Origin of the sequence: Phycobacter azelaicus, assembly GCF_014884385.1 — a bacterium.
GTDB lineage: Bacteria > Pseudomonadota > Alphaproteobacteria > Rhodobacterales > Rhodobacteraceae > Phycobacter > Phycobacter azelaicus.
The window spans coordinates 1327620-1383980 of record NZ_WKFH01000003.1 but is presented as its reverse complement, the minus strand read 5'-3'; the positions used below and the strand labels follow the sequence as shown (position 1 = coordinate 1383980).

Here is a 56361-nt window from a genome sequence, read left to right as displayed (position 1 = left end):
GCCCCAAAACATCATGCGTACTGCCATATCCCTTGCCATGTGCAGATCAGTGACGGAAGTGCCGCATACCGGTAAAGACCATGGCGAGACCAGCCTCATTGGCCGCCTTGATCACCTCTTCATCGCGCATGGAACCGCCCGGCTGGATGACGCAGGTCGCGCCGGCAGCCGCGGCTTCCAAGAGACCGTCGGGGAAGGGGAAAAAGGCATCCGAGGCCACGGCCGACCCTTTGGCCAGGCTTTCGTCCAGACCCAACTCATCGGCCATGCGCTGCGCCTTGGCGGCAGCGACATTGGCGCTGTCGAGACGGCTCATCTGACCGGCACCCACGCCCACGGTGGCATCGCCTTTGACATAAACGATTGCATTTGATTTGACGTGCTTGGCCACTTTCCAGGCAAACAGAAGGTCCTGCATCTGCTCTTCTGTCGGGGCCTTTTCGGTGACGACCTTCAGATCGTCCATGCCGACGTAACCCACGTCCTTATCCTGTACCAGCACGCCGCCCGCGACCTGCTTGTACGCGGTGATTGCCTTGCGCGGATCAGGCAGCGCGTCGGTCAAGAGCAGGCGCAGGTTCTTCTTGGCGGCGAAGATTTCCTTGGCCTCGTCCGAGGCACCGGGAGCGATCACCACCTCGGTGAAGATTTCAGTGATCTTTGCGGCGGTTTCGCCGTCCAGCGGCTGGTTCAGCGCCACAATCCCACCAAAGGCAGAGGTGCGGTCGCAGTCGAACGCCTTCTGATAGGCCTCGACCAAGGTCGCGCCGCGTGCAACGCCGCAGGGGTTGGCGTGCTTGATGATGGCGACGGCAGCGGTTTCCGCCGGGTCGAACTCGGCGACCAGCTCATAGGCCGCATCGGTATCGTTGATGTTGTTGTAGGACAGCTCCTTGCCCTGCAGCTGCACGGCGGTGGCAACGCCCGGACGGTTGGAACCATCGGTATAGAAGGCCGCTTTCTGGTGGCTGTTCTCGCCATAGCGCAGGGTCTGTTTCAGCTCACCGGCAAAGGCACGGCGACGGGGGGCTTCCAGCTCCAGCGCGCCTGCCATCCAGTTGGACACGGCGGCGTCATAAGCGGCGGTGCGGGCATAGGCGGTCTGGGCCAGACGCTGGCGGAACCCATAAGAGGTCTGACCGTCGTTCGCATCCAGCTCGGCCAGCAGGGCGTCGTAATCCTCGACGTCGGTTACCACGTTCACGAACAGGTGGTTTTTGGAGGCCGCGCGGATCATCGCGGGGCCTCCAATATCGATATTCTCGATCATCTCGTCATAATCTGCGCCGCGCGCCAGCGCTGCCTCGAACGGGTAGAGGTTCACCACCAGAAGATCGATGGCGCCAATGCCGTGTTCGTTCATCGCCGCCACATGAGCATCGTTGTCGCGCAGTGCCAGCAAGCCACCGTGTACCATCGGGTGCAGGGTCTTCACGCGGCCATCCATCATTTCGGGAAAGCCGGTGACGTCCGAGACGTCCTTAACCTGAAGCCCTGCATCGCGCAGCGCCTTGGCAGTGCCACCAGTCGAAAGCAGCTCAACCCCGCGTTCGGCGAGGGACTTGCCCAGCTCAATCAGGCCGGTCTTGTCGGATACGGAAAGCAGCGCACGGCGTACGGGGTGAAGGTCGGTCATGGCAGGGCGGTCCTTTGCAGGCTCAGTCAATACTCTCGGGGTCGTCCCGGTTCAGGTCGCGCACGGCATCGGCAGTTTCCTGCGCCTTGCTCAACGTCCACCGGACGCGGGTGGCATAGTCGATCACCCGGCCAGATAAAACGATCTGCTTTGACGCACGCGGCTTCAAGCGGGTCTTTTCCAGGTAGACGCCCGGCTCCAGCTTCAGATCACAAGTGCCGTCATGGCGGAAAACCCAGATTTCCCCGCTCTTGAGCGCCATGGATACTGCTGCGCCGCCCAAGTCAAGGGTTGCATCCACTTCCGGGTGCAGATGGAGGCGAATATCAAAGCCAATCCCGTCAGGTCCATGCGACGCTAACGCAGCAGCGCACCGCTTTTCCGCCGCCTCATCCAGAGCGACCAGCATGTCCTCTCCCACCAGCCCGCGCCCGTCAAAGGACAGATCCAGCGTGCGGGCGTGGGTCAGGCCAAACTCGCGCATGTAACCATCATGGCCACCCTGGAACCGGCTGCCGTCGCTCAGATCTTCAAGCTGCACCTGCACCTCGCTCGGTCCGTCGATCAGCTCTTCCTGCCCCGTGCCACGATCTGGAGAGGCAAGCCGCGCGCTGGAATGGCCCTCGAGGCAAAGTGTGGAATGCGAGGGCGTGGCCCGACCTGCACGGCGCCACTCAAGGCCGAAAGTCTCGCCCGAGCCACAGTTGACGATCAGCGGACGCCGCCCGGAGGTCAGTTCAAATGCCAGCGTTGAGGCATGCCCGTTCCCCGAAGCGCGCCCCTGAGGCGGGACGGCAGCGTCGACCACAACCGAGGTGCGGCGCGCCGACAAACGCGCATAGCCCATGGCAAGCCCTTCGACGGGCCGAGGCGCGACATGACTTGCGGCCAGCGCGTGATCCAACCACCCTTCAAGCCCGCGCCCTCCACCATGAAACCGCGCAAGGCCGCCATCGCTATGGCGCAACGCACGCAAGGTAGGTGCAATACGCTCTATCGCGGCCACCTGAGGTGCCGGGACAGTCCGGCCAGCCTCATGCAGGGCGGCAGCCGTCCAGGTCAGCAGGGTAAAGACTTCCAGAAGCTCTTCGGGATTGCGCGTCGGAAGGCCGCCCTGCTCATCGATCTGACGCTCACATTCGTCACTGAGGGCGCGAATCGCGGGATCTGCCAGCTCCTCTTTGCCCTGCAGGGCAAGGCCCGCGTAAATTAGTCCCGCCAGCGCCTCGAACCGGGGAAGCCCTGGTGTGGCACCCTGCCAGCGATGCGCAAGGAACCAGGTCTGCTGCGACAGAGAGCGATAAAAGGCTTCGGTGTCATCCCGCCCCTTGCCGCTGAGCAGGAACAGCGCATGGTTGATCCAGCGGATGACCCTGCGTCCGGTCAGATCTGGCGACCAGCCGGGACCGGTGCCGCGCCCGTGCATCAGGATCCAGCCCCAAACCCAATTCTGCGCCTTCATGCGGGCCTTGATATCCCCCACGGCCGCCAGATCGTCGAGCCAGGCAAATCCGTGCCGTTCGGCATCAAAGGCGGCGTCGGGGGCTGCGACCTCCCAGAGGCCGGTGGTGGTCGACTCAACGAGGTATCCTGCCAGTAGAAGATTGCCTGCAACAAGCTGCCGTCCGCGGGCAAAGCTGCCGATGGTGCGTGGCTCGGGCTGAGATACGAATCCGGTTGCCGCCGGCTGCTTGCGCGCCCGCCAGGCATATATCCGGTTCATAAGGCGGGTTCCGCGCCCCGCCAGTCTATCGTATCTGGACATGCTCTTTCCGCCTCACGCCGCTGGCGTTTTGGTCGAAGCATAGCCCGGTCAAACATCCGAGTCACCGAAGAATAACCGCCGCGCACCCCATGGGCGAGAAATGATCATCCCGCTTTGAGCAAAAGCGCCATATAGAAGCCATCCATGCCGCCGCGCTCTGCCCAATAGTCGGGGCGCAGGCGAAGGCCTCCCTCTTCGGTGATCCAGGCAAGATCAATGCCAAGGCCGTCAAAACAGCTACGATCCGTCGACATATCCGGAAACATATCGAGCGCCTCTTCGATCTGGCATTCGCCCTCGTCCGGCAGCAAGGAGCAGGTGCAAAAGACCATGCGCCCGCCGGGTTTAACCAGGGTCCAGGCATGAGCCAGCATCTGCGCCTGCAATTCGATCAGAGCGCCGAATTCGCTACCGTCCTTGGCGTGGGGCAGATCGGGATGGCGACGGATGGTGCCGGTGGCCGAGCAAGGCGCGTCCAGCAACACCGCATCAAACTGGCCGGCCTGCTCCAACGCATCGCCTACGATCAGATCGGCGCTGAGACCTGTGCGGGAGAGGTTCTCCTGTAGCCGCTCCATCCGCCCGGCCGAGGCATCCACCGCCGTTACCTGCGCGCCAGCGGCCGCCATCTGCATGGTCTTGCCGCCCGGAGCTGCGCAAAGATCCAGCACCCGCTCGCCCTTTTGTGCGTTGATCATCTTTGCAGGCAGGGCCGCGGCCACATCCTGCACCCACCAGTCCCCGGTGGCATAGCCCGGCAAGGTAGACACCTGCCCCGCATCCGTTAGCCGCACCGAACCGGTCGGCAATAGCTCTCCGCCCAGCGCCGACAGATCCGCGCCGGGATTGCCCGTGATATCCAGCGGGGCACCCGCGAAATGGGCGGCCTCAATGCCCAGCATCGCCTCGGCGCCCCAGGCCTGTACCAGCGGTTTGCGCAGCCAGTTCGGCAAGCGCGGCGTGCGCAACTTCGCCCATTCCGCCGGTCCCTTTTCGGCCACCTTGCGCAGCACCGCGTTGACCATGCCCTTCAATTGCCCGTGGCGGCGGTGTTTCGAGACAATCGTCACCATAGCGTTCACCACCCCATGCGCCGCCCCGCCCGAGCACAGCTCCACCGTGCCCAGCCGCAGCGCATTCATCACCGTCAGCGGCGGGGTTTTCTTGAGATGCTTCTGCAACACCCGATCAGCCCGCTCCAAGCTGCGCAGCGTCTCGACCGCCAATCGCTGCGCCCGTGCGCGCTCTTCCGGCGCCAGCCGCTCCAATGCTCCGGCGGCATAGCACTCCGCCAACAAACGTCCCTCGCCCAGCACCTGATCCAGAAGGTAGATCGCGGATTTGCGGGCCTGGAGCGGATCGGGGGTTTTGTCGGACATCGGAGTTCTAGCTTTCTCTGGCGACTTGGGGACCACCGGCGCTGACTTGTTCCCGCCGGACAGGGGCGTATATCATGGTCAAAGCATAAAGGAACCCGCGATGAGCGACGAGACCACACCGAAGACCCCGACCCAGAAAGACCTCCCCCCCGCCGCCCAGCGCGCCCTCGCCGAGGCCGAGGTACGCCGCAAAGCCGCCGCCGAAAAGGCCCCGCTGCCCAAGGAGCTGGGCGGACGCGACGGCCCGGATCCTGCCCGTTATGGCGACTGGGAGAAAAAGGGCATCGCTATCGATTTCTGAGCCTTGCGCCAGCGCCTATCCGAATTGGAAACCACCCCTTGATCTTTGAAATCCGCCGCTATCACCTGAAACCCGGCAAGCGCGATGCGTTCATCCACTTTTTCGAGACCGTGAACCGCCCGGCCCTGCGCGCGGCTGGCATGCTGGTCTTTGGCCCCATGCGCGATCTTGAGGATCCCGATGTGGTGCATTGGCTGCGCGCATTTCCATCAATGGAGGAGCGCGAGCGGATCAAGGCCGCCTTTTACGACGGCCCCGTCTGGGAAAAGGAAGTCGAGCCGATCGTCATGCCGATGATCGAACACTTCGAAGCCTCAGTCGCAGAGGCCACAGAAGGGCTTGAAGGGTTCTCGGAAACAGCCGCCCGTTGATGGGGGGACTCAAAGCCCCAGCACGTCGATCATGTCGTATTCACCGGGGGATTTGTCCTGCCCCCACAGCGCCGCCTTCAGGGCGCCACGGGCAAAGATCGCGCGGTCTGTGGCCATGTGGCGCAGAACGATCCGTTCCCCTGCAGCGGCGAACAGCACGTCATGTTCGCCCACGATGTCGCCGCCGCGAATGGCGGTGAAGCCAATGTCGCCGCGTTTGCGTGCGCCGGTGATGCCGTCACGCCCCCGGTCCGAGACATCGGCGAGCTTGACCCCGCGCCCCTCGGCGGCGGCTTCGCCCAGCATCAGCGCGGTGCCGGATGGGGCGTCGACCTTGTGGTGGTGGTGCGCCTCGATCACCTCGATATCAAAATCCTCGTCCAGCGCGGCGGCGACCTGTTTGGTCAACTGCACCAGAAGGTTCACGCCAAGGGACATGTTGCCAGCCCGCACGATCACCGCGTGGCGCGATGCAGGTTCCAGCCGGGCGATCTGTTCATCGGTCATGCCGGTGGTGCCGATCACATGCACGGCGCGGGCCTGCGCTGCGAGGGCCGCGAATTCCAGCGTCGCCTCAGGGGCGGTGAAATCAATGACCGCCTGCGCCTTGGAGAACGCCTCAAGCGCGTCATCGGTGACGGTGACGCCAAGCGGCGTGCCGCCCATCGCCTCACCCACGTCACGACCAACCCAATCGTGGCCGCTGCGTTCGACAGCGCCGACCAGCGTGGCCTTGTCGCTCTCCAGCACGGTCTTGATCAGCATCTGCCCCATCCGGCCAGAGGCTCCGGTAATCACGATACCCGGTTTATGAGTCATTGGCCTGATCCTTTATCCCAAGCTGGCGCTTCGTTTCTTGCGGCTTTTGTCCTACCCTTTTGGACGTGTCTTGGCAAAGGGCTGCTTTCGGCATAGATCGAACCCATGGCAAAGAACAAATTCCACGATGGCCCCGGCCCCTCTCAACGTCAGCTGCGCGTCGGCGAGCTGATCCGCCGCTCTCTGTCCGAAGTGCTGGCGCGGGGCGATGTGCATGATCCCGAGCTGAACCGCATGTCGATCACGGTCGGCGAGGTGCGTGCCTCCCCGGATCTGAAGATCGCCACCGCCTATGTGCTGCCGCTTGGTGGCAAGGGGCAGGAGGAGGTGTTGAAACTGCTCGCCCGCAACAAGGGCGAGCTGCGCCGGGCAGTGGGCAAGAAGCTGGGCCTGAAGTTCACCCCCGATCTGCGCTTCCAACTGGATCAGACATTCGACCAGATGGACGACACCCGCCGGATGCTGAGTCAGGACGCGGTGCGCCGCGACATCGAAGAGTGACCTTTCGGGCGGCGTCCATCTGCGCTGCCCTGATTGCGGGGCTATGGGCCAGCAGCGCCGCCGCTGTCGAGTGCCGCAACGACAGCTATGACGGCAACCGCTACACGATCTGTGAGGTGGATGCGGGCCGCGAAGAGCTGCGCCTGTTCCTGCGCGCCGAGAACGGCAAACCCTATGGCCACTTTGCCCCGATCGAGGCGGAACTGGCCAAGGCGGGCAAGAGCCTCAGCTTTGCCACCAATGCCGGGATGTATCACGCGGATCGCTCTCCGGTGGGGCTGTATGTCGAGGATGGTCAGCAGGAGATGCGGCTGATCCCCAACGCAGGCCCCGGCAATTTCGGCCTGCTGCCAAACGGAGTCTTCTGCATCAACAACGGCCGCGCCGATGTGATCGAGACGATGACCTTCCGGGATCAGGGGAAGACCTGCCGCGATGCCACCCAATCGGGGCCGATGCTGGTGATCGACGGAAAACTGCATCCGCGCTTTCTACCCGACTCCACGTCGTATTACGTGCGCAACGGGGTTGGCACCTCGGCGGACGGGCAGCGCGCGGTCTTTGTCATCTCGCGCAATGCGGTGACTTTCCACCAGTTTGGCAGCCTGTTCCGCAACCACCTGAAACTGCCCAATGCGCTGTATTTCGATGGCAATATCTCCCGCCTGCACGCGCCCCAACTGGGCCGCTCGGATGCGGGGTTTGCCATGGGGCCTGTGGTGGGCGTGGTGGAATAGCTCCCCCCTACCGTGACGGGTAATTGACAGCTTCTGCCCGATCCGCTACGCCGCGCGCCTCAGCAAGACATCACGGGGAACAGGCATGGCACGCAAACGCAAGGGGCGCGATATTTCCGGCTGGCTGGTGGTGGACAAGCCTGCGGGGCTGACCTCGACCGCTGTCGTGAACAAGGTGCGCTGGGCGCTGGAGGCCAAGAAAGCCGGCCATGCGGGCACGCTCGACCCCGAGGCGACCGGCGTTCTGGCCGTGGCCCTGGGCGAGGCGACCAAGACGGTTCCCTATATCACCGATGCGCTGAAGGCCTATACTTTCACCGTTCGGCTGGGTCAGGCCACCAACACTGACGATGCCGAGGGCGAAGTGATCGCCCAGAGCGATGCGCGCCCCTCGGATGAAGACATCAAGGCTGCGCTCGGCCCGTTCATTGGCGAGATCATGCAGGTGCCGCCCAAATTCTCGGCCGTGAAAATCGACGGGCAGCGTGCCTACAAGCTCGCCCGCGACGGGGATGAGGATTTCGAGATCGCCGCCCGCCCGCTTTGGGTGGAGGAACTGGTTCTGGTGGATCGCCCCGACGCCGATCACGTGGTGCTGGAGATGACCTGCGGCAAGGGGGGCTATGTGCGCTCCATCGCGCGCGATCTGGGCGCGGCACTTGGCTGTCATGGCCATGTGAAGGAGTTGCGCCGGATCTGGTCAGGGCCGTTTGATGCCGCCGACGGGCTGTCGCTGGAAGAGATCGAACGAATGCAGCGCACGCCCGAACTCGACACCCACCTGCGCCCGCTTGAGGAAGGTCTCGCCGACCTGCCCGAGCTGAAATGCACCCCCGAAGGCGCCACCCGCCTGCGCAACGGCAACCCCGGCATGGTGCTGGCCTCCGAAGTGGAATACGGGGATGAGGCCTGGGCCTCGTTCGATGGCAAGGCGGTCGCCGTGGGCATCCACAAATCCGGAGAGCTGCACCCCAGCCGCGTCTTCAACCAGTAACGCCTATGCTTGCCCCTCTGGGGGCGCCATGGCATCTCTGCCCCATGATCACCCGCAGCCATACCAAGGGCGATGCGCCCTCCACCGCCGTCTATTCCGACTGCGAGACCTATCGCTACAGCCTGACGCGGGTCTGGGATCCCCACGGGAAAAAGGTGATGTTCGTGATGCTGAACCCTTCGACAGCGACCGAAGTACAGAACGATCCCACCATCGAGCGTTGCGAGCGGCGGGCGCGGGCCTTGGGCTTTGGAGGCTTCCGCGCCACCAATATCTTTGCCATTCGCGCCACCGACCCGCGCGTGATGCGCGCGGCCAAGGATCCCGAGGGGCCAGAGAATCAGGCGGCGATCCTGTCGGGCGCGGAGTGGGCGGATCAGATCATTTGCGCCTGGGGCACTCATGGTACCCACCGGGAGCAGGGTCCGCGGATTGAGGCCGCCTTAAGGGCAACCGGCCGCCCGCTGTTTCATCTCGGCCTCAGCAAGCACGGGCACCCAAAGCACCCTCTCTATATCTCTTACACGCAACAACCGCTGACTTGGACTTAGCCAAACGACCCCGGCTGTTTGCGGATCGTTAACCGATGTTCTCCATTTGTTTTGCATTGCACTGTGGACCGTGTAATACTTAGCCCTGACATAAATGTATCTTCCGTGGCGTGGAGAGTGGGGCAGTGTTCTGGTTGGCTGGGTTGTTGGGCCTTGTTGCCGTTGGCAGCGCAATATTCGTTGACTTTGGCAGCGACGAGTCAGAGGCCGATGGCGATGTAGACCAGGTCGGCGGAGAACAAGAATCCGAAGTTGTCCCTGTTTCGGACATCATCGACACGCACAAATCGGACCCGGATGACGCTCCTCAAGATGGGCTGAACCTGACGGGGGACGACGATGTGGAACTTCTGTCTGGCAGCGACTTTGGTGACCTCTTGTCGGGCGGGGGAAATGACGATCAGCTGAACGGCTATGGGGGTGATGATGTGCTGTCAGGGGATGACGGCCATGACACCCTTTATGGTGATGTCGGGGAAGACACCTTGTATGGCGGGCAAGGGCGCGACCTTTTGCATGGAGAAGACGGAAATGACTTCCTGTCCGGCGATGCGGGCGATGACAGCCTCTACGGTCATTTCGGAAACGACACGCTCGATGGCGGCGGGGCAGACGACACCGCCCACGGCGGGCAGGGTGATGACCAGCTGAGCGGTGGCTGGGGCAATGATGCGCTGCATGGGAACGATGGCAATGACACGCTCGCCGGAGGCGCGGATACGGACACACTCTTTGGTGGTGTCGGTAATGACCTTGTTTGGGGTGCAGACGATGGCGCAACCAGTGACTTTCTGAATGGCGGGGACGGTGACGACACATTGGTTGCCGGTTCTGGCGATATCGTGACGGTTGGCGAGGGCGCGGATCACATCATCCTAGACCAGACAGCAGGTGGTCTGGCGGGCGATTCAGCCGCCGTGGACCTGATCGACTATGATCCGGATGAAGATCAACTGATGGTTCTCTGGGAGCCGGACGGCAACGCAGAACCAGAAATCTCGGTCGAACAGAACCCCGACAATCCGGACCAGCATATCATTCGCCTCGACGGGGAGGAGGCCGTTCGAGTCAACGGCTCTGCGCCACTGAGTGACGCCGACATCCAGCTGATCCGCACCGATGATCCCGCCTACCTGAGTCTGCCACAGATCTAGGATTGCACTGAACGCGCCCAGCATTGCAGGGCATCCAAAGGGTGGCCTTGCCATTCCCATCAGATTGTGAATGTTATGTCATAACATAACATATCTTGGAGATCTTCATGGCCGACCCACGCCTCCCTGTCACCGTTCTGTCTGGCTTCCTGGGCGCAGGCAAGACCACTTTGCTGAACCGTATACTGAACAACCGCGAGGGCCGCCGCGTTGCGGTCATCGTCAACGATATGTCCGAGGTGAACATTGATGCCGACTTGGTGCGCGCAGGTTCCGCCGAGATGAGCCAGACAGACGAGACACTGGTGGAGCTCTCCAACGGTTGCATCTGCTGCACCCTGCGAGACGATCTGTTGAAAGAGGTGCGCCGCCTCGCTGAGGCCGGGCGCTACGATTACCTCCTTATTGAATCCACGGGCATTTCTGAGCCGCTTCCCGTCGCGACCACCTTTGAATTTCGCGATGAGGCGGGCGTCAGCCTGTCTGATGTGGCCCGCCTTGACACCATGGTGACCGTGGTCGATGCGGTGAACCTGCCACGTGATTTTTCAAGCCATGACCAGCTAGCCGATCGCGGGGAGAGCATGGGTGAGGAAGACACCAGAAGCCTGGTGCACCTTTTGACCGACCAGATGGAATTTGCAGATGTAGTGGTGCTGAACAAGATTTCGGACGCAGGCCCTGCCAAGGTCGACGCAGCGCGAAAGATCATTCGCAGTCTGAACGCCGATGCCCGCATCATCGAGGTAGATCACAGCCAGGTGGAGGCTGGAGACATCCTTGACACAGGCCTGTTCAGTTTCGAAACCGCACATGAACACCCCATGTGGGCAAAAGAACTGTATGGATTTGCCGATCACACCCCCGAAAGCGACGAATATGGCATCCGGTCCTTTGTCTTTCGCGCCAGACAGCCTTTTGATCCCGCCGCCATCCACCGGGTTCTGAATGCGGACCTTCCCGGTGTGATCCGGGCCAAAGGGCATTTCTGGATCGCAACCCGCCCCGATTGGGTGGCAGAATTCTCCCTGGCCGGGGCCCTGTCCAGCGTAGCCCCACTCGGGACCTGGTGGGCGACCGTCCCCGAAGATCGCAGGCCGACCCATGCGCAGGCGCAGGCGTACCTAAAGGAACACTGGCAAGAGCCCTTTGGCGATCGCAGGCAGGAGCTGGTCTTTATCGGCAGCGGCATCGACTGGCCGCGCCTGAAGGCCCGGCTGGAGGCCTGCCTGATGGATGTTCCAGATGCCGACGCGTTATCCGGATTGAAAGACATGCCAGATCCCTTTCCGGGCTGGCGCAGAGCATGAAACGATCACACGGGCGAAAAGGCAATTCGATGAACATCGCCTTTGCTTTTTTCCGCGAAACCGCCTATACGCCCGCATCTGTCGTGGAATCGCGGCGGATTTCTCCATGGGCCTGTGCTGGACGACATCCCGGCCTGCGCCATCCACTTTAACCTTATGAAGGAGACCCCGATGTCGATTACTGCTGAAGAAAAAGCACGCCTGATGAAAGAATTCGCAACCAAGGAAGGCGACACCGGTTCGCCCGAAGTTCAGGTTGCCATTCTGACGTCGCGTATCAACACCCTGACCGAGCACTTCAAGACCCACAAGAAAGACAACCACGGTCGTCGTGGTCTGCTGAAGATGGTTGCTCAGCGTCGTAAGCTGCTGGACTACACCAAAGGCAAGGATGAGGCCCGTTACCAGGACCTGATCAAGCGTCTGGGCATCCGCCGCTAAGCGCGACATTGCATCCAGTTGCAAACGCCCGTTCCCAAAGGAGCGGGCGTTTTTTGTTGGAGCTGCGTGATGCTCCAAAAGGTCGCGCCAGACTGAGGTGATAAATTAGTTCCAGGATATTTTCGCCTTTCCCCTTACAATCTCGGATGGAATGCCCCATGTGTATTGGGCAAAGCTTCTTCCTACGACCTTCTGTTTCCTAACGGCCCCAGTTGTTCTTATGTCGACACTGGGCCGGGTCATCGCGTGTTGCGGATGACATTTATTATGGAGACGACACGATGGCCAATGGCACCGTGAAATGGTTCAACACTCAAAAAGGTTTTGGTTTCATTGCTCCCGAGCATGGATCGCGGGACGTTTTTGTTCATATTTCCGCTCTTGAACGCGCAGGCATCCAGCAGCTTGACGATGGTCAGGCCGTGACCTTTGATCTCGAGAGCGGTCGCGACGGTCGCGAATCTGCAAGCAACCTTGCATTGGCATAAGCCCCTGCGGCCCTGAACAAGGGCCGACAAAAATACGGCGAGAGCGTCCTTTGCCATGCTCTCGCCCCTTGCGGCACCCAGTATCTACCACGCGCCGCCCGTATCCAAGAAACGACAGAAAGACGAGATTTGATAGAAATTACCTGGGGTTCTCCCATGACGATTTTCCTGCCCTCAGAGGGCCGGACAAAGAAAATCACAACAATCGAACAAGCTCATCACTGGCTGAAAAAGGCCTGGCCGGTTTCAGATCACAGACGGGATCTTGCGCTAGAGCAGATCGACGCCGTCATGGACTGTCTCGCACCAGTCGACGCAGCGCGCGTGGCCTTTTTGGCCGCAGTCGAGACCGCCGGTCTGAAAGCCGAGCCTTCCATTGCTGCCTAAGCCAGCGGGCACTTGCTGCCCTACGCTCAGACGCCAATAGGATACCCTGCTCTGGGTGCCTCCCCTGCCTTCAAGGATTGAGACAATGCAGAAGCTAACGATTAAGGATCTGGAGAATGCCGGGGTACAGCGCAAGGAAACCGCGCTGGACAAGACAACTCGTGCCGCACGGGAGATCATGGACGACGAAAGCGAGACACGGCGCAGGAAGACCGAACGCCTGAGACGTGCTCGTCTTCAGTACCAAGTTCAGGAGGGCAAGGGATAGCCTCCCCTGTCGGACGTCGACAACCTGAATCTGGTCAGTGGGTTGGCGGAGACCTTGTTTTTCAAGCGGGGCCCGAACACCAGACAATTTTGCGGGTGTTCTTTGTGTGCGCAACCGTTTTTGTCACTGCCACAGCCGCTCCGATAGGGCTGTCCCGGAGCGGCTGTCCGTTAGGCGGCGCCTACTGGCCGGCTTGAAGCTCGCCTTTCCATTTCCCAAGCGCTCTGACCAGTGTGTTGCTCTTGTCGGTGAATGATCCATCGAGGAGTTGGGTGGCGGTTTCCCGTTTTCCTGTGGTCGCTTCCTTCAGGACGCTGCCAGCGCACTGGTGAAATTCGCTGTGAAGTCGTTTGATGACCTGATAAGGTACGCCGTTCTTCGTGGTCGGTGTAATCTTATTGGAGTAAAGCCACTTCCCGAAGTCGCAACAATCATCCCTGGCAACCTGATCCACGCTCAGCGTGCTGGTGCCTGTTGCAATCGCAGTTTTCAGCCGGAGTTTCCAAGCACCATGAGCCCGAATGGCGTTTTGTACTTGTTCGACCATTTCATTATTTGACATACGCATCTCTCTCAGAATCGATTAGTAAGCCCTGACACCAAATGATTGCTGATGCGTTGACGGCCCTACTGCATCATAAAACCTTGATCTGTAAAAACTAAGATGTGTTGCCAGCATAGTATGATATGTTATTACATGTCTTCGAAACGCCGTCCAATGGAACTCTCATGCCCCGCTTGCATCGCCGCAATCTTGGTACAACCAGCCTGCCCATCCGGAAACGCTCTGAGGATCCGATGGCGGCCTATGATCGCTTGCCACCCGACCTTCGGGCCTGGATGCAGGACGCGGCATTGCCCTGGTCGCCGCGCTCTTGTCGTGCCATCTGGCAGAAGGTTAAGCAACGTGGCGGTTCAGACGCCGAGGCAACGGCGCGGCTGGCAGCCGTAGAGGCGGCCATGCTCGCCCGGGACCGGCAGATCTGTGACCGGTAGGTACAGGCCCGCATAGACCAAACCCTCCTTTATCTCAGCCGCTTGCGGCGCTTTTCCTTTCAATCCGGCCCAAAGTGATGTAAGGGCCGGGCATCTGAGACGTTGCGCCATGGCCCCGGCGCTCGAAAGAAAGATGGAGGGGGCCGGCGGCAATGGGGCCGCCATGACAACGGGAGACCCGGGATACGCCTGGGAGAGCTCCCACTTAGGATGCTGATATGTTCAACGTTACGAAGAAATCGATGCAGTGGGGCGAGGAAACGCTCACACTGGAAACCGGCAAGGTTGCCCGCCAGGCAGACGGCACAGTGATTGCCACCCTCGGCGAAACCTCGGTTATGGCAAACGTCACCTTTGCCAAGCAGCAAAAGCCCGGCCAGGACTTCTTTCCCCTGACCGTTCACTACCAGGAAAAATATTACGCCGCAGGCAAGGTCCCCGGTGGCTTCTTCAAGCGTGAGGCCCGCCCCACCGAGAAGGAAACCCTCACTGCGCGTCTGATCGACCGTCCGATCCGCCCGCTGTTCGTCCCCGGCTTCAAGAACGAAGTCCTGGTGATGTGCACCGTGCTGAGCCACGATCTGGTCAATGACCCCGACATCGTCGCGATGATCGCGGCCTCTGCCGCGCTGACCATTTCCGGCGCGCCCTTCATGGGCCCGATCGCTGGTGCCCGCGTTGGGTTCGAGGATGGCGAATACGTTCTGAACCCGACCGTCGACGACATGCAGGACCTGCGCCTCAACCCCGAGCAGCGCCTCGACCTGGTTGTCGCAGGTACCAAGAACGCCGTGATGATGGTGGAATCCGAAGCTTACGAGCTGACCGAAGCTGAAATGCTGGGCGCCGTGAACTTTGCGCACGAGCAGATCCAGCCGGTGATCGACCTGATCGTCTCGCTGGCCGAAGAAGCCGCGAAAGAGCCCTTCGACTTTGCCGCGCCGGACTACTCCGATCTCTATGCAGCCGTCAAAGCCGCCGGTGAAGAGCAGATGCGCGCCGCCTTCGCGATCACCGACAAGCAGGAGCGCACCGCCGCCGTTGCTGCCGCACGCGACGCGATCAAGGAAGCGCTCAGCGACGAGCAGCTTGAGGACGAGAACCTCGGCTCTGCCCTGAAAAAGCTCGAGGCCAGCATCCTGCGCGGCGACGTGGTGAAAACTGGCAAGCGTATCGACGGCCGCAAGACCGACGAGATCCGCGACATCGTCTGCGAAACCGGCTTTTTGCCGCGCACCCACGGGTCTGCGCTGTTCACCCGTGGTGAAACCCAGGGTCTGGTCGTGACCACGCTGGGCACCGGCGATGACGAGCAGTTCATCGACGCGCTGCACGGCAACTTCAAATCGAACTTCCTGCTGCACTACAACTTCCCACCCTACTCGGTTGGTGAAGTGGGCCGCGTAGGTTCGCCCGGTCGCCGCGAAATCGGCCACGGCAAGCTGGCATGGCGCGCGCTGCAGGCGGTTCTGCCCGCGGCAACCGACTTCCCCTACACCATCCGCGTGGTGTCCGAGATCACCGAATCGAATGGTTCCTCCTCGATGGCGTCGGTCTGTGGTGGCTCCTTGTCGATGATGGATGCAGGTGTTCCCCTGAAAGCGCCAGTGGCCGGTGTGGCCATGGGTCTGATCCTCGAAGACGACGGCTCCTACGCGATCCTGTCGGACATTCTGGGTGACGAAGACCACCTTGGCGACATGGATTTCAAGGTGGCTGGTACCGAGAACGGCATCACCTCGCTTCAGATGGACATCAAGGTTGCAGGCATCACGCCCGAAATCATGGAAAAGGCCCTGGAGCAAGCCAAGGCAGGCCGTCTTCACATCCTCGGTGAGATGGGCAAGGCTCTGACCGAAGCCAAGGGCTTCTCGGCGCATGCACCGCGTATCGAGACCATGAACATCCCCACCGACAAGATCCGTGAAGTGATCGGCTCGGGCGGCAAGGTCATCCGCGAAATCGTGGAAACCTCGGGTGCCAAGGTCGACATCAACGATGATGGCGTGATCAAGATCGCCTCGTCCAACGGTGACGCCATCCAGAAGGCCTATGACATGATCCACGCGATCGTGGCAGAGCCGGAAGAAGGCGCGATCTACAAAGGCAAGGTGGTAAAGATCGTCGATTTCGGCGCCTTCGTGAACTTCTTCGGAAAGCGCGACGGCCTGGTGCACGTCAGCCAGATCGAGAACCGTCGCCTGAACCATCCTTCGGACGTTCTGAAGGAAGGTCAGGAGGTCTGGGTCAAGCTTCTGGGCTTTGACGATCGTGGCAAGGTGCGCCTGTCGATGAAAGTTGTCGATCAGGAAACCGGCGAACCCGCCGCACCTGAAAAGAAAGAAGAAGCCGCGGACTGATCTGCAGCCGCATTCTGAAATCGGAAAGGCCCCGCTGGCAACGGCGGGGTCTTTTTCATTGTGAAGAGCCCCTCACAAATCGAGAGACACCTGCCCGCCCCGAAAAGCACCTCGTATCAGATAGCCCGGCTGGCTGATTTCGGGATGGTCCACCTCCCAGTCACGATACCGGTCATTGCTCACGATGCGCGCGCCCAGATCCCGGGCCGCCATCAGGATTGCCGGATCGGCAGGCGTTCCTTTCGGCACCACCATGACCCGGTCACGCGGCAGGCCCAGCGCCTTGGCAAGATGGCCATCGTGCATGTAACTGCCGGATATCAGATACCCGGCATTTGCATCAAAGATCACGCCGGGCGAGTACCCATTTCTTTGCAGGCAGGACAGTACCTTCCGAACCGTCTCGAGCTGCGGAACGCCGTCTTTCCAATGCATGACGTTGGAACCATCCAACAAAACGGTCTGCTGTCTGCCAGATACACGCCGCCTGGAAGAGCGAGCCCGAACCAAAAGGATCAGACTGGCCAGCATACAGGGAATGCTCACCAACAATAGATCCTGCAATCCGGAGACCAGTAATGCAACGGCCGTGAGAAGAATCGAAAGAGAAGAAAGAACAACCTCAACACGCATAGGGCGACTGTATGTCCGCCACCCGTCAAGTCAATCAGGCCTTGGGACAAAGGCAAGCTTTCTTAAGTGAGCAAAGCGGTTTAGAGGTTTTTCTCATGCATTCGTTGATCATCCATATGTCCGGCAGCAGCAAACGGGCGGCCAATGTAGAGCATCTGCTGTACAGCCTGCCGAATGCAGAGGTGACTGAGGCCGTAAATGGCCGCGAGGCCGTCGCGCATAATATTTTCCCTCTGCGTAAGGGCGACCTTCATGCGCCAAGCTACCCGTTCCCCCTATCACCGGGTGAGGTCGGGTGCTTTTTGTCTCATCGCGCCTGCTGGCAACGGATCGTCGATAAGGGCTGGGACTATGCGCTGATTGTGGAAGACGATCTGGCACTGCAACAAGCTGAATGGCAGGCCACATTATCCCTGATCGAGACCCACGCCGATACGGACAGTTTCATCCGGCTGCCAGCCAAACGCCGGGAAAGCCCAGCAGCGATCATTGATCAAAATGGCGCGGCCAAGCTGTTTCTTCCCCGCGTGATAGGCCTGCAAACCGTGGCACAGGTGGTGGGGCGAAATGCGGCAGAAAATCTGTTGGCCGCCAGTACCACCATCGACCGTCCCGTGGACACCTTCCTGCAAATGCACTGGATCCACGGCCAAAGAATACAAACCATCCTGCCCAATGGCGTGAGCGAACTGACCGATGAACTGGGTGGATCCACCATCCAGAAACGTAAAAGCGGCAATAAGCTCTCGCGTGAGTTCAAGCGTGCGCTCTACCGCGCGCATGTATCGGCCCGTCCGCAAACAGCGTGACCGCTGGACTTCTGAGCATCGCTGTGCAAGGCATCATGGCATGAAAGCTTCGGTTCAGCATATTGCCCCTCGGCTCCTTGTCCGAATTAACATCCCGGCCTGATCGTCGGGCCGGGTGGTCGAACTCTGAACAATCACAGCGCGCCAAACCTTGCACCTTCTGCGCTTCACATGGTTTTCAAAAATGCCCCAATACCATCCCGTGCTTCACATGCTGTGCGGCAAGATCGCCTCTGGAAAATCCACTCTGGCCCAGCGCTTGAAACAGCAAGACGAGGCAGTTCTGATTGCAGAGGATGTATGGCTCAGCACGCTGTTTCCCGGCGAGATCACCTCAGGAGCTGACTACCTGCGCTGCACGGCCAGGCTGCATGCGGCCATCGCGCCCCATGTCGTTGAACTCTTGAACACCGGTCTCTCCGTGGTGCTGGATTTCTCTGCCAACACAATCGAGCAGCGCCAGTGGCTACGCGGACTTTTGGGCCAGACCAGCGCGGCCCATCAGCTTCATGTGATAGAGGTGCCCGATGATGTCTGCCTCGCCCGCCTGCGTGCGCGCAATACCAGTGGCGAGCACCCATTTTCGGCCACCGAAGAGCAGTTTCACCAGTTCTCGAAACACTTCATGCTGCCCACGCCGCAGGAGGGGTTCAATATCGTGCTTCACACCGCACCCGAAGAGAAATCCGCGAAATGACAAAGGGGCCAAACGGCCCCCTTGCTGAACTTCGAATTGGCTTCCGACTTATTCCGGCGCCTTGGTTTTACGCAGGTAGGGGAAGATGGTCTCGAACTCGCCGAACTTGGCCTTGGCGTCTTCGTTCGACACGGTCGGCGGGATGATCACGTCTTCACCCGGCACCCAGTTGGCAGGCGTCGCAACGCCGTTGCCGGTCGCCATCTGCAGACCGTCCAGCGCGCGCAGGATCTCGGCAAAGTTACGGCCCACCGACATCGGATAGGTCATCGACAGTTTCAGCTGCTTGTCCGGGCCGATGATGAAGACCGAGCGCACGGTGGCGCTGTCGGCAGGTGTACGGCCATCGGGCAGGTAGGCTTCGGCAGGCAGCATGTCAAAAGCCTTGGAGACTGCCAGCCCTTCGTCCGCGATGATCGGGAAACCGGCAGAGGCCTTGGAATAGCTTTCGATGTCGCCCTTCCACTTCTTATGATCCTCGACACCGTCAACGGAGACACCGATCACCTTGGTGTTGCGCTTCTCCCATTCCTCGGCCAGCTGCGCCACGGCGCCGAACTCGGTGGTGCAGACCGGGGTGAAATCCTTGGGGTGGGAAAACAGGATCGCCCAGCTGTCCCCGATCCAGTCATGGAAGGTGACGGTGCCCTGATCGGTCTCTGCGGTGAAATTCGGAACCACATCGTTGATGCGCAAACCCATGGAGGTCTCCTATCGTCAGTCATATTCTGTTTTTGATACGTATCTTGCTACGCAAGGTAATCACTCGCGGCGCAGGTTAAACCCCTCATGCGTCAACACCAGCACAAAACCGCCAATCACCTGCGACAAAAAGGGAAAACTGTGTTTTCGGACCGGAGATACGGAGGGAATAATTTGATCAAATTTTTCACCTCTGGTCTTGCCCATGGGTCAATGCGGTGACACAGTGGCGGGCGAATACGTCGGCAAGGATCCGGCGAAACGTCTGATTTTTGGGAGATCCGGACATGATCGAGAAACGCGACTTTTACATCAACGGCCAATGGGTTGCCCCTTCGGCTGCAAAGGACCACCTGGTCATCGATCCTTCCACCGAAGAGCCCTGCGCGGTGATTTCCCTCGGCAGCGAGGCGGACACCAATGCCGCCGTTGCAGCCGCCAAGGCCGCGCTGCCCGGCTGGATGGCAACTCCGGTGGAAGAGCGGATCGCGCTGGTGGAAAAGCTGATTGAAGTCTACCAGACCCGAGGTGAGGATCTGGCGCAGGCCATGTCCACCGAAATGGGCGCCCCGATCGAAATGTCTCGCACGCAACAGGTCGGCGCCGGTATCTACCATCTCAAGAACTTCGTGCGCGCCGCCAAGGCCTTTGAATTCGAGCGCCCCCTGAGCGATCGCTTCCAGAACGATCGCATCATCTACGAAGCCGTTGGCGTTGCTGCCCTGATCACGCCTTGGAACTGGCCGATGAACCAGATCACTCTGAAGGTGGGCGCGGCGGCCATCGCGGGCTGCAGCATGGTTCTGAAGCCCTCCGAGGAAAGCCCGCTTGATGCGATGATCTTTGCCGAGATGATGGACGAGGCAGGCTTCCCCGCCGGTGTCTTCAACCTCGTGAATGGCGATGGTGTCGGCGTCGGCTCGCAGCTGTCGGCGCACCCGAATGTCGACATGGTGTCCTTCACCGGCTCGACCCGCGCAGGCACCGCGATCTCCAAGGCGGCGGCCGATACCCTGAAGAAGGTCCATCTGGAGCTGGGCGGCAAAGGCGCCAATGTGATCTTTGACGATGCAGACGAAAAGGCCGTCAAGCGCGGCGTTCTTCACATGATGAACAACACCGGGCAAAGCTGTAACGCACCCTCGCGTATGCTAGTACAAAAAGGCATCTACGATCAGGCCGTCGCCACCGCCGCCGAGGTTGCCTCCAAGGTCACCGTCGGCCCGGCGTCGGAAGAAGGCCGCCACATCGGCCCAGTTGTGAATGAAACTCAGTGGAACAAGATTCAGGACCTGATCCAGAAAGGCATCGACGAAGGCGCCCGCCTTGTTGCCGGTGGCACCGGTCGCCCCGAAGGCTTCAACAAGGGCTTCTATGTCAAACCCACCGTCTTTGCCGATGTGAACAACCAGATGACCATCGCCCGCGAAGAGATCTTTGGCCCGGTCCTGTCGATCATCCCCTTCGAGACCGAAGAAGAAGCTGTCGAGATCGCCAATGACACGCCCTATGGTCTGACCAACTACGTACAGACACAGGACGGTGAAAAGGCCAACCGCATGGCCCGCGTACTGCGCTCGGGCATGGTGGAGATGAACGGCCAGTCCCGCTCTGCGGGATCTCCCTTTGGCGGCATGAAACAGTCGGGCAACGGCCGCGAAGGTGGTATCTTCGGGATCGAGGACTTCCTCGAAGTGAAAGCCGTTGGCGGCTGGTCCACCGACTAAGCTATGATCGACCCATGATCCCTACGGCCGCCCCAGCTCTTGGGGCGGCTCTGTCTTTTCATCTGAAGGTGATTTGGCCAGTCGCCCTGTTACGCGTTTATCGCATGACAAAGGGATCCGGGATCGGATCATCCGAGGTGCGAAGCCACACAGCTTTCAACGTCGTGTAGTCGAGGGCCGCCGCAAGGCCGCCTTCGCGCCCATGGCCCGACAGACCGTGTCCTCCGAATGGAGCAATGGGAGAGACGGCGCGGTACGTGTTGATCCATACGATCCCGGCCCGGATGGCGCGGATCATCCGATGCGCTCGCGCAAGGTCGCGAGTAAAAACACCTGAGGCAAGCCCATAGGGCGTCGCATTCGCCAGGGCGATTGCCTCATCTTCGGTGTCAAACGCCAGAACCGACAAGACCGGGCCAAACAGCTCTTCGGTGATGCAGGGCGCAGCTGGCGCGTCACTGCAATCAAGGATTGTTGGCGGAAAGAAGAACCCTTCTGAATTGGGCGCTTGTCCACCTGTCACCAATTTGGCACCCGCATCGAGCGACTGCGCAATGACGCCTTCGATGCGCTGACGTTGACGCAACGAGCACAGCGGTCCGACCTCGGTTTCCATGTCATCCGGTGCGCCGATACGCACGGCTTTGGCCTTGGCTTTGAGCTGAGCAATGAATGCGTCGCGGACAGAGCGATGAACCAGAAGACGCGAACCGGCAACACAGCTTTGACCGGTAGCCGCAAAAATCCCTGCGACCTGCGCATTCACCGCGCTATCAATGTCGGCATCCTCAAAGACGATAAAGGGAGATTTCCCCCCGAGTTCGAGCGAGGTTTTGGCGAGATTGTCTGCGCTGGCGCGCACGATATGTCGTGCTGTTTCCGGCCCGCCGGTAAAAGCCACATGCGCCACCAGGGGATGCGCCGTCAGGGTTTTGCCCGCCTCGGGGCCGCCGGTGAGGATGTTGACAACACCAGGGGCAAAGCCCGCCTGATCCACGAGCCGCGCGAATTCAAGAAGCGGAGCAGGGCCATCCTCGCTTGCCTTCAGGACCACGGTGCAACCGGCTGCCAGCGCGGGGCCCAGCTTGACGGCGGACAGGAACAGCTGGCTGTTCCAGGGTACGATGGCGGCCACCACGCCGACAGGTTCCCGTCGCAGCCAGACCTCCATGTCGGGCTTGTCGATGGGCAGGTGCGCGCCTTCAATCTTGTCCGCAAGACCAGCATAGTAGCGATAGTAGTCGGCGACATAGGCGATCTGGGCCGAGGTTTCACGAATGATCTTGCCCGTGTCCCGGGTTTCCAGCGCAGCAAGGCGCGGCGCCGCCTCCTGCACCAGATCTGCGAGCCGATAAAGAAGCTTGCCGCGCTGGGTTGCCGTCAAGCCCGCCCAGTCTGGCGCACAAAAGGCCCGGTCCGCTGCGCGAACGGCGCGGTCCACGTCTGACGCGCTGGCCTCCGGCATGACTGCCCAAGGCTGGCCCGTGGCCGGATCAAGGCTCTCGAAACCCGCACTCCCATCTTCGAATGCGCCGTCGATATAGTGCTGAAAGCGGTCCATGGCATCCCTCATGCAAATGCTGGCATCACATCCGAAATGAAGCGTTCAAGCGAGGCTTTCTTGCGCTCAAAGCTCATGCCGGAGTCGATCCAGAAGGCATATTCATCATAGCCCATCGCCTCGTAGGATTTGATACGGTCGATCACCGCTTGCGGGGCACCGATGACGAGATCGCGGGACATGGCCTCCGGGGAATAAAACGGGTGCGCCGCGATTTCTTCGTCCGTCAGCTCCTTGATCAGACCTTGCCTGATCTCGCGCTTGTTCATGAACCAGGCTCCGAAATAATTGTAGAACCGGTTCAACTCTTCGGCGGCCTGCTGCGCGTCGCTTTCTCCCTCCGCCACATAGGTGTGCATCAACAGCATCAGCTTGGGCCTTGGCTTGTTTGGGAGTTTGGCACAGGCGGCGTCAAAAGTGTCCGCCAGATGGCGCACCTCATCATCGCCCTTCCACAATGGCGTGACCTGAACGTTGCAATCGTTGGCAATGGCAAATTCATGGCTGTTCGGATCGCGAGCCGCGACCCAGATGGGCGGACCGTCCTGTTGCAGTGGCAACGGCGCCGAAGTGGTTGCCGGGTAGGAGTTGAACTCCCCCTCCAGCACGTGGTCGCCCTTCCACAGCCCTTTCACGGCAGGGACCAGCTCTCGCATGCGCTGACCGGCTTCCCAGGCGTCCATACCAGGGCGCAGGCGCTCGTATTCAAAACTGTAGGCACCGCGCGCGATGCCCAACTCAAGCCGCCCATCAGTCATAATATCCACCATGGCGGCTTCACCAGCAAGCCGGATCGGGTGCCAGAAGGGCGCAATCACCGTTCCGGTGCCAAGGCGCACGTTCTTGGTCTGACGGGCCAGATCAACCAGGTTCAAGAACGGGTTCGGCGCGATGGTGAAATTCATGCCATGATGTTCGCCGGTCCAAACCGCGTGCATGCCGCCCTTATCGGCGATCTGGCAGAGTTCAACGAACTCCTTGTAGAGCTGCCTTTGATCCTGGCTCTCCGAGATCCGCTCCATATGCGCGAACAGCGAAAATTTCATGTCACAGCGCCCCCATATTGATTTCACGCACCTGCCCGCTGCGTTCGTTTCCGCAATAGACACCAAAACTTCCGAGCTGCATTTCTTCGGCAAAACGCGCCAGCATCGCAACCATGGCCGGGTCGGCAAGATCCATCAGGCTCGAATTGGTCGGTGGCACAAAGGCGCCGGTGCGCGGCATTCCTTCCTCGGCTTCACACAAGAAGGTGATGTGCTGGCATCCACGGTGGGTATCCTCGTAGACCGCGTAGATGAACCCGGCCTCGGTCGTCAGCCCGGTGCGCTCCAGCAATCGGTTCAGCGTGGCGGTGACACCATCGTCCCCGACCTGTGCTTCGGGCAGGGTGAGACTGCCGTCGCGGTGATCGACCAACAGAACCGAGTTGCCTTGCTTGATCAGGGCCGAGACCATGATGCCGGTGCGACGGTCCAGAGCCTTTGCCTCGGTCGCCGGGGTGACATAGGCTCCCCGCACATATCCCAGACCCGGCGCCGGACCCGTGTCAAAAGCGCGGACCTCACCAATCATGATGGCGTGATCCCCGGCAGGCACGACCTTGTGCATGGAACAATCGAACCAGGCAGAGACCCCCTCCAGCACCGGCGCGCCGTGCGGCCCTTTGTGCCACGCAACATGCTCAAAGCGGTTGTCAGAAGGGCGTGCAAAGATGTTGGAGATGTCTTTTTGCGACTCTGACAGAACGTTGACTGCAAAACCCGAACCTTCGGTGAACGCCCTCCAGTTGGTCGAGGTATTGGCAAGACAAACCAGCACCAGCGGTGGGTCAAGCGAAACGGAGGTGAAGGAATTGGCGGTAAAGCCCAAGGGCTGACCGTCCTTGTCGCGGCTGGTGACAACCGTCACCCCGGTCATGAAGGCCCCAAAGGCGCGGCGCAGGGCCTGCGGATCTATGGCTGACATGCAACGTTCTCCCTTTTGGAGCAGGTCTCAAGTTTGGAGCAGGTCTCAAGCCAATCTGCGAGCGCGGCGTTGACCTTTTCGGGCGCGGTCAGGTTCACCATATGGCCGTGTCCTTCGACAATCACAGCCTGCCCCATCGGGGCGGCTGCAGCCATTGCATGAGACATGGCGGGAGTGGAGTTCAGATCGAGATCGCCGGTCAGCGCCAGCAAAGGGCATCGGATTCTGCCAAAGCCATCGGCATAGCAGTCATCGCCACACGCAAAGGCGGAATAGGCCGTAGCATAACCGCCCAGATCCACGGCTCTCAGCCATGCTGCAACGCTGGCACGGATACCACAACTTTCGGATCCTGCTCCGAACCATCGATCAAGAGGCGTTTCAACATCGAAGGTGCCTGTACCGATCTGCGCCGCACGGGCTTTTACCGCATCGCGGGCAGCAGCATCCCGGCGGAAAACCCCATTCAGCAGTGCGACCCGTTCGACAAGATCCGGTCGGCTCACCGAAAGGCCAGCCGCAACAAGCGCACCCATCGAATGTCCCGCAAGGCTGACCCGATCAAACCCAAGCGCTCCTATCGCCTCGGCAGCCCAGACCACAAAATCCGGCAACTCAGAACTTGCGGGCAGAGGCGAACTGATGCCATGTCCCGGCAAATCCAGTGCAATCACGCGATGTGAGGATGAAAGAGCCGCAAGTTGTGGCGCCCAGGCTGCGGATTGCATACCCACACCATGCAGCAGAACCAGAGGTGCGCCCGTGCCTGCCGCGCGGTAGCCTATGGGTCCGGACTGCTCAGACGGCGGCAGGGTTGTCAACATCATGGCCAAGTTCCTTGAGATCCTGATAGCGGTCGCCGATGCGGTGATGCGGGCGCCCGCCGATCGAAGCACCAAGGGCGATGACGATCTCGTCCGCAGCAGGCGCATCCGCAACAGACAGCTGGATGGTCAGATAGTGGCTGCGGCGGCCCCCATCATTCTTGTCCATCAGCGGGATCATCAGCGGCGCATTGGCGGGGCCACGTGTGTTGCAAAAGGCCAGATAGGACTTGGCCCCGACGGCTTCGCGGTAATGGTTGCCAAAGCGTAGGGTGTGAATCAGCGCCGAGGCGTGCTCTACCTCGCCGTTGACGCCCACGATGGCAGATTTTCCATAACCTTCCACCTTGTCGCCGCCGCCTGCGGCATCAAGGATCATGCCGGTCAACATTTTCCCAAGGCCCGGCGCGCAATCGGCGATCTCGGGGGCCAGGTCTTCGACGAACCCCCGCCCCGCCCAGGGATTGGCGATCACCGCCACGGCAGCGATCATCTTGAGCGGAACAGCGGCCTCTTTACCGCCCTCGATATGCGTTTCTTCCACATGCAACAGCGTCTTGCGGATCTTGGCTGGCATATCAGTTTCCTATCAGCTTCGTATATGACTTGAATATGGCGTACCGTAATACAATCCTACAATCAAGCTTGTCGTGCAACCTGACGGCTGGTAGCGTCCGAGCATGCAGAATCAGGGCCTTCAAAAGATCGACCTTCAGCCGACAACGCTGCGCGATGTGGTGCTGGAGCGTCTTCGCGATGCGATCATCGATGGAACCTTCAAGCCCGGTGAACGGCTGGTGGAGCGTGTTTTATGTGAACAGCTTGGGGTGAGCCGCACGGTGGTGCGCGAAACACTGCGCTATCTGGATGCCGAGGGACTGGTCGAGCATCAGGCGAACGTGGGTCCGCGCGTCTCCCACCTGACCTGGGACGACGCCCGGCAGATCTATGACATCCGGCTTCAGCTCGAAACGGCGGCGGCGGCGGACTGCGCCATCAATATGACAGCGGATCAGCAACGCCAACTCGCGACCGCCCTGCGAGACCTGCAAGGCGCTGCCAAAGATCAGACGCCAGGCGCCCTGTTCAAGGCCACCACCAAATTCTACAGCATCATCTTTGCGGGTGCGGGACATACCATCGCATGGGAAGTGGTGCAGCGCTTGAATGGTCGGATTTCCCGGCTTCGCATCATGACGCTGGCCAGCTCTGATCGCGAGGCCCTTGGCCCCGTGCACATGCACAAGATCTGCGATGCCATCATCAGTCGTGATCCAGTAGCGGCGCGGGCGGCTGTTGAGCGCCACCTGACGGATGCAAAAGCGGTCGCAGCAAAAATGCTCGCCGAAGAGAAAGTTACCCCTTGATGAGTCGTCAGATCGGACCGCCCGCACTTCACCCGGCCCGCGCCTGGACCTTTGCTACCAAAGGGCTTTGCCCTGACATGAAAGAGGAAGCAGACAAATGAGCAGTTTTGACGAAGATCTTTTCCTCAAGGGCCTCGAGCAGCGAAAAGCCACCCTTGGCGCCGAATATGTGGAGCGTAACCTTGCCGCCGCCGACGACTTTACGCGCCCCTTTCAAGAAGCCATGACCGCCTGGTGCTGGGGCTTTGGCTGGGGTGATGACGTGATTGACGCCAAGACCCGCTCGATGATGAACCTCTCGATGATTGGTGCTTTGGGCAAGATGCATGAATGGGAGCTGCATTGCCGCGGCGCAATCAACAACGGTGTCACACAGGATGAAATCCGCGCCATCATTCATGTCATCGGCATCTATTGCGGCGTGCCGCAAGCACTTGAGTGTTTCCGCGCAGCGCGCAAGGTGATTGAAGAGCAGACATAAATGCCCTGCACCGCATCCGGCGTTCTCGGGACAGTCATGTTGCAGAGTGGTCTGGACGAAACCTGCTAGCCGTTAGATGTCCAGCGTGTTGTCTTTTTCCCAGCGCGAAAAGTGTGAGACGAAGCTGTTCCATTCCTGCTGCTTCATCTTGACGTAGGACGCGGAAAAGCCGGTACCCATCATTTTTTTCAGTGCCTCATCCGCATCGAAGTTGCGGATCGCGTCGAGCATATTGAGCGGCAGCTTCGGCGCATCGGTGATGAGATGCCCCTCGGCATACATGTCAATGTCATAGCGCTTGCCCGGATCGGCTTTGGCCCGGATGCCGGACAGGCCAGCCGCGATGATAACAGCCTGCAGCAGATAGGGGTTCACCGCCCCGTCGGGCAGGCGCAGCTCGAAACGGCCGGGACCGGGAACGCGGACCATATGAGTGCGGTTGTTGCCGGTCCAAGTTACCGTATTGGGCGCCCAGGTAGCACCGGACATGGTGCTGGGCGCATTGATCCGCTTGTAGCTGTTGACCGTTGGGTTGGTGATTGCCGCCAACGCTTCGGCATGAGACATGATTCCGCCAAGAAAGTAACCGCCCTGCTCTGACAGGCCGACCTCACCGATCTGACCGCCCGCATCTCCGGCAAAGGCGTTGGTCTTGCCGTCCAGATCCCAGACCGAGATATGTGCGTGGCAGCCGTTGCCGGTCAGTCCTTCGACAGGTTTGGGCATGAAGGTCGCCCTGAGCCCGTGCTTTTCGGCGACCGATTTCACCATGAATTTAAAAAAGGAGTGCCGGTCCGCCGTCACCAGCGCATCGTCAAACTCCCAGTTCATCTCGAACTGGCCATTGGCGTCTTCGTGGTCGTTCTGATAGGGGCCCCAGCCAAGCTCGAGCATGTAATCGCAGATCTCTGCGATCACATCATAGCGCCGCATGACCGCCTGCTGATCGTAGCAGGGCTTTTCCGCGGTATCATATGGGTCCGAGATCTTGTCGCCCTCAGGTGACAGCAGAAAGAACTCGGCTTCGATGCCGGTCTTGACGCGCAGCCCGGCATCTGTCGCCTCTTTGATCAGCTTTTTCAATACGTTGCGCGGGGCCTGTTCAACCGGGGTGCCCTCCATCACACAGTCTGCGGGTACCCAGGCGACCTCGGGCTTCCAGGGCAGCTGGATAACCGCATCCGGGTCCGGAACGGCGAGCATATCCGGGTGCGCGGGTGACATGTCAAACCAGGTCGCAAAACCGGCAAAGCCTGCGCCTTCTTCCTCCATATCCGCAATGGCTGCGGCGGGCACCAGTTTGGCGCGCTGGCCACCGAACAGATCGGTATAGGAGATCATGAAATATTTGACGCCCTTGTCTGCGGCGAATTTGGCAAGTTTGCTCATCGTTTTGTTCCCTGTTGCTTGTCCAGATATTGAGAGAGGGGCCGCTGGCCCCTCTGTCGATCCGGCTTAAAAGCCGGGCTTACCCGGGTACCAGTTGGTCCCCGCGAGGGGCACCTGGCCATGGCGGCGGCCTCCATGGTGAGGGCGCATAGGTCTTCTGGTTCGAGATTGTGAATGTGGTTATGACCACAGGCCCGCGCCAGCGTCTGACATTCAAGCGTCAGCACATTCAGATAGTTGCGCAGACGCCGACCGGCGGCCTCGGGGTCAAGACGCGCCATCAGTTCTGGGTCCTGCGTGGTGATCCCGGCAGGGTCGCGCCCTTCATGCCAGTCGTCATAAGCGCCCGTTGTGGTGCCAAGCTTCTGATATTCTGCTTCCCACTTCGGATCATTGTCACCGATCGCCACCAGCGCTGCCGTGCCAATCGCCACTGCATCGGCGCCAAGCGCCAGCGCCTTGGCCACATCCGCGCCAGTGCGGATCCCGCCAGAGACGACCAACTGCACCTCACGGTGAAGCCCAAGATCCTGCAGCGCCTGCACAGCCGGGCGGATACAGGCCAGCGTCGGCTGGCCCACATGTTCGATGAAGACATCCTGCGTGGCGGCCGTGCCGCCCTGCATCCCATCGAGTACAACAACATCCGCGCCCGCCTTGACCGCAAGGGCCGTGTCATAATAGGGGCGGGCGCCGCCGATCTTGACGTAGATCGGCTTTTCCCAATTGGTGATCTCCCGCAGCTCTAGGATCTTGATCTCAAGATCATCCGGCCCGGTCCAATCCGGGTGGCGACAGGCCGAACGCTGGTCAATCCCTTCCGGCAAGTCGCGCATTCCGGCAACGCGTTCAGTGATTTTCTGGCCCAAAAGCATGCCGCCGCCGCCAGGCTTGGCGCCCTGTCCCACAACGACTTCAATCGCGTCAGCACGGCGCAGATCGTCGGGGTTCATGCCGTAACGGCTGGGCAGATATTGATAGACCAGCTTTTCGGAATGGCCGCGCTCTTCTTCGGTCATACCGCCATCCCCGGTGGTGGTCGAGGTGCCCGCCATGGTGGCGCCCCGTCCCAGCGCCTCTTTGGCGTTGCCGGAGAGTGCGCCAAAGGACATGCCCGCGATGGTAACTGGGATTTTCAATTCAATCGGCTTCTTGGCAAAGCGGGTTCCAAGCGTCACCGCAGTTTCGCACTTCTCGCGATACCCTTCGAGCGGATAGCGGCTAACCGACGCGCCCAGGAACAGAAGGTCATCGAAATGCGGCACCCTACGTTTGGCGCCGCCGCCGCGAATCTTAGATACCTGTCGCGGCCGCCCGACGGATCTCAGCGTTGATCTCGTTGGAAAAAGTCCAACTTTGGCGCGGTTCGGTCTGTGGTGTCTCGTCCATGTCGCGCTCCTCAGTAGGCGTCTACGTTGTCGATGTTGAAGTGGTAGAGCTGCCGTGCCGAGCCATAGCGCTTGAACTCCTCCGGCTTGGCATCCGCGCCCGCCTTTTCCAGCAGCTCTTTCAGCAGTTCGATATGCTCAAGGCGCATCTGTTTCTCGATGCAGTCGGCGCCGAGGGATTTCACGCTGCCCCGCACAAAAAGCCGCGCCTCGTAAAGGCTATCGCCAAGCGCATCGCCCGCGTCCCCCAGCACAACCAGGTTGCCCTTTTGCGCCATGAAGGCAGACATATGGCCGATATTGCCATGCACGACGATGTCGATACCCTTCATCGAGATCCCGCAGCGTGAACTGGCGTTACCCTTGATGTTCAAAAGCCCGCCATGGCCCGTGGCGCCTGCGTACTGGCTGGCGTCCCCTTCGATGGTGACAACACCTGACATCATGTTCTCGGCCACGCCCGGCCCGGCAGACCCTTCAACAGTGACCGACGCCTCCTTGTTCATGCCCGCGCAGTAGTAGCCGGTAGAGCCTTTGATGGTGACGTTCAGCGGGCCATCAAGGCCGCAGGCCATGGCATGGCTACCGCGCGGATTAATGACGACATAGGCCTCATTGGCTTGCGATTTGGCGGCGGCCTGCAGGGTCGTGTTGACCTCTCGCAGATCTGTTGTGGTCATATCGAGCGTTGTTGTCATCTTTCAGCGCTCCCAGAAGTAGACGGTTGCGGGTTCAGGCTCCCAGACCGTGGCAGCCTCGATATTTGGAAGATCCGCAAAGGCGCGGTATTCGCTGGCAAAGGCGACATAGTCTTCGGTCTCGGCCATGACGGCGGGTTTGCAGGCAATCGGGTCACGGACGACGCCAAAGCCGTTTTTGGTGCCTGTCACAAAAGTGAAGAACCCGTCGAGATCGTTTATTGTGTCCTCAAGCGCCTCACCCAGGGTGGCGCCCTCAGCGATCCGGGACGAGATATAGGCCGCGCCGACCTCGGTGTCGTTCTCCGACTGGGTCACAACACCCTTGCGCGCCAGCTTTCGGCGCATCTGGTTGTGGTTGGACAGCGAACCGTTGTGCACAAGGCATTGATCGGGCGCGGTGGAAAACGGGTGCGCGCCCATGGTGGTGACGGCGGATTCCGTCGCCATGCGCGTGTGACCGATGCCATGGCTGCCTCCCATGTTGCGCAGGTCAAACCGCGCGGCGACGTCGCGCGGCAGGCCGACCTCCTTGAAGATCTCCATCGAAGAGCCAATCCCCATGATGCGCAGACCTTTATCGGCCAAGGCAGACATCACCTCTGCCTCTGAATCGCTGGGCAGCGTCAGGACAGCGTGGGTGTCGAGCACCTTGACGCCCACAGGTAGTCCTGCAGCCGTGGTCAGATTTTCTTTGAGACCTGAAAAGGCCTCGTCCGGGGTGTCCGATTGTATCGTGATCTTGAGGCAACCTTCGTCTTCGTCACCATAAATCGCGATCCCGGCGCTATCGGGGCCGCGGTCTGTCATGGTGATCAGCATATCGGTGAGCATATCGCCCAGCCTTGGGCGCATCTCATCGTTCTTCAGAAACAGGCCAACGATGCCGCACATAGGGTCCTCCTGAAACGGATCTGCTAGGCGGGGTCCGCCTATGCCACCATTGCTATCGGGAAATTTTATTTCCTCAGAGGAATATTTGTGCTGTCAGTATGCTGTGGGTCCAGCGGGCCCCCACCCGATGCGCCGATGCCTAAGTTTCGGACGCAATCACTCTATTTGATCAATAATTGTGCGGACTGATGACTTAGCGGGCCTGTGGGTATGTGATGACCGAAAGGTAGCGCGTGGGAAACTCGCGGATGTCCTCGGGTCCATGGGGGGAGTCAGCATCAAACAGCAGTGAATCGCCCGGTTTGAGATCGTAAAGTCGATCACCGTGCCTGTATTCCACCCGCCCTTCGAGCACATAAAGCAGCTCGATCCCCTCATGTTGAAACAGCGGAAAGCGGTCGGATGTGCTATCGAGGGTGATCAGATAGGGTTCGACAACAACCCCGGAGCTGTTCGACCCTATGTGGCCGAGAAGGTTGTACTGATGGCCTGCTCTGGTGCCTTCGCGCTGGATTTCGACACCCTGCCCAGCCTTTACATGCATGCAGCCGCGCTCTTCTTCATAGCCTGAGAACAGCTGAACCAGGGGCACTTTCAGCGCATGCGCGAGGGCGGAAATGGTGCTGAGCGAGGGCGATGTCACACCGTTTTCAATCTTTGACAGCATGCCCGTGGACAGCCCGGTTTGCGCCGCAAGATCCGCGCCGGTCATCCGCTGCTTTTTGCGCAGCTCCCGCACCTGCCGCCCGATGGCGACCTCAAGGTTCTTGTCTCTGCTGTCTTTGATGGCATGCGGGTTCTGCCCAAGAGCCGATTTCATAGGTCGCTTCAAATCCGTTGGTCTCCGGTTGTGTCAGACAGATAACCCTCAAGGCAACTCAAATGAAAAGGTCTCATTTATCAAATCGCCATACCCGACCATCGTGCCGGATCGCCCGTTCACGCCTTTCACGGAGCAGCAGAAGGCAGCAACGTCACCCAAAACGGAACGGTTGGTTTCTCTATCCGGATGCTCAGAACCTGCTACGCTGACCGAAACGCGAGATGACACCAGCCGGAATATGGGGCGCCTTATGACCTTCTTCGCCCGGTCAGACTATTGAGACGGCGTGTACCCCCGAAGACCGACCTGCTGTTCGGCAAGACTGCACAGGCGCCATGAAAGGAGAACACATGCGAGAATGGTCCAACTGGTCAGGAAGCGCAGTCGCACGCCCCTCTCAGCGCGTGGTCGCCACATCCGAAGAGCAGCTTTCTGCGGTTCTCAAAGGAGCAGAGGGGCCGGTTCGTATGGTCGGTGCGGGTCATTCATTCACGCCCATAGCCGCTGTGGACGGAGGGACACAGGTCTCCCTCGGCGGTTTTGATGATGTGACCGAAGCGGGGCAACTCAGGGCGCGGATTGGCGCAGGCGGGCAGCTGGGGGACATTTCCAGAAAACTGCACGCGATGGGATATGCCTTTTCCAACATGGGCGATATCAACGACCAGGCCCTTGGCGGCGCACTGGCCACTGCCACCCATGGATCCGGATTGGAATTCGGTTGCTATTCTTCCATGCTGTCGGAGTTCACTGTGATCGACGGCACCGGTGAAAAGCGCGTTCTGTCGCGCGATAAAGAAGGCGATCTTTTCCGCGCGATGGCGGTGGGCATTGGCACCGGTGGTGTCGTGACCGAGGCGGTGATGCACATGGCGCAACCCTATCGCCTTGATCGCAGGCGTTATGCCATCCCGCTCAACGATCTTCTGGAGGAGTTTTCTTCGAAAATGTCGGCCTGTCGCAACGTGGAGTTTTTCTACATCACCGGATCGGGGCAGGCCTTGGTGATCGAAAGCGATACCAGCAGCGACGCACTGATCGCGCGTCCCGAAGACAAGGATCAGGAAGGTCTTGCCCAGTTGCGCATGGCCGCCCGCTTCTTGCGCTGGAGCCCGCGGCTCCGACGCCTTGTTCTGGGTCAGGCCTTGAAGTCCCACACGCAAGAGCACTTTGTAGAGGAATGGCACAAGGCCTATCCAACTGATCGTGACGGCATCCGGTTCAACGAATCCGAATACCACCTGCCCCTCGAACACGGTCCCCGCGCACTACGTGAGGTGGTGGCACTGATCGAAAGCACATTTCCCGAAGTCTATTTCCCGATGGAAGTGCGTACCGTGGCAGGTGATGATCTTTGTCTCAGCCCGTTTTATAAGCGCGACAGTCTGTCCATTGCAGTCCATCACGAAGCGGGCAAACCATTTGAAGGCATCCTCAAAGCCATCGAGGATATCTTTGCAGAGTATCAGGGACGCCCCCATTGGGGCAAAATGCACGGCCTTGAGGCGGCAGACCTTCGGGCGCTGTACCCCGAGTGGGATCTGGCCATCGAAGCGCGGCGGGAGCTGGACCCACAGAACCGCCTGGTCACGCCCTATATCGCAAGACTTCTAGGCCTATGACCCACTACTACGAACGGTTGATCCATGCGGTCAAACTGGCTGGCTTGCATCGCCCGGCGCTGGTCATTGATGCCGAGCGTCTGACAAAGAACCTGAAGACAATACGCAAGGCCCTACCCAACACGGATCGTTTGCGTCTTGCCGATAAATCCATCCCGGTGCCTGCCCTGCTTAAACAAGGCTTTGAGGTATTTGGAACACAGCGGGTGATGTCCTTTCACCTCCCGCTGACGGCGCAACTTCTGGAACATTTTCCCAGGGCAGAAATCCTTTTGGGCAAGCCCATGCCCGTTGCGGCGGCGGCAACATTCATCGATCAGACTCCGCTCGCCAATCAGGTCACATGGCTCATCGACAGCGCAGCCCGTCTTGCCGAGTACCGAGCACTGGCAGAGCAAACCGAAACCACACTTCGCATCGCTTTTGAGGTCAATATCGGCCTTGGTCGCGGGGGTTTTGCCGAACCAGCGGATCTGCGTGTCATTCTTGGCCAGACGGGTCAGCTAAAGGTCTGTGGTCTTATGGGATATGAGGCCCATATCCACGCCCTGCCCAAAATCCTTGGCGGCGGGAAAAACGCCCAGGCCGAGGCGATGAGACGGCTGGCTGATTTTGCTGACTGCTTGACGCCAGATCAGCGCGAGATCATCAACACCGCCGGCAGTTCGACCCTTCTTGGATTGCCGATGTCGGGGCCTGCGAATGATTTCACTATCGGATCCTTGATGATCAAGCCATCCGACTTTGATCAACCCATCAACGCACAGATCGAACCGGCAGCCTTTATCGTGACGCCGGTTCTGAAGATTTATGACCATCAATTGCCCGGCCATCCGCGTCTGACCCGCATCCTGCAAAAGACCGGTGTCATCCGGGATCGCATCGCTTTCTGCTATGGCGGCAAATGGATGGCAGATCCGGTTTTCCCAGTCGGCCTGAGCGCCAGCCCGTTCTTTGCGCCCTCCTCAAACCAACATGGGTTCTGCTTGCCACGGCACGCAGTAGAGCCAAGCCAGTTGGTGTTTCGCCCAACACAATCTGAGGCCGTGCTCCAGCAATTCCCCGAGTTGCAGGTCTTTGACGGCGCGCGTATCAGCCAGACGTGGCGCCCCTTCGATGTCTGCTGAAATAGCCCCGCCTTAGGCCCAGACCTGATCAGGATCAGGTAAGGGGATCGCCGACAACAGCTCTTGCGTGTAGGGCGCTGCAGGCGCCGCAAAGAGATCCGCCGTGGCGGCGTTCTCGACGATTTCGCCTTGATAGAGCACCAGAATGCGGCTGCACAGGCGGCGGATCACCGACAGGTCGTGGCTGATGAAGGCCAGCGTAAGGCCCAACTCGCGTACCAGCTCTTCGAGCAGATTCAGCACCTGCGCCTGGCTCGATACATCCAGCCCCGAGACGATCTCATCCGCCAGAATGAAATCGGGGCTTAGGGCGATGGCGCGGGCGATCCCGACGCGCTGACGCTGTCCGCCGGACAATTCATGCGGATAGCGGCTGGCAAAGCTGCGGGGCAGGCCCACCATATCCAGCGCCTCATTGACGCGGGTATCGATCCCCTCTAGCCCCTGCAGGCGCAAAGGCCCGGCGATGATCCCCGCCACCCGGCGGCGCGGGTTGAGCGAGGACAGGGGATCCTGAAAGATCATCTGGAACCGACGCCGCAGGGGTCGCAGTTCGTCCTCGCCCATATGGGTGATGTCTGTTCCCTCGAAATCGATCTGGCCGCTGTCCGGTTCAATCAGCCGGATCAGCGCCCGCCCGAGGGTGGATTTGCCAGAGCCAGACCCGCCGACAATACCCAGCACCTCGCCCTTGGGGATCTGGAAGGTCAGACCTTTGAGGATCTCGATGCGGGGCGCGGGACCAAGAATTGGCTTGCGCGACATATCGGGAAAGCTGAGCCGCAGATCCTTTACGTCATAGATCACATCGCTCATGCCGCGCCCTCCATCTCGCGATCAAAACCCGCGACTTCTTCCTCGACCGCGCGGATCACCGCATCTGGCACCGGGGTCAGGCTACCGTCCGGATCGGTGTATTTCGGCGTCGCTGCCAACAGGGCCGCCGAATAGGGATGCCCTGGGCTGGCGAAGAAATCGCGCACATTCGTGTCCTCGACCACCATGCCAGAATAGAGCACGGTCATGGTCTGGCAGACCTTGGAGACCACACCCAGATCATGGGTCACGAACAAGAGCGCGGTGCCGTGGCGCTGCTGCATCTCCGAGATCAGCCGAAGGATCTGTTTCTGCACGGTCACATCCAGCGCGGTTGTCGGCTCGTCCGCGATAATCAGCTTCGGCTCTGCCGCAAAAGCCGAAGCGATTAGGATCCGCTGGCGCATCCCCCCCGACAGCTCGTGCGGGTAGGCGCGCACAACACGGGCGGGATCGGGGATATGGACCTCTGCCAAAAGCTCCAGCGCGCGGGCATCAGCCGCCTTGCGGGTCCAGCCGAGGATATCGACGAGGCGATTGGTGATCTGCGGCCCGACCCGGCGCGAGGGGTTGAGCGCGGTCAAGGGATCCTGCGGGATCAAAGCGACCTTGGCGCCGATCCTTTGGCGGCGGGCACGGGGGGAGAGCTGCTCCAGATCCTCGCCGTCCAGGATGATCCGCCCACCGGTGATGCCCAGCGCCTGCGGCAGGGTGCCCAGAACCGATTTGCCAATCATGGATTTGCCCGCGCCGCTTTCGCCAACGAGGGCGCGCACCTCTCCCGCCGCCACATCGATGGAGACACGGCGCAGAATCGGCAGGTTGCCCCGCAGCCGCACGGTCAGGTCTTGAATGGACAGAAAGCTCATCGCAGCACCGGATCGAAATGGTCCTTCAGCCCCTCACCCAATTGGGAGAAACTGAGGACGGTGAAGAACAGGGCGACCAACGGGAAGACCAGCACCCACCAGGCCTGATGCACCGAGGTACGCCCCTCGGCGATCATCCCGCCCCATGTGGGCGCATCGGTGGAAATCGACAGGTTCACAAAGCTGAGGATCGCCTCAACGATGACCGCGATGCCCATCTCCAGCGTCAGAAGCGCCACGATGGTGGGCAGCACATTGGGCAGGATCTCGGTCAGGGCGGTACCAAACCGGCTGCGCCCCACCACTTGGGCCGAGGCCACATAATCCATCTTGGACTGGCTCATCGCCTCGGCCCGAATGACGCGGGCGAACCGCGTCCAGTCGATCACCACGATGGCGATAATGATCGAGGTCATGCCGGTGCCTAGGACAGCGATCAGCAGGATCGCAAAGAGCACCGGCGGGAAGGCCATCCAGATGTCAACAAGGCGCGAGATCACCAGATCGGCCCAACCGCCATAGTAACCCGCGATCAGCCCCAGCGCGGCGCCGATCAGGCAGGTCAGAACCCCGGCAATCAGCGCCACAGTCAAGGCGAGGCGCGCACCATGCAGAATGCGGCTCAGGACATCACGGCCCAGGGAATCTGTGCCAAGCAGGTAGTTGGGATCGGCCCCCGCCTGCCAGAAGGGCGGCATGCGCCCGGCGAACAGATCCTGCGCCAACGGGTCATGCGGACTGATCCAGGGGGCAAGCAGGGCAGCCAGCACCAGAATGGTGATCCAGCCCCCCGACAGCCACAGGCGCAGACCGGGTTCGCGGGTATGTGCTCTTGTATCACGCATGACGCAGCCTCGGGTTCAGGGCGGCATAGGTCATATCGACGACCAGATTGACCACGGTGAAAATCAGAGCGAACAGGATCACGATCCCCTGAATGAGCGGCAGATCGCGGTTGATCACCGCGTCGATCGCCATGTTGCCAAGCCCTTCATAAGAGAACAGCCGCTCCACGATGACCGTGCCTCCGATCAGGAAGGTGAACTGCACCCCGACCAGCGTCAGCGTCGGCAGGATCGCATTGGGCAGCGCCTCGCGGGTGATGATGCTGGTCTCGGAATACCCCTTGGTGCGCGCCAGGGTCACGTAATCCAGATGCATGGTTTCCTTAAGCGACTGCTTCAGCAGCTGCGAGATGATCGCCGCCAGCGGAATCGCCAGCGCCAGCGCGGGCATGAACATATGGGCGACGATATCCGCCCAGACATCAAACCGCAGGCGGACAAAGCTTTCCCAAAGGTAGAAGTTCGACTGAAACTCAAACCCCAAAGAGGGCGAGATGCGCCCCGAGATATGAAACAGGGGCCAAAGCACACCAAAGAGCAGGATCAGCACCAGCCCCCAGAGGAAATCCGGCACCGACAGGGCCATGCCGCCGGTGACATCAATGGCGCCCTCTAACCGCGTGCCCCGATATAGGGTCGCAGTCAGCGCCATGCCTCCGCCGAGGATCACCGCGATGACCAGCGCCATCACCGAAAGCTCCAGCGTGGCGGGCAGACGACCCAGAACCAGCTCGGACACCGGCTGGCGCAGCGAAATGGAGGTGCCGAAATCGCCCTGAAGCACGCCGCCCGCCCAGATCAGGAACTGCTCGGGGATGGTTTTATCAAGGCCGTAAAGTTCTTGAAGCCGCTGGATATCCGCATCGGTGGCCCCCGGCGGCAGCATCATGGCAATCGGGTTGCCCGGCACCACGCGGATGACCACAAAGACGATGACCGCCACCCCGACCCGCGTCACAGCCGTGGCCGCCAGCCGCGCGATCATTCTGCGCAGGATCTGCATTGTCTACCTTCATTCTGTCAGGTCGTGAAAAAGGGCCGCGGGGGGTCGGCGCAATCAATCCGCCCCCCGCCGCCAAGGAAGACGTGGTGTCAGGCCCGCGTCATCAGGTGGGGCAGAAGCGCCCCGGAGGCATGGGGAACAACCTTGACCTGCTCACTGTGCAGGATCGGCTGAACATATTGCAGCAGCGGAATGACTAGCGCATTGGCCGCGATGAAGCGATCCACCTCTTTCCAGCCATCGATCCGCTTGGCCTCATCCGCTTCCCCCCACAAAGGCAGGATCTTCTGCATCAGGTCTTCGCCATCCCAGACCGAATGCGGCGAGGGGCCGAACATGGCAAAGCCGGTCGAGGTTGTGGGATCACCGATCGAGTTGCCCCAGTTGTAGAAGGCCGCAGGCGCCAACGTATCCGCCGCGCGCAGCTCGTAGTGTTTGGCGATCTCGTAGACTTCGATCTCGGCCTCGATCCCGACCCGGCGCCAGAGGCCGACGATGGCCTGGATGATCTCGTAATCCTTCGGCTTGAAGCCGCGGGTGGTCTGGATGGTGAACTTGACCGGATTGTCCGGCCCATAACCCGAGGCCGCCAGCAACTCCTTGGCCTTCTCAGGGTCATAGGCGACCTTGATCGAAGCGTCATAGGCGGAATAGTCCGGCGTCTGCAGCGTGTCGATGGCAACGCCATAGCCGGACAGCAGGCGGTCGATGATCAACTGCTTGTCGATGGCATGGGCCATGGCCATACGCACATTGGCGTCCTTCATCACGTCCACATCGTTGATGAAGATCATCCCGATATCCGAGACCGGCGCGGCGGTGCCCATGATACCGGATTTCTCTTTGAGGCGGTCGAACTCCTCATAGGGCATTTCCAACGTCACATGGGCGTTGCCCGATTCCACCTCGGCCACGCGGCTGGCGGCATCGGTCACGAATTTAATGGTGACGGATTTGAACTCGGGCGCGCCGCCCCAGTAGTTTTCATTGGCCTTGAGGCGCACGAAGGCGTTGCGCTCAAACTTTTCGACCATATAGGGGCCGGTGCCCACGGGGGCGGCCTCGAATCCATCGGCGCCGACGGACTCATAGTAGTTCTTGGGCAGGATATAGCCGGTGAGGAAGCTCATCCATTTGAAGATCGTCGGCTCATAGGCCAGAACATCCGCCGTCACCCGGTTGCCATCGATGGCATAATTGCCGATCTTGCCCCAGATGAACTGGATCGGGTTGCCGGTCTCTGGATTGCCCGCGCGCTCCAGCGACCAGGCCACGTCCTCGGGCGTCAGGGGGTCGCCATTGTGCCAAGTCACCCCTTCGCGCACATCCATCCAGATCTTGGTCTTGTCCTCATTCCAGCCATAGCCGGTCAGGATGCCAGAGCCGAACGACAGATCCGGGTTCTGCGGAATGAACAGGTCAAACACCGACTGGTAGATGCCTTGGATGGTCGGGTTCACCGCCGAAGGGCCCACGGTTGGGTCCCAGCTGGGCAGATTGACGTTGTAGGCGATCACCAGTTCCTCGATCCCGGCGGCAAAGCTGGGCAGGCTGGCCCCGGCAAGGGCTACACTGGCGGCGGTACTTTGTAATAACGTGCGTCTTGTGAGTTTCATTTTGCGTTTCCCTGTTGGTTGGAAGACCGGCTTGTTGATTTTGTTAGGCGCCGGCCAGTTTTTGCCCGAGCAGGTATCCCGCCCCGGCCCCGGTTCCCGCGCCTGGCCAGACCGCCGCCCCGGTGTGATAGAGATCACGAATGGGGGTTGAGCCGTCAGCGAACCCGCGCAGGGGCCGGAACATGAAATGCTGGTTCAGATGGTGACTGCCGCAGACCTGATCCCCGCCCACAAGGTTGGGGTTGTCGGCCTCCAGCATGGCGGGAGTCACGATATGCTGGCCAAGGATCTTTGCCCTTGTGCCGGGTGCATAGGTTTCAAGGAGATCAAGCGCGCGCTCTGCCATCGGCTGCGCAGCCTCTGTCCATTCGGTTGCGGTGATTTCGCCAGCGGCATCGCCTTTGATCTGTCCCGGCACCATGCGCACCTGCAGCCACAGCACATGCTTTCCCTCGGGCGCGCGGCTGGGGTCGATTGCGGTCGGCTGACCGCAGACAATCACCGGCTCATCCGGCAACAGCCCCGCCTTGGCCTGCGCATAGGTGCGGGCCATCTGATCAAGGCTCGGCGCCATATGCACATAGGCGAACCGCTTGAGTTCTTCGCCCGCCGCCCAATCCGGCAGATCCTCCATGGCCAAGTGGATCATCATGGTGCCCGGCGCATGTGAGAATGTCTCCATCCCCCGGTCGTACCGTTTGTCAGGTGTGCCACCGGTCAACCGCAACATCGCGGCGGGGGCGACATTGGCGATCACCGCCCTTTTCGCCTCTACCCGCGTGCCATCGGCCAACTCAACGCCAGTAGCCCGCCCGCCAGACTGCAAAACGCGCGAAACCTCTACCCCACAGGTCACATACCCGCCGCGCGCTTCGATCATGGCGACCATCGCCTTGATCATGCCGTCGGCGCCGCCCTGCCCCAGCACCATGCCAAAGGCCTGATTGACCTGCCCTTCGAGATAGGGAAACAGGGCACCGCCCGCCACATCGGGGGCAAAATCCAGATGCATGCCCCAGGCCGCCAGCAGCGCGCGCACCTTGGGCGACTGAAACGTCTCTTCCAGCCAACTGCGCGGGGATGAAGCCAGGAACTGACCCAGATCCATCAGCCCGGCAGAGCCCATCTTGCGCCAGGACTTCCACCCTAAAGATGCAAATGCACGTTTATTGATCGGACTTCCGAGAAGAGCGAACAAAGTTTCAGCACGCGCCGGGAATTCTGCGCTCAACGCCTCCCAGGCTTTGGCATCCGCCGGGTTCTCACGCTCGATTCGCGCCGTATTCGCACCCACGTCGGTGCCGATTCCCAGCCAGGTCCCATCCGGAAAAACCGAAGCAAAACAATTGGCCGCAGGCGCGAAAGACAGCCCATGACCCGCAAGCTCCTGTGCATATGCCTGATGAAATGAAGACCCTGCAAAAAGGGATAGATTCATCGCAGCCCAATCATGGCGAAAGCCGGGACGCGTATATTCACCTGTCTTTACAGCCCTGCCCGGCACTTCGGCGCGCTCGTAGACGGCAACGCGCCACCCCTTCGCCGCCAGATGCGCAGCGCAGGCCAGTGAATTGTGACCGCTTCCTATTATGACTGCATCCGGCACCGTGGACATGGGGAGATTCCTTTATCCTTCACACATTGATATTTGCAAATGCATTTAAATCTGTCTAGCATGGATTTGTCATCGCACAAAAGCGGCAGCAACAGACCGCGCACAACACGGGAGGCGATAATGACCGCAACAACCGCATTGGACGGGCTTGGCGCCAAGCTTTTGACCGGAGAGATCGAGGTCGTGGACTGCACCGGCGTGCTGGGTCCGAACAATCCGATCCTGCAACTGCCCGAGGATTTTGCAAAGAACACCCCCAAGGTCGAGATCCACAAGATCAGCGAATACGACGAGGATGGTCCGTTCTTTGCCTGGAACTGGATGGTGCTAGGTGAACATTCCGGCACGCATTTCGATGCGCCGCACCACTGGATCACCGGCAAGGACTATGAGGAAGGCTTCACAGACACGCTGGACGTGCAGCGCCTGATTGCTCCGGTCAATGTGATCGACTGCTCCGCCGAAAGCGCGGAAAATGAGGATTTCCTGCTGACCGCCGATCTGATCAAGGCCTGGGAGGCCGAGCATGGCGAAATCGGCAAGGGCGAATGGGTGGTGATGCGTACCGACTGGGACAAGCGCGCAGGCGACGAGGCGGCCTTCCTCAACGCCGATGAAACCGGCCCGCACAGCCCCGGGCCGACCCCGGATGCGATCGAGTACCTTCTCAGCAAGGGCATCGTAGGCTGGGGTAGCCAGTGCATCGGCACCGATGCCGGTCAGGCCGGCGGGATGGAGCCGCCCTACCCGGCGCACAACCTGCTGCACCGCGACAACTGCTTTGGCCTGGCCTCGCTTGCCAACCTCGACAAGCTGCCGCCCAAGGGCGCCATCCTGATCGCCGCCCCGCTGAAGATCGAGCGCGGCACCGGCAGCCCGATCCGCGCCTTGGCGCTGGTTCCCAAAGGATAAAAGCAGATGGCCGCCGCTCCGCATATCATCATCGGCTCTGGCATCAACGCGCTGGTCTCCGCCGCGCTCCTGTCCCGCAAGGGGCAGCCGGTTCTGATGCTTGAACGCTCTGATCGGATCGGCGGCTGCATGCGCACCGATGAGATCACGCTGCCGGGCTATGCCCATGATGTGATGGCGGCGACCTTTGTTCTGTTCCTGACCTCCCCCGCCTATGCAGAGCTGGCCGAGGATCTGGGCAAGCACGGGCTGGAGTTCTGCCACACCGCCCATCCCACGGCAGTACTGCGCCCGAACGGGCGCGCCACGGTGCTGACCATGGACCGCGCCACCAATATTGCGGCCTTTGACGCACTACATCCCGGCGACGGGGCGCAGCATGGCCGCGATGTGGGCGGGATCGAAGCGGATGCGGAGTTCCTTTTTGCTCTGCTCGGCGGGCCACTCTGGTCGCTGGGCACCGCCAAACTGATGGCGAAACAGGCCTGGAAGCGGGGCTTAAACGGCCTCAAATCCTGGGTCGGCGCGGCGCTGCAACCGGCGCGGGGCTGGCTGGAATCCTCTTACGGCTCCGAAGACATGCAGGCCCTATGGGCGCCCTGGGTGCTCCACTGCGGGCTGACCCCGGAAAGCACCTACTCTGCCCAGATGGGCCGGGTCGTCGCCTTCGCGCTGGAGGCCGCTGGGGCGCCCGTGGTCAAGGGCGGCGCCGGTGCAGCGGCTGGGGCATTCGGTCGCCTGATCACGGGAAACGGCGGCGTGATCCGCACGGGCACGGATGTGACCCGGATCATCACACAGAACGGGCATGCCGTGGGCGTGGAGACCAGCGATGGCGAGGTGATCCACGGCGCCTCGGTCATTGCATCGGTCACCCCCTCGCAGCTGTATGGCCGTCTGTTGCCGCAAGAGGATGCCCCCGAAGCCACCAAGAATTATCGCCATGGGCGTGGCAATTTCCAGCTGCACTATGCGCTGGACGCTGCCCCCGAATGGCTGAGCGAAGGCTTGGAAGACGTCGCTCTGATCCACCTCGCCGATGGCGTCGACAGCGTGTCGAAATCCGCCAACGAAGCGGAGCGCGGCATGCTGCCCGAAACCCCGACCATCTGCGTCGGCCAGCCCCATCGCATGGACCCCACCCGCTGCCCGGACGGCAAGGCGATCCTCTGGCTGCAGATCCCCGACGCCCCCCGCGTGATCAAGGGGGATGCCGCAGGCCAGATCGAAACAGGGCCAGAGTGGGACGAGGCTACCCGCGAAGCCTTTGCCAACCGGATCGAGGCGATCCTTGCCCGGCACATCAAGGATTTCGACAAGATCAAACTGGCCCGCCGCGCCTATTCCCCCGCCGACCTGCAGGATCTGAACATGAATCTGGTGGGCGGCGACCCCTATGGCGGGGCCTGCACCCTCGACCAGTTCTTTGTCTGGCGCCCCTTCCCTCAATCGGTCAATAACACCACCGCAGTGAAGGACCTGCATATGATTGGCGCTGCGACCCACCCCGGACCTGGTCTGGGCGGCGGGTCCGGCTACAACCTTGCTAAAAGGATGGGTGCATGAACGAGGAAAATGTTGTCACGCAAGAACCGCAAGCCGCAGGTACGCCGCGGCTGGGAGAGATCGGGCTGGAGAATTTCCCGCCCTACCTGATGAACCGCATAATGGGGCGCTACAACGCCTCCCTGCGCGAAGAAATGGCGGCCCTGGGCCTAACGACACCCAAGATGCGGACGCTGGCGGTGCTTTCCGTGATGGATGGACTATTGATCCGTGAACTTGCCGTCTATGCGGTGGTGGAGCAATCGACGCTCAGCCGATCCCTGGACAAGATGGAAAAGGAAGGGCTGATTTCCCGCTGCCCTGACCCGGACGACAGCCGCGCCACCCGCATCTACATGACGCCGAGGGGTCGTGAAACGCAGGAAAAGCTCTGGCCGCATATCGCTGCGGCCTATGCGCAGATGTTCAAAGGCATCAGCGAAGAAGAGCAGCGCCAGTTCGTCGCCACCCTGCAAACTATTCTGCGCAACGTGCGCGTGCACCAGATCTGACCCCCGAAGACAAGCCAAGGAGGCGCCCATGGCCGAAAGGTCGTTCAAGGCAGAAGTCGAGCACCTTCGCAAAGGCGCAGGGCACAGCTTTACCGGAGAGGGTATTCTCGCCATCACCAAGGCTCTGCTTGAAAACGGGGTAGGCTACGTGGGCGGCTATCAGGGGGCTCCGATCTCGCACCTGATGGATGTTCTGGCCGATGCCGAGGATCTGCTTGGCGAACTTGGCGTTCGCTACGAGGCGAACGCGTCAGAGGCGGCAGCCGCAGCGATGCTGGCCGCGTCGGTGCATTATCCCATCCGGGGCGCTGTCACCTTCAAGGGATCGGTCGGGGTCAACGTGGCCTCTGATGCGCTGGCGAACCTCGCTTCCTCCGGGGTCACCGGCGGCGCCCTTGTGGTGGTGGGGGAAGACTACGGCGAAGGCTCCTCGATCATGCAGGAACGCTCCTATGCCTTTGCGATGAAGTCACAGTTCTGGCTCTTGGATCCGCGCCCCAATCTGCCCTCGATCGTGAAATCAGTGGGCGATGGTTTTGGCCTCTCCGAAGCCTCTAACACTCCGGTGATGCTGATGGTGCGCATCCGGTCGTGCCATGTGACCGGCACCTTTGACTGCCGCGACAACCAGCGGCCCAATCTGACCGTGCGCGATGCGCTGGCCAACCCGCAGCGGGATTTCTCCCGCGTGGTGCTGCCGCCGATGTCCTATCTGCACGAGCATGACAAGATCGACAACCGCTGGCCAGCTGCCGAGAAATACATCCTCGAAAATGGCCTGAACGAGCGGTTCGGCCCCAAGGAGGGAAAGGTCGGGCTGATCTGCCTTGGCGGTATGTACAACAGCGTCATCCGCGCGCTGCAGCGCCTTGGCCTTGCAGATCTGTCCGGCAACACGGACGTGCCGCTTTACGTGATGAACGTGACCTACCCGCTGGTGCAAAGCGATCTTCTCGATTTCTGCAAAGACAAGGACGCCGTCCTGATGATCGAGGAAGGCCAGCCCGAGTTCATCGAGCAGCAACTGGGCGCGATGCTCTACAAAGCGGGCAGCAGCACGAAACTCGAAGGCAAGGGCACTTTCCCCAAGGCGGGCGAATACACCGGCCAGGTGATGAAAGACGGGATCGAAGACTTTCTGCGCACCTATGCCGCAAGCCTTTTGCCCGGTCAGATCCTCGCCCCCAACGAACCCGCGCCCGAGATCCCGGACCTCAGCCAGACCGTGCCGATCCGCCCGCCGGGGTTCTGCACCGGCTGCCCTGAGCGGCCCATCTTTGCCTCGATGAAGCTGGTGGAGAAGGAGCTCGGCAAACATCAGATCTCGGCCGATATCGGCTGTCACCTCTTCGCCGCCCTGCCTCCGTTCGAAATCGGCGGGCAGACCATGGGCTATGGTCTTGGCCCGGCCTCAAACGCGGCCTTTGACGGCGGCGGCGAAAAGCGTGCGATCTCGATCCTTGGCGATGGGGGCTTCTGGCACAACGGGCTCAGTTCCTCGATCGGGAACATGGTGTTCAACAAGTCCGACAGCGTCGCCATCATCGTCGATAACTACTATTCCGCTGCCACCGGCGGACAGGATATCCCCTCAAGCCGCGCCAAGAATACCAGCAAGGCGACCAACAACCCGATCACCAAGGCGCTGGAGGGCGCGGGCGTCAAATGGATCCGCCAGATCGACCGCACCTATGACGTCACACAGATGCGCGCCACCATCCGCGAGGCGCTGACCACCGATTATGACGGGCCAAAGGTGATCGTCGCCTCCTCGGAATGCATGCTGAACCGGCAGCGGCGGGAGAAACCCCTGCGCAATGCCGCCATCAAGGAAGGCACCCGCGTCGAGGTGCCCCGTTTCGGCGTCGATCAGGACATCTGCACCGGCGATCACGCCTGTATCCGCCTGTCGGGCTGCCCGTCGCTGTCCTTGAAGAAACTCGACGATCCCCTGCGCGACGATCCGGTTGCCCATATCGACCAGACCTGCGTTGGCTGTGGCAACTGCGGTGAGGTTGCCGATGCTGCGATCCTGTGCCCCTCTTTCTACGAGGCCCGTGTGGTGCATAATCCCACCGGGTTTGAGCGTTGGAAGGCAGGGCTGCGAACGCGGGTCATTTCGTGGCTGCAAAACCGTCGTTCGGCACGGCGCCTGCAGTTTTCCAGCACCGTGAGCCAGGGAGCCGCCTGATGTCCATCGAACTGCCAATCGGGGCGGGCCAGCGCGATGCCGGGCTCGAAGGAGTGATCAAACTGGCGATCCTCGCCGTGGGTGGCCAGGGCGGCGGCGTGCTGACCAATTGGATCGAATCCCTGGCGCGGTCTCAAGGCTACAACGCCCAAGCTACCAGCGTTGCGGGCGTCGCCCAGCGCACAGGTGCCACGATCTATTATGTCGAGATGGCTCCGGCCTCAGTCCCGAACCCGGTATTCTCCCTGGCGCCCGCACAGGGCGACGTGGACGTGATGATTGCCGCCGAGATGATGGAGGCCGGGCGCGCTATCCTGCGCGGCTTTGTAACCCCTGATCGCACGACCCTGATTGCCTCAACCCACCGGGCGCTGGCGGTTTCGGAAAAGATGGTGCCCGGCGACGGTATGGCCGATGCCGAAGAGGTGCGCGCCGCCGCCGAAATGGCCGCTGAAAAGCTGATCATGGCCGATATGGAACGCGCGGCCGTGGGCGCGGGGTCGGTGATCTCGGCGTCACTGTTCGGAGCATTGGCCGGATCCGGCGCCCTGCCGTTTGAACGAACCGCTTTCGAGGATGCGATCCGCGCGTCAGGCAAGGGGGTCGAGGCCAGCCTGCGCGCCTTTGCTGCCGGGTATGATCTCGCGCAGACGGGGGAAGATCGTCCAACAGGACAGCCCAAAGCAATACCGGCGCAGGCTCCATCAGGTTCGCCACGGCAGATCCGCGCGTTCGAGGGCCTGACGGCCCGCATCGCCGCCTTGCCAGCCCAAGTGCAGGAGATGGCAGAGGCAGGCCTCCGGAAGGTGGTGGAGTTCCAGGACGTCGCCTATGGTGCGGAATATCTGGACCGGCTCGACACTTTCGTGGCGAAAGACCACGCCAGCCGCGACCACATGTTGTCTCGCGAAGCAGCGAAATACATCGCTAACGCCATGGCCTATGACGACGTGATCCGCGTGGCCGACCTCAAGACCCGTGCCAGCCGGTTCGAACGTATCGAAGGTGAGATTGGCAGCGCAGGCAAGGCGATGACCCTCACCGACTACCTGCATCCCCGTGCCGAGGAGATTGCAGGCTTGTTTCCTGCCCGTCTGGGCGCCCGGGTTGAAGCAAGCCCCACCTGGATGAAGCGGTTGGATCGCCTGTTCAACAAGGGACGCCGCATCCGCACCGACAGCCTGCGCGGCTTTGTCATGCTTTACCTGATCGGAGGCCTACGTGGCTGGCGTCGCAAGACCCACCGTCACGCACTGGAGCAGGCTCATCTGGACGATTGGCTGGCCCGCGCCCATGGCTACCTGCCGGATCGCTATGACATGGCGGTCGAAATCCTGCGCTGCCGCAGGCTGATCAAGGGCTATTCCGACACCCATGCGCGGGGTCTTTCGAAGTTTGACCGCGTTCTGGATGGCGCAAGACTAGTCGAGGCCCGCGAAGACGGCCCCGAATGGGTCGCCCGCCTGCGGGAAGCCGCCCTGCAGGACGAAAAAGGCGAAGCCCTCGACGGTGCGCTGAAAACCATCCAAAGCTTCATCTGATCCGGTCAGGTCAACGTCGCCCTCCCGCGCCCGCAGGATGCCGTGGCACTGCCACGACACCCTTGGCGGCCTTGGGCCCGGCGCCGCGCTTTGCGCAGCGCCGGGCCCAACAGGAGGCACCCTTCCATTAAGAAGGGTGATGACGGGCGGGAGAGCCTCAGGTCGGTTTCTGAGCAATAGCACCTTGGCAGCAACGGCCTTTCATTGTGTCCGTCACACCGATATGCAGGGCCAAACACAGCACTTTGCAAGGACAGCCCCTGCCATGATCACCGCCCGCCTGCATGGCCGCCTTGGCAATCAGATGTTTCAATATGCCGCCGCACGCGCCCTGGCCGAACGTCTGGGCACCTCGGTCGCCATCGACACGAGGGGGGCGATACAGCGCAGTGAAGGAGTGCTGACGCGGGTCTTCGATCTTGACTTGGCAGCACCCGATGCGCTCCCCCCGCTGAAGTCCGACGCCCCCCTGCGCTATGCCCTTTGGCGCAGCTTTGGCAGCAGGCCAAAGTTTCGTCGTGAACGGGGGCTGGGCTACAACGCGGATTTCGAAACCTGGGGTGATGACACCTATCTACACGGCTACTGGCAGAGCGAAAAATACTTTGCCGATATCGCCGATCGAATCCGTGCCGATTTCACTTTCCCGGAAATCTCTAACAGCCAAAATGCCGAGATGGCCGACCGCATCCAAAACAGCCATGCAATCTCCCTTCATGTGCGCCGCGGCGACTACCTGGCACTTGCGGCCCACGTGCTTTGCGATCAGGCCTACTATGAGGCAGCCCTCAACCGCATCATGGGTGATCTTCCCGGCACACCGACAGTCTATGTCTTTTCTGACGATCCCGATTGGGCGAAGCAAAACCTGCCCCTGCCCTGCGAAAAGGTCGTCGTGGACTTCAACGGGCCAGAGACAGATTACGAGGATATGCGGCTGATGACCCTGTGCCAGCACAACATCATCGCCAACAGCTCTTTCTCCTGGTGGGCGGCATGGCTGAACCAGAACCCAGACAAGCGCGTGACAGGTCCCGCACAGTGGTTTGGGGATCCCAAGCTGCACAACCCCGACATCCTGCCGGACAGTTGGCTCCGCATCAACGCCTGATCAGAATGGCGCCTTGGCCCGGAACTTCAGCGATTCTTCGCTATCGGGATGCTTGATCCGCAGTTCCTCGGAATGCAGCATCATGCGAGGGAAGTCGCGCGCGGCCCCTTCCGCATAAAGGGGGTCGCCCAAGATGGGATGACCAAGCGACAACATATGCACCCGCAGCTGATGTGAGCGCCCGGTCTTGGGCGTCAGGCGTACGCGCGTTTCATCAGCCCCATACTTGATCACTCGCCAATCGGTCAGGGCAGGCTTACCGGTCTCGTGACAAACCATCTGGCGCGGGCGGTTCGGCCAATCCACGATCAGCGGCAGATCTACCGTCCCCGAACGCGGTTCAAGCCGCCCCGAAATGCGTGCTACATAGACCTTCCGAGCGGTGCGCTTTTCAAACTGCATGGACAGGTGCCGCTGCGCATGGGGCGTCAGCGCAAAGACCATGACGCCCGAGGTGTCCCGATCCAGCCGATGCACAAGCAGCGCCTCGGGAAAGGCAAGCTGCACCCGGCTGAGCAGGCAATCGGACAGATGCTCCCCCCGGCCCGGCACGCTGAGAAGCCCCGCCGGTTTGTTCACCGCAAGGATCTGCGCATCATGGTGCAGGATCTCCAAAGGCTCCTGCGGCGGGTCATATTCGCTTGATACGGTCATGGCGACTGCCTACTGGCTTGCCGCGACTGCGGCAAGTTCCCGCGACGTCCTTCTTGCTCCGCGCTGCACCCCAAGGGCAGGATCATGCGCAAACAGGGAGAGAGACAATGCACCCAACCATCATTCGCATGCAGGAGGTCGTCGCCAAGGGCGAAGAACACCTGATCGCCGAGCTTCTGGCCGAAGACGTGAAATTCCTGCCGCCCACCTATTGGAAAACCTGGACCGGGCGCGCTCCCGTGGCCGCCGTTCTGGGGCACGTAGGGCAAGTGTTTTCCGATTTCCGCTACCGCCGCATTATGGGAGAGGGCAACGACTGGGCGCTGGAGTTCCAGTGCAAGATCGGTGAGTTCGACGCCGTGGGCGTGGACCTGATCACCCTGGATGACGACGGGCTGATTGAGACCTTCGAGGTTGTGATGCGCCCCTATAAATCCGTCGGCGCCCTGCGCGATGCGATGAATGCGCGGGTTCAGACCGATGCCCGTTTCCTGAAATTCCGCGAGGCACTCAGCTAAAATCGCCCTGTTAGAGCCTGTTTTTTGACCCTGATGATCGCAGCCGACCAGATCCTGCGCCTGCCGCTTTTGCCCCTTTTGATCGCACAAGGGATGGTCGTACGGCGCAAGGCTCTGCGCCTGCCGGAACCGGAAGGCCCCAGACAGGGGCGGTTGGGATCGGGTCCGTTCTTGCGTCTGTTAATTGCCGGGGACAGTTCTGCAGCCGGGGTTGGAGCCTCCGATCAGACACAGGCCCTTGCGGGGCAGCTGGCCCACCGGCTTGCGCAAGGACATACAGTGCATTGGCAACTGGAGGCGACCACCGGACACCGTACCGCAGACACCTTGCGCCGCATTTCGCAGTTGCCTGCGCGACCTTTTGATGTGGCCATTCTGGCGCTTGGGGTGAATGACGTGACCGGAGCGGTCTCACAGGGACGATTTGCGCAGCAGCAGCAGCAATTGGCCAGTCTCCTCAAGGATCGGTTTTCTGTGCGCCATATCCTCGTCTCTGGTGTCCCGCACATGGAGCATTTTCCGGCCTTGCCACAGCCCCTGGCATGGGTACTCGGACAACAAGCTCGGCGGCTTGATCATCGGCTTGCGCGGCTTTCCACGCAAATCGACGGGTTTCACCACCTGCCGTTTGACCTGCCAAGCGATCCGCACTTTGCCGCCGAGGACGGCTATCATCCAAACCCAAAAGCCTATTCGTTTTGGGCCGAGCGTTTGGCTCATGAGATCGAAAAACTGTTTATTAGAGCCTGATTCAGGTCGGGTTTTGCACCTTTGGCTTACGCCGCATCTGCCGGATGAGCGGCACTGAATAGATCACCAAAGCGGCCCAAATCATCGGGAAGGCGATCATCCGGGCGCGGCCGAATTCCTCACCAAAAACAAAGACAGCCACCAGAAAGATCATCGTGGGCGCGATATACTGCAGGATCCCGATGGTCGACAGCCGCAGCAGCTTTGCCCCATTGGCATAAATGATCAGCGGCACCGCCGTCACCACGCCGCAGCCCATCAACAATAGGCTTTGCTGCCAGCTGACGGTGAAATGCCCTCCCCCCACGGCCCCTAGATAGGCAAGATAGCCAAGGGCAGGTACCGACAGGATCAGCACCTCCAGTAGAAATCCCTGGTTCGGGCCAACCGGCAGCCATTTCTTGAAGAAGGCATAAAACCCCCAACTAAAAGTCAGGCCGATTGCTGCCCAGGGCAGGCTTCCGGTCTCGACCGTCAAGACCACGACCGCCGCCGCCGCAAGGGCGATGGCGACCATCTGCGTGCGGGTTGGACGTTCTCCCAGGAGGAGCGCCCCTAATGCGACACTAAACAAGGGATTTATGTAGTATCCAAGCGCTGCATCCAGCGCATGATCTGTCGCTATAGACCAGACGTATATGCCCCAGTTGATCGAAATGAGCGCCGCCGTAATACATGCCATAAGCAGGGTTCGCGGATTGCGAAGAGCCGCACGCAGATCATCGGTCCGGCGCAACAAGATCAGCAATGCGCCCGCCAGGGGCACAGACCAGATCACTCGGTGCGCCACTACCTCCGCCGCCGGAATGTGAGAAACAGCTTTCAGGTACAAAGGCAGAAACCCCCACATCAGATAGGCCGTAATCGCAAAGGCGAGACCCTGTGGGGTGTCGACATTCTCGGGCTTTTGGCTGGTCATCTCGGCTCTCCTCTGCCGCCTTTATGGCAGCTTTGCGAGCGAAGGGAATGAAGAAAAACACGAGGGGTGATCGCAGTACGCACCACGCCTGCCCTCTTGCAAAACTCGCCCGCAATAGAGCCTGGTTTATACCTTCACGCGCTCTGATTTCGGGTCATACATCGGCTTTAATGATGCCTCTGCTTTTACGCGGGTGCCCATCACGTCAATCTCGTAAGTGGAGGCCAGCACCTCGGCCGCGCTTTGGCCTTCGCAAGGGACATAGCCCATGCCGATGGCACCGCCCAGGGTATGCCCATAGGCGCCTGAAGAGACATAGCCCACGATCTCTCCATCCCGCAGCAGCGGTTCATTGTGATAGAGCAGCGGTTCAGCGTCGGTCAGCCGGAATTGCAGCATCCGCGCCTTGGGGCCACTTTCCTTGCGGGCAGCAACCGCCCCCTTGCCGATGAAGTCATCCTTTTTCATGTCGACGGCAAAGCCCAGCCCCGCGTCGATTACATGATCCTCGCAAGTGATGTCATGGCCAAAGTGGCGAAAGCCCTTTTCGATCCGGCAACTGTCCATCATATGCATGCCGCACAGCTTGAGGTCCATGTCCTGCCCGGCCTCGTGCAGCACTTCGAACACATGTCCCGCCATGTCGGCAGAGACGTAGATCTCCCAACCCAGCTCCCCCACGTAGGACACGCGATGCGCGCGCGCCAGACCCATGCCGATCTCGATCTCCTGCGCGGTGCCAAAGGGATTTACCGCATTGCTGAAATCATTCGGAGAGACCTTCTGCAGCAGCTCACGAGAACGCGGCCCCATGACAGCCAACACGCCCTCACCACCCGTCACATCGGTGATGGTGACGCGGCGCTCTCCGACCAGCCGCCGCATACGGGTTTCATCCGCCAACCGGGTGATTGCGGGCGTCACAACCAAGAATACAGTCTCTGACAGGCGCGTGATGGTCACATCTGCTTCGATCCCTCCGCGGCTGTTCAAGAACTGAGTGTAGACGATCTTGCCCACAGGGACGGACATATTCGCCCCGCAGATATGGTTCAGGAAACTTTCCGCATCGGGCCCTTCCACACGGATCTTTCCGAAGGAAGACATATCATACATCCCGACATTTTCGCGCACTGCATGGTGTTCGGAAGCCGAATTCTGGAACCAGTTCTGCCGCTTCCAACTGTAGCGGTATTCCCGGTGCTGGCCTTCGTCGGCGAACCAGTTGGCGCGCTCCCAGCCTGCGAGTTCGCCAAAGACCGCGCCCTGTTCCTGTAGCTGATAATGGAACGGAGAGCGCCGCACCCCCCGTGCGGTCGCCTTTTGGCGATAGGGGAAGTGATCGGCATAAAGCAGGCCCAGCGTTTCCTTGGAGCGTTCGAAGAGGTAGTGCTTGTTGCCCTGAAACGGCTGCATCCGGGAGATGTCCACATCGCCCAGATCAAAGGGCTTTTCGCCGTCTTCCATCCATTGTGCCAGCGCCATTCCCGCGCCGCCTGCAGACTGGATCCCGATCGAATTGAACCCCGCCGCGACCCAGACATTGTCCATCTCGGGCGCAAGTCCCAGGTGGTAGGCATCGTCGGGTGTGAAGCTTTCAGGGCCATTGAAGAAGGTATGGATCCCCGCCTCGGCCAGCATCGGCATACGGGTGCAGGCGGCCTCCAGGATGGGTTCGAAATGGTCAAAATCCTCGGGCAGCTGGTCGAATTCGAAACTGTCGGGAATGCCCTCCATGCCCCAGGGTTTGGCGGTGGGCTCAAATGCCCCCAGCATGATCTTGCCCGCGTCCTCTTTGTAGTAGGCGCATTCATCGGGCACCCGTAACACCGGCATCTGGGTGAGGCCCTGGATCGGTTCAGAGACGATATAGAAGTGTTCACAGGCATGGAGCGGCACGTTGACGCCCGCCATCCGGCCCACCTCATGCCCCCACATGCCAGCGCAGTTCACCACCATGTCACAGGCAATACGCCCCATGTTAGAGCCTGAATCGGAAGCCCAATCAACCCCGGTGATCCGACGTCCCTCCCGCGTGAGGCCTGTGACCTTGATCCGCTCTTTGACCAGGGCGCCGCGTTGGCGCGCGCCCTTGGCCAGGGCCAGCGCAATATTGGCCGGATCCGCCTGACCGTCGGTGGGAAGCCAGACACCGCCGGTGACACCATTCAGGTTGATATGGCCGTAGCGCTCTTTAACCTCGGCTGGCGACAGCTCCTCTACCGGCACGCCAAAGGCGCGCGCCATGGCGGCATTGCGATAGAGTTCCTCAAGCCTCTCATCCGTCAGTGCGACCGATACGGAACCGACCTGCCGCATGCCGGTGGCAACTCCGGTTTCTTCTTCCAGGCCCAGATAAAGATCGGCAGAGTAGCGTGCGAGTTTCGTCATGTTTGAGGAAGCGCGCAACTGACCGATCAGCCCCGCCGCATGCCATGTGGTGCCGGAGGTGAGCTGCTTGCGCTCCAGCAGCACAACGTCTTTCCATCCCAGCTTTGTCAGGTGGTATGCCACCGAACAGCCCACCACGCCGCCGCCAATGATGACCACGCGGGCCGATGTTGGAAGATCGCTCATCTTGTGCACTCCAAAGGCATTATCTTCATCCCATGATGGCACAGATAGACGGCAGGAAATGCACCAAAAACGTCAGCTCTAGCCCGGTCTTTGCCTGACCTATGATGAAACGCTAGCCGACAGAAGACCGGGCCCGGCGCTGTTTGCGTAGGGCAAAGGGCGTGATCCCGAAGACGGATTTATAGAGCGAGGAAAACCCATTGGGAAATCCACAGGCGAGACCAATTTCGCGCACGCTGAGGGTCGTGTTCAGAAGCAGATTATTGGCCTTGGCGAGTCGCATCTCGCGGTAAAAGCCATTTGGTGTCGTGCCAAAAAAGGTCTTGAACTTGCGTTCCAGAGACCGGTTGGAGAGACCCAGCTCAGCCACGATTGCGCTGATCGGCAAGGGCTCTTCGATGTGGGCCTGCATCAGGAGAATACAGTGATCCAGATCGCGATCCCCCGATGTGGTCGGCGCATGCCCTGCAAAGGGCTGCAGCGAGGCAAAATCGCGGATGTGATCATGCAAGAGGATATTCGCCACTGTCACCTGCACTGCCGCCGAAGTGAGCCGCCCAACCAGCGCCAGAACGATATCGGTGGTGGCGCCCATCCCGGCGCAGGTTACGACCAGCCCGTCCTCATGGGCCAGGGTCTGGCTGCCCGGGTCTAGACCAAGCTGCTCGCGCAACAGATCCGAATTTTCCCAATGGGTTGTATGGGGGCCGACCTGTCCCCTTTGATTGCGGATGTGACGGGCCGCAGCTTCGGCGAGCAGATAAACCTTGGTCCCACGGCTGGTATAACTCTGGATCACACGGTTCAGTGACAGACCAGGATGGCTGGGATCGGTATTTCCCAGCACAAAGGCGAAATCCGCATCAGGCCGCGTGACAAAGGGCTTGGTTTCCACATCAAGGCCGGAACGGCAGCCGATAGGCCCGCCAATGGCCGAGCGTACGGTCCATTCAAATTGGCGGCGTGCCATGACCCGGTTGGCAATCCGCAGCGTATCCGTCACCGCTGCCATTTCGGTCAAAACGAAGCCCTCGCAGACCAGAATATCGATCTGCCACGACCCTTTTTCCTGAGTGCCGGTTTCCCGCGTCATCGCGCCCCTTTTCCAATCGGTTAGATAATCCGATGCCCTTCTGCCGTCAGGCGGCGCGCCAGCTCGGTAATGTGATCGGGACCAACCTCGCAGCAACCACCAACGA

Annotated in this window: 57 protein-coding genes and 1 pseudogene (2 of these 58 running past the window's edge); 29 read left to right on the top strand and 29 right to left on the bottom strand. The window is 60.7% G+C overall.

What is annotated here, in order from left to right:
• From lspA to INS80_RS07625, 4 genes are all read right to left on the bottom strand, one after another.
• Positions 1–27, bottom strand: partial view of a signal peptidase II gene (gene lspA, locus INS80_RS07640; RefSeq protein ID WP_192965065.1) — the 5' end (the start) only. It extends 456 nt beyond the left edge of the window; only the first 27 of its 483 coding nucleotides appear in the window; its start codon is at positions 25–27; the stop codon falls past the left edge of the window.
• 19 nt (positions 28–46) lie between these two features.
• On the bottom strand, positions 47–1636 hold the full coding sequence (gene purH, locus INS80_RS07635) for a bifunctional phosphoribosylaminoimidazolecarboxamide formyltransferase/IMP cyclohydrolase (protein ID WP_192965064.1): 1590 nt from the start codon (positions 1634–1636) through the stop codon (positions 47–49).
• Between the two features lie 22 nt (positions 1637–1658).
• Entirely contained in the window at positions 1659–3401 is a 1743-nt protein-coding gene (locus INS80_RS07630) for a heparinase II/III family protein (RefSeq protein ID WP_192965063.1), read from the bottom strand.
• 104 nt (positions 3402–3505) lie between these two features.
• Positions 3506–4780: an RsmB/NOP family class I SAM-dependent RNA methyltransferase gene (locus tag INS80_RS07625; protein WP_192965062.1), complete on the bottom strand. Its 1275-nt coding sequence runs from the start codon at positions 4778–4780 to the stop codon at positions 3506–3508.
• Between the two features lie 100 nt (positions 4781–4880).
• On the opposite strand from INS80_RS07625, the gene INS80_RS07620 reads away from it, so the two are divergent.
• Positions 4881–5081, top strand: coding sequence for a DUF1674 domain-containing protein (locus INS80_RS07620; RefSeq protein ID WP_192965061.1), 201 nt, complete (start codon positions 4881–4883; stop codon positions 5079–5081).
• Between the two features lie 38 nt (positions 5082–5119).
• Positions 5120–5452, top strand: a complete 333-nt coding sequence (locus INS80_RS07615) for an NIPSNAP family protein (RefSeq protein ID WP_192965059.1) — start codon at positions 5120–5122, stop codon at positions 5450–5452.
• 9 nt (positions 5453–5461) lie between these two features.
• Here INS80_RS07615 and dapB read toward each other — a convergent pair whose 3' ends face one another.
• Complete coding sequence (dapB, locus tag INS80_RS07610) at positions 5462–6271, bottom strand: 4-hydroxy-tetrahydrodipicolinate reductase (protein WP_192965058.1); 810 nt, start codon at positions 6269–6271, stop codon at positions 5462–5464.
• Between the two features lie 105 nt (positions 6272–6376).
• Between dapB and rbfA the strand changes: the two genes are divergently transcribed.
• The 10 genes from rbfA to INS80_RS07560 all read left to right on the top strand — a co-directional run bounded on the left by rbfA (position 6377) and on the right by INS80_RS07560 (position 13102).
• Positions 6377–6772, top strand: coding sequence for a 30S ribosome-binding factor RbfA (gene rbfA, locus INS80_RS07605; protein ID WP_192965057.1), 396 nt, complete (start codon positions 6377–6379; stop codon positions 6770–6772).
• Positions 6773–6801: 29 nt separating this feature from the next.
• Positions 6802–7509 (top strand): phosphodiester glycosidase family protein, encoded by a 708-nt coding sequence (locus INS80_RS07600; RefSeq protein ID WP_192967227.1) that lies wholly within the window; start codon positions 6802–6804, stop codon positions 7507–7509.
• Between the two features lie 85 nt (positions 7510–7594).
• Entirely contained in the window at positions 7595–8503 is a 909-nt protein-coding gene (gene truB / locus INS80_RS07595) for a tRNA pseudouridine(55) synthase TruB (RefSeq protein WP_192965056.1), read from the top strand.
• A gap of 44 nt (positions 8504–8547) precedes the next feature.
• The gene (locus INS80_RS07590; protein ID WP_192967226.1) at positions 8548–9054 is read left to right on the top strand and encodes a DUF1643 domain-containing protein; all 507 of its coding nucleotides are present in this window, start codon (positions 8548–8550) and stop codon (positions 9052–9054) included.
• Between the two features lie 125 nt (positions 9055–9179).
• Positions 9180–10208, top strand: a complete 1029-nt coding sequence (locus INS80_RS07585) for a calcium-binding protein (RefSeq protein ID WP_192965055.1) — start codon at positions 9180–9182, stop codon at positions 10206–10208.
• Positions 10209–10315: 107 nt separating this feature from the next.
• Positions 10316–11518 carry a GTP-binding protein gene (locus INS80_RS07580; protein WP_192965054.1) on the top strand — a complete coding sequence of 401 codons (1203 nt, stop codon included), beginning with the start codon at positions 10316–10318 and terminating at the stop codon, positions 11516–11518.
• Positions 11519–11689: 171 nt separating this feature from the next.
• Entirely contained in the window at positions 11690–11959 is a 270-nt protein-coding gene (rpsO, locus tag INS80_RS07575) for a 30S ribosomal protein S15 (protein ID WP_019295116.1), read from the top strand.
• Positions 11960–12240: 281 nt separating this feature from the next.
• Positions 12241–12447: a cold-shock protein gene (locus tag INS80_RS07570; RefSeq protein ID WP_192965053.1), complete on the top strand. Its 207-nt coding sequence runs from the start codon at positions 12241–12243 to the stop codon at positions 12445–12447.
• 156 nt (positions 12448–12603) lie between these two features.
• Positions 12604–12834: a DUF982 domain-containing protein gene (locus INS80_RS07565; protein ID WP_192965052.1), complete on the top strand. Its 231-nt coding sequence runs from the start codon at positions 12604–12606 to the stop codon at positions 12832–12834.
• A gap of 85 nt (positions 12835–12919) precedes the next feature.
• Positions 12920–13102, top strand: coding sequence for a hypothetical protein (locus tag INS80_RS07560; protein ID WP_192965051.1), 183 nt, complete (start codon positions 12920–12922; stop codon positions 13100–13102).
• Between the two features lie 181 nt (positions 13103–13283).
• Here INS80_RS07560 and INS80_RS07555 read toward each other — a convergent pair whose 3' ends face one another.
• On the bottom strand, positions 13284–13664 hold the full coding sequence (locus INS80_RS07555; RefSeq protein ID WP_192965050.1) for a CZB domain-containing protein: 381 nt from the start codon (positions 13662–13664) through the stop codon (positions 13284–13286).
• Between the two features lie 167 nt (positions 13665–13831).
• On the opposite strand from INS80_RS07555, the gene INS80_RS07550 reads away from it, so the two are divergent.
• Positions 13832–14098 (top strand): DUF6525 family protein, encoded by a 267-nt coding sequence (locus INS80_RS07550; RefSeq protein WP_192965049.1) that lies wholly within the window; start codon positions 13832–13834, stop codon positions 14096–14098.
• A 218-nt stretch (positions 14099–14316) separates the two neighbouring features.
• Positions 14317–16458, top strand: coding sequence for a polyribonucleotide nucleotidyltransferase (pnp, locus tag INS80_RS07545; protein WP_192965048.1), 2142 nt, complete (start codon positions 14317–14319; stop codon positions 16456–16458).
• Positions 16459–16530: 72 nt separating this feature from the next.
• Here the strand turns inward: pnp and INS80_RS07540 are convergent, their stop codons facing one another.
• Positions 16531–16989: an NYN domain-containing protein gene (locus tag INS80_RS07540; RefSeq protein WP_226892736.1), complete on the bottom strand. Its 459-nt coding sequence runs from the start codon at positions 16987–16989 to the stop codon at positions 16531–16533.
• 113 nt (positions 16990–17102) lie between these two features.
• Between INS80_RS07540 and INS80_RS07535 the strand changes: the two genes are divergently transcribed.
• Positions 17103–17900 (top strand): glycosyltransferase family 25 protein, encoded by a 798-nt coding sequence (locus tag INS80_RS07535; protein WP_369411379.1) that lies wholly within the window; start codon positions 17103–17105, stop codon positions 17898–17900.
• A 184-nt stretch (positions 17901–18084) separates the two neighbouring features.
• Positions 18085–18597, top strand: coding sequence for a P-loop nucleotide/nucleoside kinase family protein (locus tag INS80_RS07530; protein ID WP_226892585.1), 513 nt, complete (start codon positions 18085–18087; stop codon positions 18595–18597).
• A gap of 48 nt (positions 18598–18645) precedes the next feature.
• Here INS80_RS07530 and INS80_RS07525 read toward each other — a convergent pair whose 3' ends face one another.
• Complete coding sequence (locus tag INS80_RS07525; protein WP_192965046.1) at positions 18646–19299, bottom strand: peroxiredoxin; 654 nt, start codon at positions 19297–19299, stop codon at positions 18646–18648.
• 287 nt (positions 19300–19586) lie between these two features.
• Here INS80_RS07525 and INS80_RS07515 point away from each other — a divergent pair, with 287 nt between their 5' ends.
• On the top strand, positions 19587–21026 hold the full coding sequence (locus tag INS80_RS07515; RefSeq protein WP_192965044.1) for an aldehyde dehydrogenase family protein: 1440 nt from the start codon (positions 19587–19589) through the stop codon (positions 21024–21026).
• A 97-nt stretch (positions 21027–21123) separates the two neighbouring features.
• On the opposite strand, the gene INS80_RS07510 is transcribed toward INS80_RS07515, so the two are convergent.
• Genes INS80_RS07510 through INS80_RS07490 form a run of 5 tightly spaced genes read right to left on the bottom strand, consistent with a single transcriptional unit; the run spans position 21124 to position 25956 of the window.
• Positions 21124–22587, bottom strand: a complete 1464-nt coding sequence (locus INS80_RS07510; RefSeq protein ID WP_192965043.1) for an aldehyde dehydrogenase — start codon at positions 22585–22587, stop codon at positions 21124–21126.
• A gap of 8 nt (positions 22588–22595) precedes the next feature.
• Positions 22596–23633: an LLM class flavin-dependent oxidoreductase gene (locus INS80_RS07505; protein WP_192965042.1), complete on the bottom strand. Its 1038-nt coding sequence runs from the start codon at positions 23631–23633 to the stop codon at positions 22596–22598.
• 1 nt (position 23634) lies between these two features.
• Positions 23635–24555: a flavin reductase gene (locus tag INS80_RS07500; RefSeq protein ID WP_192965041.1), complete on the bottom strand. Its 921-nt coding sequence runs from the start codon at positions 24553–24555 to the stop codon at positions 23635–23637.
• Positions 24543–25382, bottom strand: coding sequence for an alpha/beta fold hydrolase (locus tag INS80_RS07495; protein ID WP_192965040.1), 840 nt, complete (start codon positions 25380–25382; stop codon positions 24543–24545). Before INS80_RS07495 ends, INS80_RS07500 begins: the two co-directional genes overlap by 13 nt.
• Positions 25354–25956, bottom strand: coding sequence for an amino acid synthesis family protein (locus tag INS80_RS07490; protein WP_192965039.1), 603 nt, complete (start codon positions 25954–25956; stop codon positions 25354–25356). The genes INS80_RS07495 and INS80_RS07490 overlap by 29 nt, the downstream gene beginning before the upstream one ends.
• A 103-nt stretch (positions 25957–26059) precedes the next feature.
• Between INS80_RS07490 and INS80_RS07485 the strand changes: the two genes are divergently transcribed.
• Both INS80_RS07485 and INS80_RS07480 read left to right on the top strand, forming a co-directional pair.
• On the top strand, positions 26060–26746 hold the full coding sequence (locus tag INS80_RS07485) for a GntR family transcriptional regulator (RefSeq protein WP_192965038.1): 687 nt from the start codon (positions 26060–26062) through the stop codon (positions 26744–26746).
• Positions 26747–26843: 97 nt separating this feature from the next.
• Positions 26844–27227, top strand: a complete 384-nt coding sequence (locus tag INS80_RS07480; protein WP_192965037.1) for a carboxymuconolactone decarboxylase family protein — start codon at positions 26844–26846, stop codon at positions 27225–27227.
• 72 nt (positions 27228–27299) lie between these two features.
• On the opposite strand, the gene glnT is transcribed toward INS80_RS07480, so the two are convergent.
• From glnT to INS80_RS07455, 5 genes and pseudogenes are all read right to left on the bottom strand, one after another.
• Entirely contained in the window at positions 27300–28616 is a 1317-nt protein-coding gene (gene glnT, locus INS80_RS07475) for a type III glutamate--ammonia ligase (protein WP_192965036.1), read from the bottom strand.
• 66 nt (positions 28617–28682) lie between these two features.
• A pseudogene (locus tag INS80_RS07470) lies at positions 28683–30005 on the bottom strand (FMN-binding glutamate synthase family protein).
• 10 nt (positions 30006–30015) lie between these two features.
• The gene (locus INS80_RS07465; protein WP_226892584.1) at positions 30016–30684 is read right to left on the bottom strand and encodes a GltB/FmdC/FwdC-like GXGXG domain-containing protein; all 669 of its coding nucleotides are present in this window, start codon (positions 30682–30684) and stop codon (positions 30016–30018) included.
• 21 nt (positions 30685–30705) lie between these two features.
• Complete coding sequence (locus tag INS80_RS07460; protein WP_192965034.1) at positions 30706–31596, bottom strand: class II glutamine amidotransferase; 891 nt, start codon at positions 31594–31596, stop codon at positions 30706–30708.
• A 193-nt stretch (positions 31597–31789) separates the two neighbouring features.
• Positions 31790–32416 (bottom strand): helix-turn-helix domain-containing protein, encoded by a 627-nt coding sequence (locus tag INS80_RS07455; protein ID WP_192965033.1) that lies wholly within the window; start codon positions 32414–32416, stop codon positions 31790–31792.
• Positions 32417–32769: 353 nt separating this feature from the next.
• On the opposite strand from INS80_RS07455, the gene INS80_RS07450 reads away from it, so the two are divergent.
• Together INS80_RS07450 and INS80_RS07445 are read left to right on the top strand one after the other, a co-directional pair.
• Positions 32770–34041: a D-arabinono-1,4-lactone oxidase gene (locus INS80_RS07450; protein WP_192965032.1), complete on the top strand. Its 1272-nt coding sequence runs from the start codon at positions 32770–32772 to the stop codon at positions 34039–34041.
• The gene (locus INS80_RS07445; RefSeq protein ID WP_192965031.1) at positions 34038–35168 is read left to right on the top strand and encodes an alanine racemase; all 1131 of its coding nucleotides are present in this window, start codon (positions 34038–34040) and stop codon (positions 35166–35168) included. Before INS80_RS07450 ends, INS80_RS07445 begins: the two co-directional genes overlap by 4 nt.
• A gap of 12 nt (positions 35169–35180) precedes the next feature.
• On the opposite strand, the gene INS80_RS07440 is transcribed toward INS80_RS07445, so the two are convergent.
• The 6 genes from INS80_RS07440 to INS80_RS07415 all read right to left on the bottom strand — a co-directional run bounded on the left by INS80_RS07440 (position 35181) and on the right by INS80_RS07415 (position 41932).
• A complete protein-coding gene (locus INS80_RS07440; RefSeq protein WP_192965030.1) occupies positions 35181–35984 on the bottom strand; it encodes an ATP-binding cassette domain-containing protein in 804 nt (267 codons plus the stop codon).
• On the bottom strand, positions 35981–36853 hold the full coding sequence (locus tag INS80_RS07435; RefSeq protein WP_192965029.1) for an ABC transporter ATP-binding protein: 873 nt from the start codon (positions 36851–36853) through the stop codon (positions 35981–35983). Before INS80_RS07435 ends, INS80_RS07440 begins: the two co-directional genes overlap by 4 nt.
• Positions 36850–37698: an ABC transporter permease gene (locus INS80_RS07430; RefSeq protein WP_192965028.1), complete on the bottom strand. Its 849-nt coding sequence runs from the start codon at positions 37696–37698 to the stop codon at positions 36850–36852. Before INS80_RS07430 ends, INS80_RS07435 begins: the two co-directional genes overlap by 4 nt.
• Positions 37691–38701: an ABC transporter permease gene (locus INS80_RS07425; protein WP_192965027.1), complete on the bottom strand. Its 1011-nt coding sequence runs from the start codon at positions 38699–38701 to the stop codon at positions 37691–37693. The genes INS80_RS07430 and INS80_RS07425 overlap by 8 nt, the downstream gene beginning before the upstream one ends.
• Before the next feature lie 89 nt (positions 38702–38790).
• Positions 38791–40317 carry an ABC transporter substrate-binding protein gene (locus tag INS80_RS07420; RefSeq protein ID WP_192965026.1) on the bottom strand — a complete coding sequence of 509 codons (1527 nt, stop codon included), beginning with the start codon at positions 40315–40317 and terminating at the stop codon, positions 38791–38793.
• Positions 40318–40360: 43 nt separating this feature from the next.
• Complete coding sequence (locus INS80_RS07415; RefSeq protein WP_192965025.1) at positions 40361–41932, bottom strand: phytoene desaturase family protein; 1572 nt, start codon at positions 41930–41932, stop codon at positions 40361–40363.
• A gap of 120 nt (positions 41933–42052) precedes the next feature.
• Between INS80_RS07415 and INS80_RS07410 the strand changes: the two genes are divergently transcribed.
• The 6 genes from INS80_RS07410 to INS80_RS07385 all read left to right on the top strand — a co-directional run bounded on the left by INS80_RS07410 (position 42053) and on the right by INS80_RS07385 (position 49744).
• Positions 42053–42844 (top strand): cyclase family protein, encoded by a 792-nt coding sequence (locus INS80_RS07410; protein ID WP_192965024.1) that lies wholly within the window; start codon positions 42053–42055, stop codon positions 42842–42844.
• 6 nt (positions 42845–42850) lie between these two features.
• Complete coding sequence (locus INS80_RS07405) at positions 42851–44410, top strand: phytoene desaturase family protein (RefSeq protein ID WP_192965023.1); 1560 nt, start codon at positions 42851–42853, stop codon at positions 44408–44410.
• The gene (locus INS80_RS07400) at positions 44407–44901 is read left to right on the top strand and encodes a MarR family winged helix-turn-helix transcriptional regulator (protein WP_192965022.1); all 495 of its coding nucleotides are present in this window, start codon (positions 44407–44409) and stop codon (positions 44899–44901) included. Before INS80_RS07405 ends, INS80_RS07400 begins: the two co-directional genes overlap by 4 nt.
• A 28-nt stretch (positions 44902–44929) precedes the next feature.
• Positions 44930–47092, top strand: coding sequence for a thiamine pyrophosphate-dependent enzyme (locus INS80_RS07395; protein ID WP_192965021.1), 2163 nt, complete (start codon positions 44930–44932; stop codon positions 47090–47092).
• A complete protein-coding gene (locus INS80_RS07390; protein ID WP_192965020.1) occupies positions 47092–48633 on the top strand; it encodes an indolepyruvate oxidoreductase subunit beta family protein in 1542 nt (513 codons plus the stop codon). Before INS80_RS07395 ends, INS80_RS07390 begins: the two co-directional genes overlap by 1 nt.
• Before the next feature lie 265 nt (positions 48634–48898).
• The gene (locus tag INS80_RS07385; protein WP_192965019.1) at positions 48899–49744 is read left to right on the top strand and encodes an alpha-1,2-fucosyltransferase; all 846 of its coding nucleotides are present in this window, start codon (positions 48899–48901) and stop codon (positions 49742–49744) included.
• Here the strand turns inward: INS80_RS07385 and INS80_RS07380 are convergent, their stop codons facing one another.
• Positions 49745–50398 carry an RluA family pseudouridine synthase gene (locus INS80_RS07380; RefSeq protein ID WP_192965018.1) on the bottom strand — a complete coding sequence of 218 codons (654 nt, stop codon included), beginning with the start codon at positions 50396–50398 and terminating at the stop codon, positions 49745–49747.
• A gap of 107 nt (positions 50399–50505) precedes the next feature.
• On the opposite strand from INS80_RS07380, the gene INS80_RS07375 reads away from it, so the two are divergent.
• The gene (locus INS80_RS07375; RefSeq protein ID WP_192965017.1) at positions 50506–50916 is read left to right on the top strand and encodes a nuclear transport factor 2 family protein; all 411 of its coding nucleotides are present in this window, start codon (positions 50506–50508) and stop codon (positions 50914–50916) included.
• A gap of 33 nt (positions 50917–50949) precedes the next feature.
• Positions 50950–51666, top strand: coding sequence for an SGNH/GDSL hydrolase family protein (locus tag INS80_RS07370; protein WP_192965016.1), 717 nt, complete (start codon positions 50950–50952; stop codon positions 51664–51666).
• Between the two features lies 1 nt (position 51667).
• Here the strand turns inward: INS80_RS07370 and rarD are convergent, their stop codons facing one another.
• The 4 genes from rarD to INS80_RS07350 form a co-directional block, all read right to left on the bottom strand.
• Entirely contained in the window at positions 51668–52585 is a 918-nt protein-coding gene (rarD, locus tag INS80_RS07365; RefSeq protein ID WP_192965015.1) for an EamA family transporter RarD, read from the bottom strand.
• A 126-nt stretch (positions 52586–52711) separates the two neighbouring features.
• Positions 52712–55162, bottom strand: coding sequence for a GcvT family protein (locus INS80_RS07360; RefSeq protein WP_192965014.1), 2451 nt, complete (start codon positions 55160–55162; stop codon positions 52712–52714).
• 112 nt (positions 55163–55274) lie between these two features.
• Complete coding sequence (locus INS80_RS07355; protein WP_192965013.1) at positions 55275–56255, bottom strand: GlxA family transcriptional regulator; 981 nt, start codon at positions 56253–56255, stop codon at positions 55275–55277.
• Positions 56256–56275: 20 nt separating this feature from the next.
• A protein-coding gene (locus INS80_RS07350) for a homocysteine S-methyltransferase family protein (RefSeq protein WP_192965012.1) crosses the window boundary here: on the bottom strand, positions 56276–56361 show its end. It continues 811 nt past the right edge of the window; 86 of the gene's 897 nt are visible here — the last part of the coding sequence; its start codon lies beyond the right edge, outside the window; its stop codon occupies positions 56276–56278.

Bases quoted from the DNA above. Each gene is read 5' to 3' on its own strand.
- INS80_RS07535 (WP_369411379.1), top strand. From the start codon at position 17,103: ATGTCCGCCACCCGTCAAGTCAATCAGGCCTTGGGACAAAGGCAAGCT.
- INS80_RS07590 (WP_192967226.1), top strand. From the start codon at position 8,548: ATGATCACCCGCAGCCATACCAAGGGCGATGCGCCCTCCACCGCCGTC.
- INS80_RS07360 (WP_192965014.1), bottom strand. From the start codon at position 55,162: ATGAGCGATCTTCCAACATCGGCCCGCGTGGTCATCATTGGCGGCGGC.
- INS80_RS07425 (WP_192965027.1), bottom strand. From the start codon at position 38,701: ATGCAGATCCTGCGCAGAATGATCGCGCGGCTGGCGGCCACGGCTGTG.
- INS80_RS07395 (WP_192965021.1), top strand. From the start codon at position 44,930: ATGGCCGAAAGGTCGTTCAAGGCAGAAGTCGAGCACCTTCGCAAAGGC.
- INS80_RS07410 (WP_192965024.1), top strand. From the start codon at position 42,053: ATGACCGCAACAACCGCATTGGACGGGCTTGGCGCCAAGCTTTTGACC.
- pnp (WP_192965048.1), top strand. From the start codon at position 14,317: ATGTTCAACGTTACGAAGAAATCGATGCAGTGGGGCGAGGAAACGCTC.
- INS80_RS07555 (WP_192965050.1), bottom strand. From the start codon at position 13,664: ATGTCAAATAATGAAATGGTCGAACAAGTACAAAACGCCATTCGGGCT.
- INS80_RS07460 (WP_192965034.1), bottom strand. From the start codon at position 31,596: ATGTGCGGCATCGTTGGCCTGTTTCTGAAGAACGATGAGATGCGCCCA.
- INS80_RS07390 (WP_192965020.1), top strand. From the start codon at position 47,092: ATGTCCATCGAACTGCCAATCGGGGCGGGCCAGCGCGATGCCGGGCTC.
- INS80_RS07380 (WP_192965018.1), bottom strand. From the start codon at position 50,398: ATGACCGTATCAAGCGAATATGACCCGCCGCAGGAGCCTTTGGAGATC.
- INS80_RS07570 (WP_192965053.1), top strand. From the start codon at position 12,241: ATGGCCAATGGCACCGTGAAATGGTTCAACACTCAAAAAGGTTTTGGT.
- INS80_RS07490 (WP_192965039.1), bottom strand. From the start codon at position 25,956: ATGCCAGCCAAGATCCGCAAGACGCTGTTGCATGTGGAAGAAACGCAT.
- purH (WP_192965064.1), bottom strand. From the start codon at position 1,636: ATGACCGACCTTCACCCCGTACGCCGTGCGCTGCTTTCCGTATCCGAC.
- INS80_RS07355 (WP_192965013.1), bottom strand. From the start codon at position 56,255: ATGACGCGGGAAACCGGCACTCAGGAAAAAGGGTCGTGGCAGATCGAT.
- rbfA (WP_192965057.1), top strand. From the start codon at position 6,377: ATGGCAAAGAACAAATTCCACGATGGCCCCGGCCCCTCTCAACGTCAG.
- INS80_RS07405 (WP_192965023.1), top strand. From the start codon at position 42,851: ATGGCCGCCGCTCCGCATATCATCATCGGCTCTGGCATCAACGCGCTG.
- INS80_RS07385 (WP_192965019.1), top strand. From the start codon at position 48,899: ATGATCACCGCCCGCCTGCATGGCCGCCTTGGCAATCAGATGTTTCAA.
- INS80_RS07500 (WP_192965041.1), bottom strand. From the start codon at position 24,555: ATGTCAGCCATAGATCCGCAGGCCCTGCGCCGCGCCTTTGGGGCCTTC.
- INS80_RS07530 (WP_226892585.1), top strand. From the start codon at position 18,085: ATGCCCCAATACCATCCCGTGCTTCACATGCTGTGCGGCAAGATCGCC.
- INS80_RS07440 (WP_192965030.1), bottom strand. From the start codon at position 35,984: ATGAGCGATGTGATCTATGACGTAAAGGATCTGCGGCTCAGCTTTCCC.
- INS80_RS07465 (WP_226892584.1), bottom strand. From the start codon at position 30,684: ATGACCACAACAGATCTGCGAGAGGTCAACACGACCCTGCAGGCCGCC.
- INS80_RS07455 (WP_192965033.1), bottom strand. From the start codon at position 32,416: ATGAAATCGGCTCTTGGGCAGAACCCGCATGCCATCAAAGACAGCAGA.
- INS80_RS07525 (WP_192965046.1), bottom strand. From the start codon at position 19,299: ATGGGTTTGCGCATCAACGATGTGGTTCCGAATTTCACCGCAGAGACC.
- INS80_RS07420 (WP_192965026.1), bottom strand. From the start codon at position 40,317: ATGAAACTCACAAGACGCACGTTATTACAAAGTACCGCCGCCAGTGTA.
- INS80_RS07620 (WP_192965061.1), top strand. From the start codon at position 4,881: ATGAGCGACGAGACCACACCGAAGACCCCGACCCAGAAAGACCTCCCC.
- INS80_RS07580 (WP_192965054.1), top strand. From the start codon at position 10,316: ATGGCCGACCCACGCCTCCCTGTCACCGTTCTGTCTGGCTTCCTGGGC.
- INS80_RS07450 (WP_192965032.1), top strand. From the start codon at position 32,770: ATGCGAGAATGGTCCAACTGGTCAGGAAGCGCAGTCGCACGCCCCTCT.
- INS80_RS07540 (WP_226892736.1), bottom strand. From the start codon at position 16,989: ATGCTGGCCAGTCTGATCCTTTTGGTTCGGGCTCGCTCTTCCAGGCGG.
- INS80_RS07445 (WP_192965031.1), top strand. From the start codon at position 34,038: ATGACCCACTACTACGAACGGTTGATCCATGCGGTCAAACTGGCTGGC.
- INS80_RS07495 (WP_192965040.1), bottom strand. From the start codon at position 25,382: ATGATGTTGACAACCCTGCCGCCGTCTGAGCAGTCCGGACCCATAGGC.
- INS80_RS07415 (WP_192965025.1), bottom strand. From the start codon at position 41,932: ATGTCCACGGTGCCGGATGCAGTCATAATAGGAAGCGGTCACAATTCA.
- INS80_RS07375 (WP_192965017.1), top strand. From the start codon at position 50,506: ATGCACCCAACCATCATTCGCATGCAGGAGGTCGTCGCCAAGGGCGAA.
- INS80_RS07435 (WP_192965029.1), bottom strand. From the start codon at position 36,853: ATGAGCTTTCTGTCCATTCAAGACCTGACCGTGCGGCTGCGGGGCAAC.
- INS80_RS07485 (WP_192965038.1), top strand. From the start codon at position 26,060: ATGCAGAATCAGGGCCTTCAAAAGATCGACCTTCAGCCGACAACGCTG.
- glnT (WP_192965036.1), bottom strand. From the start codon at position 28,616: ATGAGCAAACTTGCCAAATTCGCCGCAGACAAGGGCGTCAAATATTTC.
- INS80_RS07560 (WP_192965051.1), top strand. From the start codon at position 12,920: ATGCAGAAGCTAACGATTAAGGATCTGGAGAATGCCGGGGTACAGCGC.
- INS80_RS07565 (WP_192965052.1), top strand. From the start codon at position 12,604: ATGACGATTTTCCTGCCCTCAGAGGGCCGGACAAAGAAAATCACAACA.
- INS80_RS07550 (WP_192965049.1), top strand. From the start codon at position 13,832: ATGCCCCGCTTGCATCGCCGCAATCTTGGTACAACCAGCCTGCCCATC.
- INS80_RS07625 (WP_192965062.1), bottom strand. From the start codon at position 4,780: ATGTCCGACAAAACCCCCGATCCGCTCCAGGCCCGCAAATCCGCGATC.
- INS80_RS07430 (WP_192965028.1), bottom strand. From the start codon at position 37,698: ATGCGTGATACAAGAGCACATACCCGCGAACCCGGTCTGCGCCTGTGG.
- INS80_RS07510 (WP_192965043.1), bottom strand. From the start codon at position 22,587: ATGGACCGCTTTCAGCACTATATCGACGGCGCATTCGAAGATGGGAGT.
- truB (WP_192965056.1), top strand. From the start codon at position 7,595: ATGGCACGCAAACGCAAGGGGCGCGATATTTCCGGCTGGCTGGTGGTG.
- INS80_RS07400 (WP_192965022.1), top strand. From the start codon at position 44,407: ATGAACGAGGAAAATGTTGTCACGCAAGAACCGCAAGCCGCAGGTACG.
- INS80_RS07630 (WP_192965063.1), bottom strand. From the start codon at position 3,401: ATGTCCAGATACGATAGACTGGCGGGGCGCGGAACCCGCCTTATGAAC.
- INS80_RS07370 (WP_192965016.1), top strand. From the start codon at position 50,950: ATGATCGCAGCCGACCAGATCCTGCGCCTGCCGCTTTTGCCCCTTTTG.
- INS80_RS07480 (WP_192965037.1), top strand. From the start codon at position 26,844: ATGAGCAGTTTTGACGAAGATCTTTTCCTCAAGGGCCTCGAGCAGCGA.
- rarD (WP_192965015.1), bottom strand. From the start codon at position 52,585: ATGACCAGCCAAAAGCCCGAGAATGTCGACACCCCACAGGGTCTCGCC.
- INS80_RS07515 (WP_192965044.1), top strand. From the start codon at position 19,587: ATGATCGAGAAACGCGACTTTTACATCAACGGCCAATGGGTTGCCCCT.
- dapB (WP_192965058.1), bottom strand. From the start codon at position 6,271: ATGACTCATAAACCGGGTATCGTGATTACCGGAGCCTCTGGCCGGATG.
- rpsO (WP_019295116.1), top strand. From the start codon at position 11,690: ATGTCGATTACTGCTGAAGAAAAAGCACGCCTGATGAAAGAATTCGCA.
- INS80_RS07505 (WP_192965042.1), bottom strand. From the start codon at position 23,633: ATGAAATTTTCGCTGTTCGCGCATATGGAGCGGATCTCGGAGAGCCAG.